At 61.4% G+C, this 57,536-nt stretch carries 51 protein-coding genes (2 of these 51 only partly in view); 35 read left to right on the top strand and 16 right to left on the bottom strand.

Annotated features, from left to right (window positions below; genetic code table 11):
- From PSH86_RS18635 to PSH86_RS18570, 14 genes are all read left to right on the top strand, one after another.
- Window positions 1-1,949, top strand: partial view of an RND family transporter gene (locus tag PSH86_RS18635; RefSeq protein ID WP_232201521.1) — the 3' portion only. It extends 586 nt beyond the left edge of the window; only the last 1,949 of its 2,535 coding nucleotides appear in the window; the start codon falls outside the window, past its left edge; its stop codon occupies window positions 1,947-1,949.
- A gap of 126 nt (window positions 1,950-2,075) precedes the next feature.
- Window positions 2,076-3,278, top strand: a complete 1,203-nt coding sequence (locus PSH86_RS18630; protein ID WP_249015229.1) for an MFS transporter — start codon at window positions 2,076-2,078, stop codon at window positions 3,276-3,278.
- A gap of 46 nt (window positions 3,279-3,324) precedes the next feature.
- On the top strand, window positions 3,325-4,377 hold the full coding sequence (locus PSH86_RS18625) for an aromatic ring-hydroxylating dioxygenase subunit alpha (RefSeq protein ID WP_232201519.1): 1,053 nt from the start codon (window positions 3,325-3,327) through the stop codon (window positions 4,375-4,377).
- Entirely contained in the window at window positions 4,377-5,330 is a 954-nt protein-coding gene (locus tag PSH86_RS18620; protein WP_176687586.1) for a PDR/VanB family oxidoreductase, read from the top strand. The genes PSH86_RS18625 and PSH86_RS18620 overlap by 1 nt, the downstream gene beginning before the upstream one ends.
- Before the next feature lie 62 nt (window positions 5,331-5,392).
- Entirely contained in the window at window positions 5,393-5,965 is a 573-nt protein-coding gene (locus tag PSH86_RS18615) for a cupin domain-containing protein (RefSeq protein WP_232201518.1), read from the top strand.
- Window positions 5,962-6,954: a fumarylacetoacetate hydrolase family protein gene (locus PSH86_RS18610; protein WP_176687588.1), complete on the top strand. Its 993-nt coding sequence runs from the start codon at window positions 5,962-5,964 to the stop codon at window positions 6,952-6,954. Before PSH86_RS18615 ends, PSH86_RS18610 begins: the two co-directional genes overlap by 4 nt.
- Window positions 6,945-7,952: an NAD-dependent epimerase/dehydratase family protein gene (locus PSH86_RS18605; RefSeq protein WP_176687589.1), complete on the top strand. Its 1,008-nt coding sequence runs from the start codon at window positions 6,945-6,947 to the stop codon at window positions 7,950-7,952. The genes PSH86_RS18610 and PSH86_RS18605 overlap by 10 nt, the downstream gene beginning before the upstream one ends.
- Window positions 7,939-8,724: a cyclase family protein gene (locus PSH86_RS18600; RefSeq protein WP_176687590.1), complete on the top strand. Its 786-nt coding sequence runs from the start codon at window positions 7,939-7,941 to the stop codon at window positions 8,722-8,724. Before PSH86_RS18605 ends, PSH86_RS18600 begins: the two co-directional genes overlap by 14 nt.
- Window positions 8,721-9,452, top strand: a complete 732-nt coding sequence (locus tag PSH86_RS18595) for a FadR/GntR family transcriptional regulator (RefSeq protein ID WP_232201515.1) — start codon at window positions 8,721-8,723, stop codon at window positions 9,450-9,452. The genes PSH86_RS18600 and PSH86_RS18595 overlap by 4 nt, the downstream gene beginning before the upstream one ends.
- Window positions 9,449-10,408: a LysR family transcriptional regulator gene (locus PSH86_RS18590; RefSeq protein ID WP_305484158.1), complete on the top strand. Its 960-nt coding sequence runs from the start codon at window positions 9,449-9,451 to the stop codon at window positions 10,406-10,408. Before PSH86_RS18595 ends, PSH86_RS18590 begins: the two co-directional genes overlap by 4 nt.
- 68 nt (window positions 10,409-10,476) lie before the next feature.
- Complete coding sequence (locus tag PSH86_RS18585; RefSeq protein ID WP_233459504.1) at window positions 10,477-11,517, top strand: ornithine cyclodeaminase family protein; 1,041 nt, start codon at window positions 10,477-10,479, stop codon at window positions 11,515-11,517.
- 28 nt (window positions 11,518-11,545) lie between these two features.
- Complete coding sequence (locus PSH86_RS18580) at window positions 11,546-12,562, top strand: dihydrodipicolinate synthase family protein (protein WP_305484154.1); 1,017 nt, start codon at window positions 11,546-11,548, stop codon at window positions 12,560-12,562.
- Window positions 12,563-12,578: 16 nt separating this feature from the next.
- Window positions 12,579-14,048, top strand: a complete 1,470-nt coding sequence (locus PSH86_RS18575) for an NAD-dependent succinate-semialdehyde dehydrogenase (protein ID WP_176687593.1) — start codon at window positions 12,579-12,581, stop codon at window positions 14,046-14,048.
- Window positions 14,049-14,520: 472 nt separating this feature from the next.
- Complete coding sequence (locus PSH86_RS18570) at window positions 14,521-15,654, top strand: FAD-dependent oxidoreductase (protein ID WP_176687594.1); 1,134 nt, start codon at window positions 14,521-14,523, stop codon at window positions 15,652-15,654.
- A gap of 143 nt (window positions 15,655-15,797) precedes the next feature.
- On the opposite strand, the gene PSH86_RS18565 is transcribed toward PSH86_RS18570, so the two are convergent.
- From PSH86_RS18565 to PSH86_RS18550, 4 genes are all read right to left on the bottom strand, one after another.
- Complete coding sequence (locus PSH86_RS18565; RefSeq protein ID WP_305484150.1) at window positions 15,798-16,532, bottom strand: EthD domain-containing protein; 735 nt, start codon at window positions 16,530-16,532, stop codon at window positions 15,798-15,800.
- A 255-nt stretch (window positions 16,533-16,787) separates the two neighbouring features.
- Window positions 16,788-17,030, bottom strand: a complete 243-nt coding sequence (locus tag PSH86_RS18560) for a hypothetical protein (RefSeq protein ID WP_176687596.1) — start codon at window positions 17,028-17,030, stop codon at window positions 16,788-16,790.
- Between the two features lie 290 nt (window positions 17,031-17,320).
- The gene (locus PSH86_RS18555; protein WP_163858105.1) at window positions 17,321-18,244 is read right to left on the bottom strand and encodes a LysR family transcriptional regulator; all 924 of its coding nucleotides are present in this window, start codon (window positions 18,242-18,244) and stop codon (window positions 17,321-17,323) included.
- A 35-nt stretch (window positions 18,245-18,279) separates the two neighbouring features.
- Window positions 18,280-19,254: a quinone oxidoreductase gene (locus tag PSH86_RS18550; protein ID WP_109753279.1), complete on the bottom strand. Its 975-nt coding sequence runs from the start codon at window positions 19,252-19,254 to the stop codon at window positions 18,280-18,282.
- Between the two features lie 467 nt (window positions 19,255-19,721).
- Between PSH86_RS18550 and PSH86_RS18545 the strand changes: the two genes are divergently transcribed.
- Entirely contained in the window at window positions 19,722-20,741 is a 1,020-nt protein-coding gene (locus tag PSH86_RS18545; RefSeq protein WP_163859017.1) for a substrate-binding domain-containing protein, read from the top strand.
- Complete coding sequence (locus PSH86_RS18540) at window positions 20,729-23,749, top strand: EAL domain-containing protein (RefSeq protein ID WP_305484144.1); 3,021 nt, start codon at window positions 20,729-20,731, stop codon at window positions 23,747-23,749. Before PSH86_RS18545 ends, PSH86_RS18540 begins: the two co-directional genes overlap by 13 nt.
- A 44-nt stretch (window positions 23,750-23,793) precedes the next feature.
- Here the strand turns inward: PSH86_RS18540 and PSH86_RS18535 are convergent, their stop codons facing one another.
- The 3 genes from PSH86_RS18535 to PSH86_RS18525 form a co-directional block, all read right to left on the bottom strand.
- Window positions 23,794-24,282 carry a hypothetical protein gene (locus PSH86_RS18535; RefSeq protein WP_116832737.1) on the bottom strand — a complete coding sequence of 163 codons (489 nt, stop codon included), beginning with the start codon at window positions 24,280-24,282 and terminating at the stop codon, window positions 23,794-23,796.
- Between the two features lie 256 nt (window positions 24,283-24,538).
- Entirely contained in the window at window positions 24,539-25,123 is a 585-nt protein-coding gene (locus PSH86_RS18530; protein WP_109753275.1) for an aminodeoxychorismate/anthranilate synthase component II, read from the bottom strand.
- Window positions 25,120-26,589: an anthranilate synthase component I family protein gene (locus PSH86_RS18525; RefSeq protein WP_232201507.1), complete on the bottom strand. Its 1,470-nt coding sequence runs from the start codon at window positions 26,587-26,589 to the stop codon at window positions 25,120-25,122. The genes PSH86_RS18530 and PSH86_RS18525 overlap by 4 nt, the downstream gene beginning before the upstream one ends.
- Window positions 26,590-27,390: 801 nt before the next feature.
- Between PSH86_RS18525 and PSH86_RS18520 the strand changes: the two genes are divergently transcribed.
- A complete protein-coding gene (locus PSH86_RS18520; RefSeq protein WP_163859019.1) occupies window positions 27,391-28,596 on the top strand; it encodes a DSD1 family PLP-dependent enzyme in 1,206 nt (401 codons plus the stop codon).
- 36 nt (window positions 28,597-28,632) lie between these two features.
- Here the strand turns inward: PSH86_RS18520 and PSH86_RS18515 are convergent, their stop codons facing one another.
- Complete coding sequence (locus PSH86_RS18515) at window positions 28,633-29,853, bottom strand: multidrug effflux MFS transporter (protein WP_109753272.1); 1,221 nt, start codon at window positions 29,851-29,853, stop codon at window positions 28,633-28,635.
- 388 nt (window positions 29,854-30,241) lie between these two features.
- On the opposite strand from PSH86_RS18515, the gene PSH86_RS18510 reads away from it, so the two are divergent.
- From PSH86_RS18510 to PSH86_RS18465, 10 genes are all read left to right on the top strand, one after another.
- Entirely contained in the window at window positions 30,242-31,660 is a 1,419-nt protein-coding gene (locus PSH86_RS18510) for an LLM class flavin-dependent oxidoreductase (protein ID WP_109753271.1), read from the top strand.
- A 4-nt stretch (window positions 31,661-31,664) separates the two neighbouring features.
- Complete coding sequence (locus PSH86_RS18505; RefSeq protein ID WP_116832734.1) at window positions 31,665-32,636, top strand: AMP-binding protein; 972 nt, start codon at window positions 31,665-31,667, stop codon at window positions 32,634-32,636.
- Window positions 32,633-33,403, top strand: a complete 771-nt coding sequence (locus PSH86_RS18500) for an ABC transporter ATP-binding protein (protein WP_109753269.1) — start codon at window positions 32,633-32,635, stop codon at window positions 33,401-33,403. Before PSH86_RS18505 ends, PSH86_RS18500 begins: the two co-directional genes overlap by 4 nt.
- A complete protein-coding gene (locus tag PSH86_RS18495) occupies window positions 33,400-34,281 on the top strand; it encodes a branched-chain amino acid ABC transporter permease (RefSeq protein ID WP_109753268.1) in 882 nt (293 codons plus the stop codon). Before PSH86_RS18500 ends, PSH86_RS18495 begins: the two co-directional genes overlap by 4 nt.
- A gap of 4 nt (window positions 34,282-34,285) precedes the next feature.
- Complete coding sequence (locus PSH86_RS18490; RefSeq protein WP_109753267.1) at window positions 34,286-35,350, top strand: branched-chain amino acid ABC transporter permease; 1,065 nt, start codon at window positions 34,286-34,288, stop codon at window positions 35,348-35,350.
- A gap of 78 nt (window positions 35,351-35,428) precedes the next feature.
- A complete protein-coding gene (locus PSH86_RS18485) occupies window positions 35,429-36,769 on the top strand; it encodes an ABC transporter substrate-binding protein (RefSeq protein WP_305484133.1) in 1,341 nt (446 codons plus the stop codon).
- A gap of 66 nt (window positions 36,770-36,835) precedes the next feature.
- A complete protein-coding gene (locus PSH86_RS18480) occupies window positions 36,836-38,170 on the top strand; it encodes an ABC transporter substrate-binding protein (protein WP_163858117.1) in 1,335 nt (444 codons plus the stop codon).
- 65 nt (window positions 38,171-38,235) lie between these two features.
- Window positions 38,236-39,012 carry an ABC transporter ATP-binding protein gene (locus PSH86_RS18475; protein WP_109753264.1) on the top strand — a complete coding sequence of 259 codons (777 nt, stop codon included), beginning with the start codon at window positions 38,236-38,238 and terminating at the stop codon, window positions 39,010-39,012.
- Between the two features lie 170 nt (window positions 39,013-39,182).
- On the top strand, window positions 39,183-40,415 hold the full coding sequence (locus PSH86_RS18470; protein WP_305484126.1) for an SfnB family sulfur acquisition oxidoreductase: 1,233 nt from the start codon (window positions 39,183-39,185) through the stop codon (window positions 40,413-40,415).
- A 10-nt stretch (window positions 40,416-40,425) separates the two neighbouring features.
- Window positions 40,426-40,818 carry a hypothetical protein gene (locus PSH86_RS18465; RefSeq protein WP_116832731.1) on the top strand — a complete coding sequence of 131 codons (393 nt, stop codon included), beginning with the start codon at window positions 40,426-40,428 and terminating at the stop codon, window positions 40,816-40,818.
- Window positions 40,819-40,912: 94 nt separating this feature from the next.
- Here PSH86_RS18465 and PSH86_RS18460 read toward each other — a convergent pair whose 3' ends face one another.
- The 5 genes from PSH86_RS18460 to msuE all read right to left on the bottom strand — a co-directional run bounded on the left by PSH86_RS18460 (window position 40,913) and on the right by msuE (window position 45,929).
- Window positions 40,913-41,761, bottom strand: coding sequence for an amidohydrolase family protein (locus PSH86_RS18460; RefSeq protein ID WP_109753261.1), 849 nt, complete (start codon window positions 41,759-41,761; stop codon window positions 40,913-40,915).
- Window positions 41,758-42,888 (bottom strand): FMNH2-dependent alkanesulfonate monooxygenase, encoded by a 1,131-nt coding sequence (ssuD, locus tag PSH86_RS18455; protein ID WP_109753260.1) that lies wholly within the window; start codon window positions 42,886-42,888, stop codon window positions 41,758-41,760. Before ssuD ends, PSH86_RS18460 begins: the two co-directional genes overlap by 4 nt.
- A 118-nt stretch (window positions 42,889-43,006) precedes the next feature.
- Window positions 43,007-44,110, bottom strand: coding sequence for a sigma-54-dependent Fis family transcriptional regulator (locus tag PSH86_RS18450; RefSeq protein ID WP_163858125.1), 1,104 nt, complete (start codon window positions 44,108-44,110; stop codon window positions 43,007-43,009).
- A gap of 8 nt (window positions 44,111-44,118) precedes the next feature.
- On the bottom strand, window positions 44,119-45,306 hold the full coding sequence (locus tag PSH86_RS18445; RefSeq protein WP_109753258.1) for an acyl-CoA dehydrogenase family protein: 1,188 nt from the start codon (window positions 45,304-45,306) through the stop codon (window positions 44,119-44,121).
- A 59-nt stretch (window positions 45,307-45,365) separates the two neighbouring features.
- Window positions 45,366-45,929 (bottom strand): FMN reductase, encoded by a 564-nt coding sequence (gene msuE, locus PSH86_RS18440; protein WP_109753257.1) that lies wholly within the window; start codon window positions 45,927-45,929, stop codon window positions 45,366-45,368.
- 329 nt (window positions 45,930-46,258) lie between these two features.
- On the opposite strand from msuE, the gene PSH86_RS18435 reads away from it, so the two are divergent.
- The gene (locus tag PSH86_RS18435; protein ID WP_109753256.1) at window positions 46,259-46,528 is read left to right on the top strand and encodes a YceK/YidQ family lipoprotein; all 270 of its coding nucleotides are present in this window, start codon (window positions 46,259-46,261) and stop codon (window positions 46,526-46,528) included.
- A gap of 61 nt (window positions 46,529-46,589) precedes the next feature.
- On the opposite strand, the gene PSH86_RS18430 is transcribed toward PSH86_RS18435, so the two are convergent.
- Window positions 46,590-47,459, bottom strand: a complete 870-nt coding sequence (locus PSH86_RS18430) for an NmrA/HSCARG family protein (protein WP_109753255.1) — start codon at window positions 47,457-47,459, stop codon at window positions 46,590-46,592.
- 142 nt (window positions 47,460-47,601) lie between these two features.
- On the opposite strand from PSH86_RS18430, the gene PSH86_RS18425 reads away from it, so the two are divergent.
- Window positions 47,602-48,477, top strand: a complete 876-nt coding sequence (locus PSH86_RS18425) for a LysR family transcriptional regulator (protein WP_305484113.1) — start codon at window positions 47,602-47,604, stop codon at window positions 48,475-48,477.
- Window positions 48,478-48,483: 6 nt separating this feature from the next.
- On the opposite strand, the gene PSH86_RS18420 is transcribed toward PSH86_RS18425, so the two are convergent.
- Entirely contained in the window at window positions 48,484-48,942 is a 459-nt protein-coding gene (locus PSH86_RS18420; protein WP_109753253.1) for a helix-turn-helix domain-containing protein, read from the bottom strand.
- Window positions 48,943-49,213: 271 nt separating this feature from the next.
- On the opposite strand from PSH86_RS18420, the gene PSH86_RS18415 reads away from it, so the two are divergent.
- Together PSH86_RS18415 and PSH86_RS18410 are read left to right on the top strand one after the other, a co-directional pair.
- Window positions 49,214-50,416 (top strand): MFS transporter, encoded by a 1,203-nt coding sequence (locus PSH86_RS18415; RefSeq protein ID WP_305484110.1) that lies wholly within the window; start codon window positions 49,214-49,216, stop codon window positions 50,414-50,416.
- The gene (locus tag PSH86_RS18410) at window positions 50,413-51,315 is read left to right on the top strand and encodes an EamA family transporter (RefSeq protein ID WP_305484107.1); all 903 of its coding nucleotides are present in this window, start codon (window positions 50,413-50,415) and stop codon (window positions 51,313-51,315) included. The genes PSH86_RS18415 and PSH86_RS18410 overlap by 4 nt, the downstream gene beginning before the upstream one ends.
- 26 nt (window positions 51,316-51,341) lie before the next feature.
- Here the strand turns inward: PSH86_RS18410 and PSH86_RS18405 are convergent, their stop codons facing one another.
- Window positions 51,342-52,232, bottom strand: coding sequence for a LysR family transcriptional regulator (locus PSH86_RS18405; protein ID WP_109753250.1), 891 nt, complete (start codon window positions 52,230-52,232; stop codon window positions 51,342-51,344).
- Window positions 52,233-52,401: 169 nt separating this feature from the next.
- Between PSH86_RS18405 and PSH86_RS18400 the strand changes: the two genes are divergently transcribed.
- The 4 genes from PSH86_RS18400 to PSH86_RS18385 form a co-directional block, all read left to right on the top strand.
- Window positions 52,402-53,484 (top strand): 4-oxalomesaconate tautomerase, encoded by a 1,083-nt coding sequence (locus PSH86_RS18400; protein ID WP_305484103.1) that lies wholly within the window; start codon window positions 52,402-52,404, stop codon window positions 53,482-53,484.
- Window positions 53,485-53,526: 42 nt separating this feature from the next.
- Window positions 53,527-54,852 (top strand): C4-dicarboxylate transporter DctA, encoded by a 1,326-nt coding sequence (gene dctA / locus PSH86_RS18395; protein WP_109753248.1) that lies wholly within the window; start codon window positions 53,527-53,529, stop codon window positions 54,850-54,852.
- A gap of 142 nt (window positions 54,853-54,994) precedes the next feature.
- Window positions 54,995-56,299: a CitMHS family transporter gene (locus PSH86_RS18390; RefSeq protein ID WP_305484100.1), complete on the top strand. Its 1,305-nt coding sequence runs from the start codon at window positions 54,995-54,997 to the stop codon at window positions 56,297-56,299.
- A 92-nt stretch (window positions 56,300-56,391) separates the two neighbouring features.
- On the top strand, window positions 56,392-57,536 hold the 5' portion of the coding sequence (locus PSH86_RS18385) for an OprD family porin (RefSeq protein ID WP_212801083.1). 109 nt of this gene lie beyond the right edge of the window; only the first 1,145 of its 1,254 coding nucleotides appear in the window; it begins with the start codon at window positions 56,392-56,394; its stop codon lies off the right edge, out of view.

Genomic DNA, 57,536 nt, shown 5'->3' with positions numbered 1-57,536 from the left:
CGCCCGACGGTCAGCCGTTGGATTACACCAAGCTGTCGCAACAACTGGAGTCGTTACGCAGTCAGTACCAGAGCAACAGTATCGACATTCGTATCACCGGTTTCGCCAAGAAAGTCGGTGACCTGATCGCAGGCCTGCGGCAGATCCTGATGTTCTTTGCCGTGGCGATTCTGATCACTGCCGTGGTGCTCTACTGGTATACCCGCTGCATCCGCAGCACCTTGCTGGTGGTGTTCTGTTCGCTGGTGGCGGTGGTCTGGCAGCTCGGCCTGCTACCGCTACTGGGTTATCAACTGGATCCCTATTCGGTGTTGGTGCCGTTCCTGGTATTTGCCATTGGCATGAGCCATGGCGCACAGAAAATGAACGGCATCATGCAGGACATCGGCCGCGGCATGCACCGCGTGGTCGCCGCACGCTTCACCTTCCGCCGGCTGTTTCTCGCCGGTCTCACCGCGCTGCTCTGCGACGCGGTCGGCTTTGCGGTGCTGATGATCATCAAGATCCAGGTGATCCAGGACCTGGCGATGATCGCCAGTATCGGCGTGGCCGTGCTGATCTTCACCAACTTGATCCTGCTGCCGGTATTGCTCTCCTATGTGGGCGTCAGCCGCCGCGCCGCTCGGCTGAGCCTGAAAAGCGAGCTCGCTGAACAAGCTGGCCAGCATCGCCATGGGTTCTGGCGCTTTCTTGACCTGTTCACCCAGCGGCGCTGGGCGGCGTTGTGCATCGCCCTGAGCCTGGCAGTGGCTACGATCGGCTTCGTGGTCAGCCTGCAACTGAAAATCGGTGATCTCGATGCCGGCGCCCCCGAGCTGCGGGCCGACTCGCGCTACAACCAGGACGATGCGTTCCTGACCCGTCATTACGGTGCCAGCAGCGATCTGTTCGCGGTCATGATCAAGACGCCGGCCAGCGCCTGTTCGCGTTATGACATTCTGCGCAAGGTCGACGCGCTCGACTGGCAACTGCGCACCTTGCCAGGCGTCGATTCGACCAATTCCCTGGCGCTGCTCAACCGCCGGATGCTGGTCGGCCTCAGCGAAGGCAGCCCGAAGTGGTACGAGCTGCAGAACAACCAGGCGATGCTCAACATGGTCACCGCCGGGGCGCCGCGCGGGCTGTACAACGAAGACTGCAGCCTGCTGACGCTGTACGTCTACCTCTCTGACCACAAGGCGCAAACCCTGAGTCGCCTGGTGGATCACGTCGAGCAATTCGCCGCGGCGAACAATACCGACGAAGTCCAGTTCCTTCTGGCCGCTGGCAATGCCGGGATCGAGGCGGCGACCAACATCGTCGTCAAGCAGGCCAACCGAGAAATGCTGTTCTGGGTCTACGGCGCGGTGATCCTGCTGTGCCTGATTACCTTCCGTTCCTGGCGCGCCACGATTTGCGCGGTGATTCCGCTGATGCTCACGTCGATCCTCTGTGAGGCGCTGATGGTCTGGCTGAACATCGGCGTCAAGGTCGCGACCCTGCCGGTGATCGCCCTCGGCGTGGGCATCGGCGTCGACTATGCCCTGTATGTGATGAGCATCCTGCTCGGCCATATGCGCCAGGGCATGAGTCTGTCGCAGGCGTATTACCGAGCACTGCTGTCCACCGGCAAGGTAGTGATGCTGACCGGGGTGACCCTGGCGATCGGCGTGGCCACGTGGATGTTTTCGCCGATCAAGTTCCAGGCGGACATGGGCGTGCTGCTGGCCTTCATGTTCGTCTGGAACATGGTCGGCGCGCTGGTGCTGTTGCCAGCCCTGGCGCACTTCCTGTTGCCGGGCAAGCGTGTGAGCACGGGGCCGGCCGAGGTTGAGCCCAGCCATTCGACGAGCTTGCCGCTGATGCCTGCCGTAGCCGAGGAGGGGGCCTGCGTGCAGCGCTCACTCCGCCAGGAGACGTCGGGGCACGATCAACCGACCACAGCGTCCGCTCACCCCGTCGCGTCATGACAACAAGAAAGGACTTTCCCATGCCTCGTATGTATCCGTTCCAGCAGTCTCTATGGCTTGACCTACTCGCCGGCCTGAGTGCCTTTGGCATGGCGATTTGTGCGACCCAGCCAGCGGAGGTGCGCGATGAACGTTGAACGCCAGGCGCGGCTACCGCAGTCCTTGTTGCTGTTGCTCGGCAGTTGCTTGCCGGTACTTGGCGCGGTGCTGCTGGCCCCCATCCTGCCGCGTATGCAGGAGCACTTCGCCGACACACCGGGCGTGGCCGTTCTGGTGCCCATCGCCCTGACGCTACCGGCGTTGATGATTGCGCTGTTGGCACCCGTGGCCGGGATCATCGCCGACCGACTGGGGCGCAAGCCGTTGTTGATCGGTGCGATGTTGTTCTACACCGTCTGTGGGGTACTGCCGCTGTGGCTGGAGTCGCTACAGCTCATCGTGATAAGCCGCGCCGGCATCGGTGTGGCCGAGGCAGCGATCATGACCTGCTGCACCACGATGATGGGCGACTACTACAGCGGCGCGCGACGTGAACGCATGTTCGCCCTGCAAATGGTTGCGACCTCATTGTCGGCGGCGATTTTCATTGCCGTCGGTGGCGTGCTCGGCGAGCACGGTTGGCGCACGCCGTTTGCCCTGTATGGGCTGGGGCTGGTGTTCCTGCCGCTGATGGCCTGGTTGCTGTGGGAACCGCGCGCTCATGTGGCCGCAGCGCCAGCGACGGCGCGCCAGGCCTTCCCCTGGCGTCCCTTGGCGCCGCTGTATGCCCTGGCGTTCCTGGCGGGCTTGAGCCTGTTCATCGTGCCGGTACAAGTCGGTTACCTGCTCAACCTGCTGCATGTCCAAGGGTCGCAGCAGATCGGCATGACCATGGGCGCCAGTCAGTTCGGCGTACTGGTCGGCGCCCTGAGTTTCCGTTTGTTCAGTGGTGTACCAGCGTACCGGCAGGTGCTCCTGGCCTTCGTTGCTGCCGGTATCGGTGGTGGGCTGCTGGCGGTGGCCGACAGTCATGGGCTGGTGGTGATCGCCGTACTGATCAACGGCTTGGGCATCGGCCTGATGATGCCGACCTTGCTCACCTGGATCATGGCCCAGATCGACTTCCGGCAGCGCGGCCGCGCGGCCGGCGGCTTCACGGCGATGTTCTTTGCCGGTGAGTTCGCCAGCCCGCTGGTGGTGCTGGCCATCACCGGTGGGGTGAGCAGCGCTTTGCCTGCCGCGCTGGGGATCGTCGCCGGCCTTCAACTATTGGTAGCCCTGGCCTGCATTCGGTTGCGTGGTCGCGCGGCAGCTTTTCCCTCCGCTGTTGTCGCAGACCCTGATAGCTGACCTGCCCATTCGACGTTATCAAAATAAGAAAAACGAGGAGAACAGCATGAGTTACTTACTCAACACCTGGTACATCGCTGGATGGGCAGACGAGTTGACGCAAGGCGGGATGCTTGGCAGAACCATCGTCGAGCAACCCATCGTGTTCTTTCGCGATAGTCAGGGTGTGATTCGGGCGCTCGCCGATCGCTGCCCGCACCGTTTTGCCCCTCTGCACATGGGCAAGATTGTCGGCGATAGCGTTCAGTGTCCGTACCACGGCTTGCGTTTCGATGGCAGTGGTCAATGTACGCACAATCCCCATGGCGACGGGACGATTCCCAAGGCCGCCTGTGTTCGCGCGTTCGCGGTCGTCGAGCAGCATGAGGCGATCTGGGTCTGGCCCGGCGATTCGAGCATGGCCAACGATGCGCTGATCCCTGATTTTTCCTTCCTCGAACGGGCCCCAACCCATGCCAAGGGACATGGGTATCTGCCCACCCGCGCGCACTACGAGCTGTTGGCCGACAACATCATGGACTTGAGCCACGTCGATTTCCTGCACCCCGATACGCTCGGTGGTGGAGCGTTGTCGCGCACGCGCGCCACCATCGAGGAGTTGCCCAATGATCGCGTGCGCATCAGTTGGTGGGCGCCTGATGATGTGCCGCCACCGGCTTTCGGCGCTCATCTTGAAGACCCGACCCGGGCAGACGTCTGGGCCGAGGTTATCTGGCACGCACCTGGCCTGATGCTGCTGGGCAGTGGCGCCACGCCTCCCGGGCGCCCCAGGGAGGAGGGACCTGTGACATGGAACCTGCACCTGATGACACCGCAGGACGCGACGAATACCCATTACTTCTTTGCCAACACGCGTAGCTTCGAGCAGGACAATGCGCAATTGAATGCCTTCGTCCAGGACATGTTGATCGGTATTTTCGCCGGAGAAGACAAGCCCATGGTCGAGGCTCAACAGCGCCAGATTGGCGAAGTCGAACTGCTTGGTCTCAACCCTGTATTGCTGCCAGTCGATGCCGGGGCCGTGCGTTGCCGGCGCGTCCTGCGTCGGTTGATCGAGTCGGAGCGGGTGGCCGCAGAACAGTCAGTGGGTACCCGGTGATGATCGATGTCGTTGTGACCCGCAAGCGTCGCGAAGCCGAAGGCATCTACAGCTTCGAACTGGCCCCGGTCGAGGGTTCCATGCTGCCTGCGTTCAGTGCCGGCGCGCATATCGACGTGCACCTGCCCAATGGCCTGGTGCGCCAGTATTCGCTGTGCAATCACCCGGAAGAACGCCACCGTTACCTGCTGGGCGTGTTGCTCGACCCGGCGTCTCGCGGCGGTTCGCTGGCCATGCACGAGCACGTGCACGAAGGCAGCCGGCTGCGGATCAGCGCGCCACGCAACCTGTTCCCGTTGGAGCATGGGGCGGCCTACAGCGTGCTGTTCGCTGGCGGTATCGGTATTACGCCGATCCTCTGCATGGCCGAGCGCCTGGCGCGGATCGGCGTGCCTTTCGAGCTGCACTATTGTGGTCGTTCGGCCGGGCGAATGGCTTTTATCGAGTACATCCGCCAATCGCCGTTCGCCGATCGCGTCCACGTTCATGTGGACGATGGCGAGCAATCCCAACGCCTCGACAGCGCTCGGATCTTGTCCGCGCCGGCCAGTGACCGTCACCTGTATGTCTGTGGCCCCAGTGGCTTCATGGAGCACGTGCTCGGCACCGCGCGTGAGCGGGGTTGGGCCGAGGCGCAACTGCACCGTGAGTACTTTACCGCCGCCGCTGTCCCGGCGGGTGAGGCGGGCGGGTTCGAGGTGCAGCTGGCCAGCACCGGCCAGTGTTTCCAGGTGCCCGCCGCGCTCAGCGTTGCCCAGGTGCTGCTGGAGGCGGGGATCGACATTCCCTTGTCCTGCGAGCAGGGCATCTGTGGCACCTGCATCACGCGCGTGCTGGAGGGCGAACCGGAGCATCGCGACATGTTCTTGACCGATGCCGAGCGAGCCCGCAACGACCAGTTCACGCCTTGCTGCTCGCGTGCCCGGAGTGCCCGACTGGTGCTCGATCTTTAAGATCTTTTCATGAATCCACCTTACCCGCTGCCGCGTTTCGCCAACTGATTGAGGAGTCGAACATGCAACAACTTCCGGGTTTCAAACGTGTGGTCACCGGGCACGATGCCCAGGGCCGGGCGGTGGTCGCGCTCAGCGGACCGACGCCGAACAGCTTCCCGCTCAAGGCCGTACCTGGCACGGTCTTCCATGAGATCTGGAACAGTGGCGCCAGCCCGGCCTTACTGGACAACGGCGATGACCCCACCAGCAAACCGCTTCAATTGAGCCCGGCTCCACTGGGCAGTGTCATTCGCGTGGTGGATATACCGCCTGACAGCGTGCAGAACCAGGTCAGTGCCGAGGATGCGGCGGCGGCCTTCGCCGAAATTGGCCAGGCCCATGCCGGCACCGGACAGGCTGACTCCAAGCACAAGTTGATGCACCGCACTGAAACGCTCGATTACGGCGTGGTCACGGAGGGCGAAGTCTGGCTGGTGCTCGATGGCGAGGAAGTGCATCTCAAGCGCGGTGACATCGTTGTGCAGCGCGGTACCAACCACGCCTGGAGCAATCGCACCGAACAGATGGCACGCATGCTCTTCGTCCTGCTCGATGGCCGCTTCGCGCCTGAGCTGCAAGGAGAACAGGCATGAAGCTCAGTACCCTCAAGAATCACAGTCGCGACGGTCGCTTGTTGGTCGTGTCACGCGATCTGGCCTGGGCGGTGGATGCCAGCGATATTGCTCAGACGCTGCAGGATGCCATCGAGCGTTGGTCGAGCGTCGAGACCGCTTTGCGCTCGCGCTATGACGCCTTGAATGAAGGCTCGTTGGCAGGTGCCTTCGTCTTTGACTCGCAGAAGGCCGCCGCACCGTTGCCACGCGCCTGGCAGTGGCTGGACGCCTCGTCCTTTCTCAGTCATGGCGAGCGGATGCAGAAGGCTTTTGCGCTGGATCCGATCGAAGGTGTTGAACACACGCCGCTGATGTATCAGGGCTGTGGCGATGACTTCCTGGGCGCCCACGACGACATCGTGCTGCCCAGTGAAACCCATGGTATCGATTTTGAAGGTGAATTCGCGGTGTTGGTCGATGAAGTCCCCATGGGCTGCTCGGCGCAAGACGCTGTCGACCATATTCGGCTCATCGTGCAAGTCAACGATGTCAGCTTGCGTGCGCTTGCCCCCCGTGAAATGAAGACCGGCTTCGGTTTCATCCAGGCCAAATCCTCATCGAGTTTCGCCCCGGTGGCGATCACCCCCGACGAGTTGGGCGAGGCCTGGCGCGACGCACGTGTGCACTTGCCGCTGAAGGTTGAATGGAATGGCAAGTGGTTCGGTCATGCCCATGGTGGTGCCATGCATTTCGGCTTTCATCAATTGATCGCCCATGCGGCCTTGACCCGCCGCCTCAGGGCAGGCTGCGTGATCGGTTCGGGCACGGTTTCCAATGCCGACCCCAGCGTTGGTGCCGCTTGTATCGCTGAACGCCGTGCCGTCGAGATGATCGAGCAAGGTGCGCCACAGACCCCCTTCATGCGTTTTGGCGACCGCGTGCGCATGGAAGTATTCGACTTGCAAGGGCAGTCGGTCTTTGGCGCGATTGACCAGCGTGTCGTGAGTGGAGACCGCTCATGCGCGTGATGATTACCGGCGCCAATGGTTTTGTCGGACGGGCACTGGCGCAACGCTTGCTCGACACGAATCGATTGCGCGGCCAGCCGATCAGTGCATTGATCCTGCTGGATAAAGAGCTGACGGGCTTTGCCGACGATAAGCGTCTGCGTCGCCATTGCGGTAGCGTCACCGATGCCGCGTTGCTGCGGCGCGCCCTGGCCGACGGCATTGACGTGGTGTTCCATTTGGTGAGCATCCCCGGTGGCGCGGCCGAAGAGCAGTACTCGCTGGGTTATCAGGTCAACCTGCTGGCAAGCCTGGAGTTGCTTGACCAGTTGCGCGAACAGCCTGGCCGGCCGGTGCTGGTGTATGCCAGCAGCGTGGCGGTGTACGGCGGCGACCTGCCGACGCGTATGGATGAGCGTGCCGTGCCGAACCCGCAGTTGAGCTACGGTACGCACAAGGTGATGGTGGAAATGGCGCTCAAGGACCTGGCCCGCCGAGGCGAGGTCGACGGCCGTGCCGTGCGCCTGCCCGGCATTGTCGCCCGTCCACGTGAACCCAATGGCCTGCGTTCGGCGTTCATGAGTGAGCTGCTGCATGCCTTTGCCCTGGGCGAGCCGTATTGCTGTCCGGTATCGCCCCAGGCACAGGCATGGTGGATGTCGGTCCGTTGTTGCGTGGATAACCTGCTGCGGGCCGCCGAGTTGCAGGCCGGCGAGCTTGGCGCGTCACGGGTCTGGCAACTGCCGCTGTTGCACCTGTCCATTGCCCAGGTCATCGATGCCCTGGCCATTGCCTACGGCCAGGAACGTCGCGCGCTGATCAGCTTTGCACCAGATGCCCACCTGCAAGCGCTGTTCGGCAGTTTCCCAGCGATGAAAACCCCGCAGGCCCGCGCCCTTGGCTTTCGCCATGACGGCTCGGCAGCGGCCCTGATACGCCATAGTTTGAAACCTGCTGCCCCGCCGCGCCGTAAGCGTGGACGGGTGGCGCTTGGAGTGACTGAACATGCGATCGACTAAACGCCGTCTGGTGGACCTGTCCGTGACCCTGGACAACAACCCCTACACCGATCCACCACCGTTGCTGCCGAAAATCGACTACATGGACCATCAGCAAGGCTGGCCGGAGATGGCCGCGATGTTTCCCGGCCTGTCCAAGGCGCAACTGCCCGGCGACGAATCCTGGGCGGCCGAGCGCTTGCAGATCACGACGCACAGCGGTACGCACATGGACGCCCCCTGGCACTACGCCTCGACCACAGACGGCGGAAAGCCGGCGTTTGGCATCGACGAGTTGCCGCTGGACTGGTGCCTGCAACCGGGCGTGAAGCTGGATTTTCGTTATCTACCGGATGGCCATGTGGTCAGCGCCGCCGAAGTGCAAGCTGAGCTGGAACGCATCGGCCACGTGCTCCAGCCATTGGACATTGTCCTGGTCAACACCCGTGCCGGTGTGCTGTTCGGTCAGCCGGGCTATCTGGATGCCGGGGTCGGCATCGGCCGCGAGGCCACGTTGTATTTGCTCGAACGCGGTGTGCGCGTGGTCGGTACCGATGCCTGGAGCTGGGATGCACCGTTCAAGTACACGCGCGAACGCTTCGCCGCCACGGGTGACGCCTCGATCATCTGGGAAGGGCACAAGGCCGGACGTGACATCGGCTACGGCCAGATGGAGAAACTGTCCAACCTGGAATGCCTGCCGGCCCATGGTTTCCAGGTGTCCTGTTTCCCCTACAAGATCAGGCATGCCTCGGCTGGTTTCGTCCGTGCCGTAGCGATTTTCGAGGAATGAGCGCGCCCGCGGTCGGTGGGAAAAAACGCGGGAGCCTTTCTCATGGCCTCGAGACGCTGTTGTCCGGGCACATTCTTGAGGGACGACTGCGTGGCGGTGACAAGCTGCCCACCGAGTCGGCCCTCATGCGCGAGCATGGGGTCAGCAGAACCGTGGTGCGCGAGGCCATGTCGCGTCTACAGGCGGCTGGAATGGTTGAGACACGCCACGGTATCGGGACATTTGTACGGGGTAGTGCCCTGTCGCTGGGGGCGTTCATCGACCCTGCGACCATCGGCATCATCACCGATTCGCTGGCGATCATGGAGTTTCGGATCGGTCTTGAGGTAGAGGCCGCCGGGCTCGCCGCCCAACGACGTACCCTGGATCAGTTAGGTGAGTTGCGGGCGCTTCTCGATCAGCTCGGGCAGCCGGCAATCAGCGTCAATGATCGAGCCGCGCTGGATTTTCAGTTTCATTTGAGCATTGCCCAGGCGACAGGTAATCACTATATCGCCAACACACTGCTCAACCTGGGCGTGGTCATTATCCCGCGCAGCCGACTGGATTCTGCGCAACTGTTTCACGCTGAGCCTTTGCATTACGAGCAGCGCATGCAAAGCGAGCACGAACAGATTTATCAGGCGATCTTCAATCAGGACGCTGAATGCGCGCGTGCTGCCATGCGCCTGCATCTTCAGGACAGCCGTGAATACCTGCATCAGGCCCGTCAGGAGTTGATGACATGACGAATGACCAAGGTATCCAGAGCGTTTCTGTGCCTGGCACGGCTTCGCCGTATCCTGCCACTGCCCTGACGATCATCGATCCCCGATGGACCTTGTTCGTACGCGTCGTGGCGGCTGGAAGTCTCAGTAAAGCGGCAGTACTGCTGGATATGCCGCAGTCGATGGTGAGTCGAAACATCGCCCTGCTCGAGTCGCAATGTGGCGAGCGCCTGTTTCATCGAACCGGGCGTGGGGTGGTCCTGACCGAGTTTGGAGAGCAGTTGTTGCCATGTATATCGGATCTGCTCGCGAACGCTGAAGGCCTTGCCGATGACATTCGCAACCTGCGTGGAAAGCCGGTGGGGGAGGTGGTTGTAGGCATGCTGCCCTCTGCGGTGCGTCGGTTTGCGGGAACGCTTTTTTCCGCGGTGCGCGCCCAGATGCCAAGCGTGAGATTGCATCTGATCGAGGGCGCGAGCGCTCAACTCGAAGAGCAGTTGCACGACGGTCGTCTGGATATGGCGTTGGTGCTGCGCGAGAGTGAGGCCAGTATCGCAGACGCCCATCTATTGGCCAGGCTGCCCCTGCATCTGGTGGGGCCCGCGGTCGATCCGCGTCTTGCCAATCGAGATATCGCGTTAAAGCAATTATCGGGGTTGCCCTTGGTCGTGCCTGGGCGTCCCCATTTGTTGAGAGCCAGGCTCGATCATCTGGCGGCCGAACATCGCGTGGAGTTGTGCGTTGCCGCGGAGGCCGACTCCGTCCAGCTCCAGTACGAAGTCGTGGCGGCGGGTGGCGGCTATGCCATTGCCTCTGTGCTACCGGGTTCACTGGATCAGCGGCTGACATCATCACGCATCGTCGACCCGCTCCTCGAGCGCTTCGTCGTGCTGGTCGAGTCGCCCCGTCGCCCCTTGACCCGTGCCTCCCGTGAAGTGCGACGGTTGATCTGCAGCCTTGCCATGCCATCGATTTGAGCGATAGCTGCTTTCCACTCCAAGCAGTATTCGGCGTGGTGGGTGCCTCGTAGGGTGTCAGTCAATCAATGATTGATACCCGTTGCGAGGTCAGCGATATGCATCACGCCCAAGAGCCCCAAACAATAGCCCCGACGCTTTTTCTCAGCGATACCGATGTCGCCGCGCTCGCCGACTGGAGCACCGCCGTCGCCGCGCTCGCCAAGGCATATGCCTGCCCCACATCGGATGCCATGGTGCCGCCTCGTTCCATGGCCCGCGGCGATGGTATCTGGTTGCGCAGTTTGACTGCGGTGCCCCCCGCTGGCGGCCATATGGGCTGCAAGTTGATCGCGGCCTCGATGCGGGCGCGATGCGCCAGTTATCTGATCGCATTGTTCAACCAGCAAACCATGGCCCTCAGCGCGCTGATCGACGGCAATCGGGTGACGGGTTTGCGCACCGCTGCAACCGCTGCGCTGGCGGTCGATCTGCTGGCACCCCAACGCCCGCTGCGGGTGGGCGTGATTGGTGCCGGGTTTGAAGCGCGTGGTGCGCTTGACTGCCTCAAGTCTGTACGAGATGTCGCCCGTGTCAGGGTGTTCAGCCCAACGCCGGCGAGCCGTGAGCGGTTTGCCGAAAGCTTCAGGCCGGGGCTGGATATCCAGGCGGTGGGCACTGCGCAAGAAGCCGTACAGGACTGCGATGTGCTGATTTGTGCTGCTCGCAGTCGTGACGAGTCTCCCGTACTGCAAGGGGCATGGCTTTCTGCGGGTACTACGGTCGTGTCATTGGGCTCCACCCTGCCTGAACAAAGGGAGGTTGACCCGGCCACGATGGATCGAGCCGTCTGCATCGTCGCTGATATGCCGCAGGAGGTGCTCCACGACACTGGCGATGCCATTGCTGCGATCAGTGCCGGCGTTTATGTCGCCGACAAATTGGTCGCGCTGTCGGATCTGGTAGCGGGTCGTGTCAGCCCCCGCCAAAACGAAAGCGACATCGTTCTCTACAAGTCAGTTGGCTCGGCACTGCAGGATGTCGTCATCGCACAAGCGCTGTACGAGCGCGCCAGGCAACAAGGGCTTGGCATCGAGCTGCCCGCCAGCATCGTCCCTGTCTCGAAATAACCCCTCCACTGTTCGAAGGAAAATCATCATGGCCACTTACAAGAAAGCTGATGCCCGTGCCTGGGCCCGTGAAAACCTGGTGGGCTGTTCAGCTGTCACCATCCCCAGCTTCAGCGCTGACCTGAAGCGCCTCAATGAGCGTGGCATCCGCCACGACATCGAACATGCGGTCGGGCTGGGCTACAGCAGCACGTTGCTGTGCAGCGAACTGGCGATTTCGGTCCAGGAGAACGCCCAGTTCACCGCCTGGGCCCGTGAGTCGGGGAAAGACTTGATCCTGTTCTTCCACGCGGCCTTTGGCACCCTGGCTGAGAACATCGAGGCGGTGAAGCTCGCCGAGAATGCCGGTGCCGACATCGTCCTGCTCTCCTATCCACCGCAATTCTGGCCGACCAGCGAGCAGGAAATCTACGACTACACCAAGTTGTTCTGCGATGCGACGGACCTTGCCGTCATGCTCTTCCCGATTCCGCTCTGGGGTTTTGAGCGTGTGCATCCGGCGGGTATGTCATTGGAGTTGGTCCGTCGCCTGTTGGCCGATTGCCCGAATATCGCGGCCATCAAGTCGGAGCAAGGGTTTCCGCTGCCGGCAGGCATCTGCGAGATGTACTACCACTTCCGCGATCAGGTGGTGATCAGTTGCCCGATCGAAGCTGACGCAATCCCGTTGATGAGCCTGATGAAGCTGCAGTTTTCCGGCACCAGCAACACCGCCTGGATGAGCGACTACTACCCGAAAGCGTTCGAACTGGCCCGCACAGGCCGTTTCGAAGAGGCAATGGAACTGTATTGGAAGGTCAATCCGGCTCGCAGTGCCAACGGTGCCGCCGCGCAAACCTATGCCGGCGGCACTGGGGTGCTCAATCGCACGATGTGGAAATACCAGGACTGGCTCGCCGGCTTCAACGGCGGCCCACTGCGTGCCCCGGCGATGCGCGTGCCGGATCGCCTCATGAAGTCTTTGCGTCAAGGGTTGGTCGCGGCGGGCCTGCCAGTGACTTCGGACCCGGATAGCGCCTTCATGATCGGGCGTCACCCTTGCTGATTACGAGGATTGCAACGTGAAGCATTTACTTAAAGATCCCACGCTGTGGCGCACCGGTGCCTACATCGCCGGCGAGTGGCTGAACGAGACGCCTCACGGGCGGTACACGCTGCGCAATCCGGTGGATCAAGCGCTGCTCACCGAGCTGCCGCGCTGCCGCGGGCCCGAAGTCCAGCGGGCAATCGATGCGGCACAGCAGGCCTTTGGTCCATGGCGACGCTTGACGGCTAAACGCCGTGGCGAAGTGTTGCGCCGTTGGTATGAGTTGATGGTCGAGCATCGTGAGGATATTGCCACGCTGATTACCTTGGAGGAGGGCAAGCCCCTGGAAGAGGCGCGGGGTGAGGTCGATTACGCTGCGTCTTTTGTACGATGGTTTTCCGAAGAAGCCACACGGGTGCGTGGTGACCTGATTCCGGGCGTAAAGGACACTCAGCGCATTGTGGTACTGCGCGAGCCTATCGGCGTCTGTGCCGCGATAACACCCTGGAACTTCCCGGCGGCCATGATCACGCGCAAGGCCGCTCCGGCGCTTGCGGCGGGTTGCACAATGGTCGTGAAACCGGCAAGCCAGACGCCCATGACCGCCCTGGCACTCGCCGAACTCGCGCAGCGCGCGGGGGTGCCGGCCGGTGTTTTCAGTGTGATCACCGGTAATGACACCCGAGACATCGCCGGTGAACTCACGGCCAACCCGTTGGTACGCAAGCTTACCTTTACCGGGTCCACCGAAGTGGGGCGGTTGCTGTTGGCGCAAGCGGCGCAGACGGTCAAGAAATGCTCCATGGAGCTGGGCGGTAATGCTCCGTTCATTGTCTTCGATGATGCTGATCTTGATGCGGCGGCTGACGGGGTGATGTTGGCCAAGTTTCGCAATGGTGGGCAGTCCTGTATCGGTGCGAACCGGGTGCTGGTGCAGTCAGGGATCTATGACGCCCTGGCCGAGCGCATTGTCGAGCGCATGGCACGCCTGAAGGTAGGCAATGGCCTGGAGCCGGGCGTCCAGGTCGGACCGTTGATCGATGAGGCGGCGGTACGCAAATCCCAGGCCCTTGTCGATGATGCGCTGGCGCAGGGTGCTCGGCTGTTGTCCGGCGGCAAACCCCATGCCCTTGGTGGGTGTTTCTTCCAGCCCACTTTGTTGGCTGATGTGACTCATGGGATGCAGGTCGCTCGCCAAGAGATCTTCGGTCCGGTCATGCCACTGGTGCGTTTCGAAACCGACGACGAAGCCATTGCGATGGCCAATGACAGTGAGTTTGGCTTGGCGGCGTATCTGTTCAGCCGTGACGCGGCCCGTATCTGGCGCAACGCCGCTCGCATCGAATCGGGCATGGTGGGCATCAACTGTGGCTTGATTTCAAATGAGGTCGCTCCCTTCGGTGGGGTGAAGCAGAGCGGACTTGGGCGAGAGGGATCTCACCTTGGGATCGACGAATTCCTTGAGGTGAAATACCTCTGTTGGGATGGCTTGGACAGCGTGTGAACCAACGTCGTTAAAGGCCGGTGGATTGTCGGCCAGATGCGCGAGGCGAGCGTCCTCGCGCAGGCTCGACATCATCGTAGACTGAGCACCGCCATCGCGAGCAGGCTCGCTCCCACAGGAGTATGGCGGTGTACCTGGATCTCCCGTCCAACCCAAAACCCATGTGGGAGCGAGCTTGCTCGCGATGACGTCGGCACATCCAACATCACCACAGACGGGTTCTCCGCCATCGCGAGCAGGCTCGCTCCCCCATTGGGTTTTCGGGTGTGGTGACACCCATCACCCCCTGCGATACCTCCGATTGTGGAAAGCGATTTCAGCGCTGATAGCCGATTCGATAGTCTCGTTGTCGACCCGGCCTTTTCAGTCGGAACTTCATGAGTTTGTGGCATTGAGTCGATAGCGCTGCAGAACTCGTCGGTGCGCCATGCAATGTCAGCCCGATTGAAATAAGAATAATTAGGAGAGCGTGATGATTGCAGCAGTCAATAAGGTCCTGGTGATCGGAGGAGGATTTTCCGGTATGACCGCGGCTATCCAGCTCGCCCGTCAGGGAGTCGAAGTGGACTTGGTCGAAATAGATCCTTTGTGGTGCCCCCTGGGGGCCGGTATTACCCTCAGTGGACCCACGTTGCGGGCGCTGGATACGGTCGGGATTCTTGAACGGGTGGCCGGGGAAGGCTATCTGTCGACCAATTTCGATGTGTTTTCACCGGCAGGCGAGCTGATCGTGCAGTTGGCGCTTCGACCTCCGGTCAGCGATAAACCGATTCCCTGTGGTGGCGGTATCCTGCGTCCGGTGCTGGCTCGGATTTTTGCCGACAAGACGCGGGAGGTGGGGACCAACGTACGCCTTGGCATCACCTTCGACAGCATCATCGAGCGCGAGGATGGCATTGAAGTGTCTTTCACCGATGGCACTTCTGGCCGCTACGATCTGGTCATTGCCGCCGATGGTGTGCATTCGCGGATGCGAAAGGACTTTTTCCCAGAAGCACCCTCGCCAAAACCCATTCACCAGAGTGTCTGGCGCGCTGTGTTGAAGCGTCCGCCGGAAATCGTACGCCCCAGTCACTGGCTGGGACGCACCAAGGTCGGCGTCAATCCGATTTCTGAAACGCACATGTACATGTTCCTCATGGAAAACCGCGAGTTTTCCGAATGGATCGATCCGGCCAGTTGGCCAGGCGAGATGGCGCGTCTGCTGGGTGAGTTCCCAGCCCCGATCCTGCAAATGCTTGTGCCGCAACTGTACGAGCCGGGTGCCAATATCGACTATCGTCCGCTGGCCAATCTGTTGGTGCCGTTGCCGTGGCATAAAGGCCGCATCGTGATGATTGGGGACACGGTGCATGCCACCACGCCACATCTGGCTTCCGGGGCAGGTATTGGCATCGAGAGCGCCATCGTGCTTGCAGAAGAACTGTTCGCCGATAGCGATCTACAGGCCGCCCTGGCCCGGTTCGAGGCGCGGCGTTGGGAACGTTGCCAGTTGGTGGTCGAGAACTCTGCACGACTGTGCGAGATAGAAAAAAGTGCGGGTGACAAGGAAGAGCATGCCCAGATCATGCGCGAGTCCACTGCTACGTTGGCTGAACCTATCTGAGTGATCCAGGCCCTTCGGCTGGATGCCTTAGAATAACTTCTGCATCCAGTTCGAAGATAGAACGTGGCCGGCTGGATACCGTGACGCCGGCAAACTTCGATTTAATAAGCCAGCGAACGGTCGTTAGTTCAATTTATTGAGCTTTACTGACCAAGATCTAGAATTACGACTTCCTTGACATACACGAAAAAAGACTCGGATGAGAGTACGATCCCTTCGTCAGACAGCTGTTGGAACAGTGATTTCTGATACTGACGAAAAATAGAAAGATCGACTTCGTTTTCAAACCACAGGCTGGAAGTGCCTTCGTATACCGCTACGTCTGGCCCGAAATAGGACGTTACCCGGTCACCTTCGGGAAGGTATCTGGAATGAACATACCGACGTAGTACCTTCTGGAAATCCGGGTGCTTATTGACAACAGTGTCGTGAGCTGAATCCCACGCGGTAAAGAAGCTTTCAAGTTGTACCGTTGGATTCTTTTTCAAGAAAACGATCGCCTTCCATTTGAGGGGGGCGGCACCGGCATTGGATACTTCTACTTCGTCCATCAACTGAGCGGCCTGTTTGGACAGGTCGGCGAAGTTTTTCGCATCAGGTCCGGTGGTTTGTTGAGTATAGGGATCGCTGAAGGTGTGAATTAAATCAGACATGTTGTCAAAAAATAATTCGGTGATGGAGTCTCTGTGGAATGTTTGTGTGTAGGCGTTATCAGCGTCAACGCCGAACGCGGAGTCGATGACATGATTTTGCACGTATCGTTTGACGCCTAAAGGTTTGGCCCGGGCGATTTCGCCATGCTGATGTTCTATATAGTTCAAGAACTCAGCATGAGTCATGCCGGGTTTGCGGCGTACGGCTGCTAGGATTTTAATCATGAAGGCGCTCGCGTCTGGTTGGGTGTGATTACGTTGGTTTTATCTTTCTAAACATCGAATGCATTTTTGCAGGCGGTATTCACCATGATGATGTTTTAGAAATGAAGATAAGACCAAAACTACCCTCCAAACCAATCAGTGTTTCCGCTAGCAGGTATCACGTAAGAACATACGTGACGAGCCAATCTGGCGGACGCGATTGCCTGGCATAATGAGCCCCAGCGCCTGACCCGGTGTCAGTGAAAGTGCATATTGCTAGGGCTGACTTGTGCTCTTGGTCGAGACAATTTTGCCGTAATTCTCTGCTGGCGGCGTCTCATCCACCACCCACAAACGCTCGCTACGACACTTGAACTTCACGCCTTTGCGCGGAGCCATGCCTCTGGCCGTCTCCATGCATATTGCCTTGGAAGCAAAAGTTGGTCCTTGTTTGCGTTCCTCGACACAGCCTTCGATGCCACTGCAAATCGTCATGACAACAAAATATACAGTCATCATCTCGGTGTTGCTCCATTGAGCGAAGCGATTGATTACATCCTTTCGTTCAGGTCGGCGGCCTGAACGTACTGCGGGGGTTGCCAGCGGATGATGAGCCTCGACTTGAACCCCCAGCAATGGCGCATGGCTACCGTGCGTCGGGAAACCGTCGCTGTATTAATTTATTTTTATCTCGGTGTTTTTTGTGCCAATAAGTTGGCGTCATCCGGATGGAAGTAAATGCTTTATTAGATGGGGATAGCCGAACCGAAACCTGGGGGAGCGGGCTTGCATTGTGGTGCTGGCCTTTTTTACGCGGCCCTGACAGTGCCCGTTTGAACGAGCTTGCCCTCGAGCCATTCCTTGAGCGCCAGGGTGGCGGAGGAGGCAAATTTTGCCGAGGGCCGGATAAGATAGATCCCTCCTTTTGCTCCCAACTCCCAGTCCGGTAATACTCTGACCAGTTCTTTGTTTGCCAACGCACGGCTGAACAGCCACTCCCCCGCACCGAGGATGCCGGTGCCGGCAATGGTCGCGCTCAACAGCGCTTCACTGTCGTTGGACACGAGGGAGCCTTGGGGGTGCACGCTGAAGTGTTCGTCGGCGCGGATGAGCTTCCATTCCGGGTATGACGCCAGTCCCGTGAATCCCAGGCAGTTGTGATTGACCAGTTCCGCGGGTGACGCTGGCCAGCCATGGCGTTCGATGTAACCGGGAGACGCGCAAAGGATGCGCCGATGATCGCCGAGGCGCTTGGCAATCAGGCGGCTATCGTTGAGTTCACCTAGGCGTATTGCCACATCGAAACCTTCGGCGATCACATCGACGAGACGCTCGCTGTAATCCACGGTGAGCGTCAAATGCGGATGGGCCGCCAGGAACTCCGGCAGTATCGGCGCCAACCAGAGCCTGCCCATGGCTGCCGGTACCGCCAGGCGCAGATTGCCACGCACCTCGGCGGCCCCGGACGTTGCTTCCTGCTCTGCTTCAACCATCAACTCGGTCGCCAGCCGCAGGCGTCGGACCAGGCGGGCCCCGGCGTCTGTCAGGCGGATGTGTCGGGTGCTGCGCTCGAGCAGCCTGACTCCCAGGCGGGCTTCCAGCGCCGCGAGGCGTTTGGAAATGATCGTGGGGTGGCGCTGCAAAAGCCGCGCGGCGGCAACGAACGAACCTTGCGATTCGAGCGCCAGCAAGGCGGCAAATTCGTCCGTGTGGCGGCTATCCAGTGTGATCACGTGTCCACAACCTCTGAGGCATACTCAAGGACATTTCAGGGAATGAGCAGCAGAGTACCTGAAGCGCGGCCGCTTTCCAGATCCGCGTGGGCTTGTGCGACGTCCTCCAGCTTGTAGGTTTTCCAGACGGCGGGTTCGATGATTCCGGCCTGGAGCGCGGCCAATACGTCATTGGCGCGCGCCTGGTACTCCTCGACGCTACTGGTGTGGGCGGCAATCGAGGGGCGGGTGAGGAATAGCGAACCCTTGGCGTTGAGCATGCCCACTTCGATCGCTTGTGGCGCACCTGACGATGCGCCGAAAGACACCATCAGCCCGCGCGGGCGCAGGCAATCGAGCGATGCTGCGAACGAGACTCGCCCAATCGGGTCGTAAACCACATCGGCCTTCTTGCCGTCGGTGATGCGAGCCACCTCCTGCGCCAACGTCTGGGCATCGAAAACCAGGACTTCATCGCAGCCCAGAGCCCGCGCCTTCTCGACGCTTTGCGCACGAGAGACGACTCCGATCACGAAAGCGCCCAGATGCTTGGCCCACTTGGCCATGATTGCGCCGACACCACCGGCGACGCCATACAACACCATGACCGTTCCCGGCCCCACGGGATAAGTGCTCTTGAGCAGGTACTGGGCGGTGATGCCCTTGAACAGTACGGCGGCAGCATCCTGGAAGCTGATCGATGCAGGAAGTGGTACCAGTTTCCCGGCCGGAACCAAGCGGCCACTCGCGTAGGCACCCAGCGGGCCGGTGGCATACGCCACGCGATCACCGACCTTGACGTGAGTGACACCTGGTCCTACCGCAGTGACCAGCCCGGCCCCCTCCAGACCCAACCCCGAAGGCAGGGCGACGGGAACCGCGCCGTTGCGCTGGGTGACGTCGAGGTAGTTGATGCCGATGGCATGCTGTTGGAGCCACACCTCACCGAAGCCGGGCGCAGCATGACCGTCCTGTTTGACCTCTAGAACCTGCGGCCCACCCGTGGAAGAAAAACCAATGACCGTGACCATTCCAGCAACTCCTCAGGACTCGAAAATGTATGTCGCTGGAGAATGATTGCAGACCTTTGCATGGACAATACCTTGGTCATGCAAGGCATAGCTGCACCCTGTGCAGTAATTCGATGGGTTGAATCATTGATGGGGCTGCCCCGTTTTTTCTTGATCCCTCTGAAATCCATTTTTTATCACTGGCATTGCCCTTTTACCCACAAAGGACCTGATGGCAGCAGAACCGACTATCCTTTGGGAACACTGCATTCTCGGCAAAAAGGGACGTCATGCCAGACTATGATCGCGTCACCGGCCCCAGACCCGGCATCCCATGCGGTGACCCCACCTGTTTGATCAGGCCCAGATTACTGAGTCCCTGGCTACTGGGGATGGCTTGCGTAACGGTAGCCTGTCTTTTCACGGCAACTTCCGGATACGGCCAGAACCTGTCAACCGCAACGGATGCCGAGAACGACAAGGTCACGGTGACTCAAGCACAGGAAATCGTTTCCAGGGCCTCCCTCGGCGCCGTTCGTTGGAACGGCCCAGAGTCCGGCCCGCAAGCCCAGCGGGGCAAGAGCATCGCGCTCGTCGCAGAAGATTTGCGTAACGGAGGCATCGTCGGTGTCGCGCAGGGCGCTCGGGAGGCTGCCAACGCGTTGGGCTGGACGCTGAAGATATTCGATGGCGCCGGATCATCGGCTGGGCGCGCGAAGGCCTTTGCCGATGCCCTGGCAGCGAAGCCCGACGGCCTCATTCTGTGCGGCTCCGATGCCCTTGAGAACAATGCGGCGCTGCTTCTGTTCGCCAACCAGGAAGTGCCGGTGGTTGGTTGGCACGTCGGAGTACGCCCCGGGCCGATCGACGGCACGCCGGTGGCCATGAACGTCACCACTGACCCGCTTGAAGTGGCCCGCCTCACGGCCATGGCGGCGGTGGCGCAGTCGAGCGGACGCGCCGGCGTGGTCATCCTGACCGACTCCAAGTACAGCATTGCCATGGCGAAAGCCAGGGCCATGGAGGACGTCATCCGGGCCTGCCGAGAATGTACGTTGCTGGAGGTGCGCGATGTCGCGATCTCCGAGAGTGGCGAGAAGATGCCAGCGATCACCAAGGAGTTGCTTCAGCGCTATGGCAAGCGCTGGACCCACACGCTGGCCATCAACGACATCTATTTCGACTACTCGATTGCCTCGTTGACCAACGCCGCCATACCCAGTGACGGCATCAGTCTGTTGTCTGCCGGTGACGGCAGCGCTTCGGCTTTCTTGCGCATACAGGCAAAAACCTACCAGACCGTTACCGTGGCCGAACCGCTCAACCTGCATGGCTGGCAAGTGATGGATGAATTGAACCGCTTGTTCGCAGGCCAGCCGGTGAGCGGCTTCGTGGCGCCGATTCACTTGGTCAATGCCGACAATATGGCCTTCGATGGCGGGAAAAAATTTCACTACGATCCTGACAATGGCTATCGAGACATCTATCGCCACCAATGGAATCCTTGACGTTGGACATGAATTTCCGACTTGGACGCCCGCTATTGCCGCAGTCGCTGCGGGCACAGTTCACTCTGGCGTTCCTGACGCTGGCGCTGCTGATCCTGGCAGGGGGCGCCACAGCGGTCTATGCGTTGCGCACCTCAAACAGCGCCACTCGCCAGTTGACGGATGAACGACTGGTCCGCATGCAAGATGGGCAAGACATGGCGCAGCGCACTTTGCTGATCGAACGCCAGACCGACCAGTTTCTGACGAGCCGTTCCCCCGACATCCTGCGTTCAAGCTATGCGGCGACCGTCGAGCAGCTTGAAGCCCTCGATCAACTGGTGCAGCAACTGACTGCCGCCAACAGTGGCGTGGCGATACTCGACATGCATCAGTCGAGTCAGATGTTCCGCAATACCGCCAACATCGTTGCGCAACTGCGAGAAAGCCTGCTGCAAACCGAGGTCACCTTCGAGCAGGCCCTCAAGGATCAAACCGCCCGGCTCACCGCGACCCAGACCCGGGCCAACCTGGAACTGGCGATGATGCTTTTCGATCTGCCGCAAGCGGCTGACAGCGAGGCCGTGCAACGGCTGCGGATCCGATACGAGGGACTGTCACGCACCTCAGGCAAGTTGCCTGATGCTGATGTGGCGATGCCCGATCTCTTCGCCCTGCGCCAGACGCTCATCAATCAGCATAACGTCATGCAGCGCTTCAATGAGCAACTGAAGAACGAAGCCGGGAGGCTGGTCGCGGTGGCCAGGGCGCAATCGAGTGCCTACACCGAAGACTATCGCCAGGCCGTGCAGCGCCTGGTCGAGGCCTCGAATCGCAGCCAGCAATGGGTGCTGATCATGTTGGGCGCCAGCCTGGTATTCGCCTGGTTCGTGACCCGGGTCTTCATGGGTCGCCATGTGCTCGTGCGCCTGAATGAAATAAGCCGGCAATTGCGCCAGGAACACGCTGACAAGACTCATCTGATGATGGCGGACCATGGCAAGGACGAGATCGGCAACATGGCGCGCGCGGTGAATCAATTCCTCGAAGATCGACTTCAATTGGAAAAAAGAACGGCTCAATTGAGTATCGCCACGGAACGGCTCGCCGTGCAAAACGACCGCTTGGAGCAAGAAGCCATTGTCCGTGCCGGACAAGGTCATGTCCTGGAAATGATCGCCAGGAGCACCGAGCTTGCAGAAGTACTCGACAGTCTGGCTCACCTGGTCGAGTCCCAGTTGGAGGGCATGAAGGTGTCCATCCTGGTGCTGGATGAGGAGGGCAAGCACCTGCTGCACGGGGCGGCGCCCAGCTTGCCAAAATCCTATAGCCAGCTTATCGACGGGGTCGAGATCGGTCCGAACGTCGGTTCATGCGGCACCTCGGCGTATCGACGAGAACCGGTCATCGTCACGGACATCCAGCAGGATCCATTGTGGGAAGCGTACCGCTCACTCGCCGAACCCTATGGGTTTCGCGCCTGCTGGTCGACGCCGATCCTGTCCCATGAGCGAAAGGTCCTGGGTACGTTTGCCTTGTATGCCAACACCGTACGCAGCCCCAGCCCGGCCGAGACGCAATTGATCGACATGGCGACACCGCTTGCCGGCATTGCGATAGAACGCCAACTGACCGAAAAGCGCATTCGCTATATGGGCGACCATGACGCACTGACCGGGCTGCCGAATCGCACCCTGCTCGAAGACCGTCTCAAGCAGGCGATGCTTTATGCCCAGCGCTACAACCGGCTGGTGACGGTGGTATTTCTCGACCTGGATAAGTTCAAACTGGTGAATGACAGCCTTGGGCACAGTGCCGGGGACGAACTGTTGAAAACCGTCGCCCAGCGCATGCTGGAGTGTGTACGTCGTACCGATACCGTCGTGCGACTGGGGGGCGACGAGTTTGTGATCATCCTGTTCGACCAGCCCTCGGATCTCGACGGTGTGACGCCAGTCCTGCATAAAATCCAGGAAGCCATCCTGCGGCCGATTCAGCTCGCCGGCCATACACTCCACGTCACCTGCAGCATGGGGCTGGCCACTTACCCGGCCGACGGCAGCGATACCGACACGTTGCTCAGCAATGCAGACGCCGCCATGTACCGGGCCAAGGAACTGGGGCGCAACAGTTTTCAGTTCTATACGAGCGAGATGAATAACAAGGTTCAGGGCAAGCTCGTCATGCAAGACGGGCTTCGAAGCGCACTCAACAATGATGAATTCCTGCTGTTGTATCAGCCCCAGGTGGATTTGCAGTCAGGCCGGATCATCGGCGTAGAGGCGTTGATCCGTTGGCAACACCCCGATCTGGGCATGGTGTCTCCGATCAAATTCATTCCCCAGGCCGAAGATACCGGGTTGATCGTGCCTATCGGCGACTGGGTGATTCGTACCGCCTGCAGACAGAACAAGGCGTGGCAGGACGCCGGCTGGCCGCCGATCACCGTGTCGGTGAACATCTCCGCCCGCCAGTTCATCGAAAGGGACCTGATCGACCGGGTGAAGCATGCCTTGCAAGAAAGTGGACTGGACCCGATGTACCTTGAGCTGGAATTGACCGAAAGCCTGATCATGCAGGACCTTCAGCAAGCCATCAGCAAAATGAAGGCACTGCAAGCAATGGGGATCAGCCTCTCGATCGACGACTTCGGCACCGGTTACTCCAGTCTCGCCGCATTGAAAAGCTTCCCGATCGCCAGACTCAAGATCGACCAGTCTTTCGTACGCGATCTGCCCGACAACGAGAACGACAAGGCCATTGCCACCGCGGTGATTTCGTTGGGGCACAAACTGAACCTCAAGGTCATTGCCGAAGGTGTCGAAACCCGAGAGCAGCAAGACTTCCTGCGTGAAAATGGCTGCGATGAAATCCAGGGATATTTTTTCAGCAAGGCGGTCAGCGCGCAGGAAATCGGCCTGTTATTGCGTACGTCTGGCGGACCTCAATCGAACCGCATTGCCAACCCTGACTCGGTAAGGCAACAACGCGAGGTAAAACGCCCAAACAGTCCGATGCCCGGGCATTAACGACTTGGTTCTTAGGTATTCTCGGGAGAGGGTATCGCCAGGCCTCAGGAAGCATCCTGCTCATAGCTGCAACCCACATAGAGGTCGCTGTCCTTGTTTTCCGTGGAGACCACGCGCAGGGTCGCGCCGTTGCCGAGGTCGCGCTGGTAGTCAACATAGCCGTCGGTATCCAACGTCTTTTCCAGTTTCAGGGTGCTGGCGAGCTTCTGCGCATCGGCCTTCGGGTTGCTGCTTTTGGCCTGGAGAAAGAAGCTGAAGCGGTCGGTCATCACCAAGGTGGTCGACGACACGCCGTGCACCGTCAGCGCCGCAGTGGCTTGCCAGGCGCCACCGCCCCACGGGCTGTGGGCTTCATCCTTGGGGAGCGTCAGTTGTTCAGCGTCGACCAGGCCATTGAACTCGCTCACTTGCTGCGCACTGGCCTGGCACTGCGCCAGGGCCTTGAACAGATCGCTGTGGCTCGGACCTGCGGCCGAGACAGAAAAGGTGGACAGGCACCCGGCCAGGGTGACGATACCAAGGGAGATTTTCATGCCGACATCCTTGTTCAGTTGAGTGACAGGTGATGGGTACCCGAGGTGAATGGCAGCCAGCATCGGATATGAACGTGCTGCCCAACTGCACACGGGCCTGTATTGCCGGTCGCAAGCTTGCCATCGCTGAGTTGAATATGCCATCAGGATATTCCTGAGGATGGAGCGTCGCAGCAACCTATCGTGCTCATTCCTGGCTCCCGTCAGCCGGCGAGTCAATGGTTGGAGAAGGGGCGCATGCCCCTTCCTGGTGGGGTCACTTGTGCACGTAACAGCGGATGAAACTGCGGAACAGGTCCAGGCCGTTTTCGGTCAGGATGCTTTCAGGGTGGAACTGCACTCCCTCCACCGGCAGGTGACGATGGCGTACACCCATCACATAGCCGTCGTCCGTGGATCTCGAGGTGATCTGCAGGCAGTCGGGTAATGGCTGGTCGCTGATCATCAGCGAGTGATAACGGGTGGCCTGTATCGGGCGTGCCTGGGTGTGGGCATAGACGCCCTTGCCGTCGTTCTCGATCGTACTCACCTTGCCGTGCATCACGTGCAGGGCTCGGCAAACCTGGGCACCGAAGGCCAGGCCGATGGCCTGGTGACCCAGACACACACCCAGCAGCGGCAGGGTCTCCTGAAAGTGCTCGATCACTTGGATGTAGCCCACGTCGGCCGGATGTCCAGGCCCTGGGCCCAGCACGCAGAAGTCCGGCGAGAATGCTTCGATGCGCTGGATGAGATCCGGCACGTCATGGCGCTCGACGCGGGTTTCCAGCCCCAGTTGTTCCAGGTATTGGCTGATGATAAAGACGAAGCTGTCGTAGGCATCGATCAGGAATACTTTCACAGTGCGATCTCCTGGCCGGTCACTGCCCGGTAGACGGAACCCATCTTGTACAGCGTCTCTTTCCACTCCAGTTCGGGCACCGAATCGGCCACCACGCCGGCGGATGCCCGCAAGTGGTACGTACCCTCGTCGAAGACCGTTGAGCGAATGCACAACGCGGTGTTGACGCTGCCATCGAAACCGACCAGGCCAAGGGCCCCGGCATAAATGCCCCGGCGGTTGCTTTCCATCCCCTCGATCAGTTCCATTGCCCTGACCTTGGGCGCGCCGGACATGGTTCCCGCGGGGAACGAGGCCTTGATCACGTCGTAGGCATCCAGGCCCGGGCGCAGCAGGCCACGAACGTTGGACACCATGTGATAGAGGTGCGAGTACTCTTCCACCAGCATGAATTCATCGACCTCCAGCGAGCCGGCCTGGCACACACGACCAATGTCGTTGCGACACAGGTCGATGAGCATCAGGTGTTCGGCGCGCTCCTTTTCCGAGCGGGTCAGTTCCAGGACCAGCTGAGCCGGATCGACGCCAGGTTTCTTGCCGACGGTGCCGGCGATCGGACGCATTTCTATCAAGTCGTCCTTGATCCTGACGAACAGCTCGGGACTGGCGCCGATCAGGTCGATGCCACCTACGTGGGCCAGGTACATGTAGGGGGAGGGGTTGCGAAGGCGCAGGTGCTGGTACACAGCGAACGGTGAAACCTGCGAGCGGATGCGAACCTCATGGCCGAGCTGGATCTGGTAGACGTCACCGGCGCGGATGTGCTCCATCGCCACTTCGACACGCTCGACGAACTGCTCCGGGGACACTGTGCGCTCTTCCTCGAACGCCTCGGGATACGATGGCGGATCCTGCGCTTCGCATGCTGGGGTTGTGCTCAGGAAGGGGTAGTCCTCCAACGTGCGGGGCGTCCAGAGGTCGTGGTTGTTGATCAGGGTTTCGACAATGCCATTGCTGTGGAAATAAACCAGCGTCTGATAGACCGACAGGGCAATGAGAGGGTAGTCGTAGGTCTGTTTGGCCAGGTCGGGAAGCCGCTCGATCAGGCGAACGCAGTCGTAAGAGAAATAGCCGAAGAAGGCCAGGCTGGAGGGCGCATTGGGCGCCGGCTGGAACGTTGCCTGGATAGTCCGGAGCAGGTCCCATGCCGCCTCACTGTCGGGTAGATGGATCGTGTACGCCTGGTCAACCTGCACGCCCGCTTGCCGCAGGCTGGCGGACAAGTGTTCGCACAGGGCAACGCCGCCTCGCAGCTGTGCCTGGCCCTCGTTGATGCACACTTCGAAAAGCGGCTCGAGCCCGATGATCGTCGCTCGGCGATCACGGCTTGGACCGGACAGTGATTCAAGAATGAAAACAGATTCGCGACCCAATTGTTCCAGTGCATTTGCATATATGCCAAGTGCATCCGCAGGTCGCCGTTCCTCGTGATGAAGAACATTCACGGCAATTAAATTTCTATTCATGGTTAATGCCATTTTAAAGGTGCAACGGTTCAGGCGCTCCATTAAGAGAGCACCACGGGAATATAAAGCGCGCAGGCACTTTAAATACGTGTTGACGGATATTCTGAATATTCGGGACGGACGCTGTTCATGTCGCGCGCATTACCAGGCTTGCAATGGATTGCTGCCAGGCGATGCGCAGGGCACAAGGCGCGAGCGTCTTCGAGTTCAGTGGGGAAAGATCAGGACGTTGCTGGCAGGCAGCAGACAGGCTCCGGTCTTCGCTGGATTAGCGACGCCAGATATTGCTTTTGAAGATGGCCAGAATGGCCGGGGAGCAGCTATCGGGATAGCTGTGGGAGGAACTGATAGCAGAAAGGTGATAGTACATTCTTAGACATCCCAGTCTTGGCTAAACACTGCGGGAATAATTGGCAGTGCGGTGAAACTACCAACGTGTCCCTTGAGCTGTCAACTGCTGTGGGAGATTTAATCTTTCATTCATTTCTGGAGTGGGACGAAAAACTATCCCGGGTGTATGTAATCGCGCGTGTTTTTTACAAGAAACCTGTGCGAGCGCAACTGCGAGATAGTTCAGTTGGGTATTTGTAAGTTCTGGGGGCGCCGATGTGGTTGCGGGCTTCTTGGCAAAGCATGGCCGCCAAAGTCCCCTTTCTGACCGCCCATAGCCTCAACAGCCAGATGCTGCTGCCGTAACGTGCACCTGACTGCGCACGCCGAGGGAGCGTCCTGATGAATCGTAGAACCTTTATGCTCGGCACCGCGGGAGTGGGGGCATTGATGGTCGGGGCGGGGGTGCTGTTGCGGCCGAGTGATCGGGGCAGCCCTTACAATGAGTATTTCCGCGCGCTGAACCAGGAGCTGAAGACCCATGGGCCGATGCGACCGGTGATGCTCATCGACCTCGACCTGCTCGATCACAACATCAATGTGGTCATGCAATCCGTCACACGCGCCGGTAAACACTTGCGCCTGGTGGAGAAATCCCTGCCATCCCCGGGGCTGTTGGCCTACATCGCCAAACGTACCGATACCCGGCGGCTGATGTCGTTTCATCAGCCGTTCCTCAATCACGATGCAGTGACCTTTCCCGAGGCTGATATCTTGCTCGGCAAACCTTTACCGGTGCGCTCGGCCGAGGTGTTTTACCAAACCCACAAGGGAACCTTCGACCCTTCCAGGCAACTGCAATGGCTGCTCGATACGCCCCAGCGACTGATGGATTACCTGGCATTGGCGCAAGGCCTGGGCATCCGGATGCGGGTCAATATCGAGCTGGATGTCGGCCTGCATCGCGGCGGTGTCGCTGACCAAACGGTGCTCGGCGAGATGCTGACACTGATCAGTGCCCATCCGCAGCATCTCGAATTCGCCGGTTTCATGGGGTATGACCCGTTTGTCGGCATGGGTGTGCCCAAGGTCCTCGGTTCGTCCCAGGCGTTGTTCGACAAGGTGATGGTCATCTACAACGCTCATGTGCGCTACCTACGGGAGCGTTTCCCGGCGCTTTGGCACGAAGGGCTCACGCTCAATACCGCCGGCAGCCCCAGCTACCGCATGCATGAGCAGGAACGCTTGAGCAGCGAGGTCTCGGTGGGGACGGCGTTTCTCAAACCGACCCATTACGACCTGCCATCGCTGGCCGAGCATGTGCCGGCGGCCTTCATCGCAACGCCAGTGCTAAAGAGTACTGGAGCCGTGAATTTTCCAGCCCTGGATGACAAGTCCCGATTGTTCTCTTGGTGGGACCCTAATCAGCGCGCGACATTCTTTATCTATGGCGGCAACTGGATGGCCGAGTTCGAGTCCCCTTCGGGGCTTCAAAGCAACGAGCTCTATGGTCGCAGTTCCAACCAGGAAATGGTCAACGGCTCACCCGCCGTAGGGCTGGATGTGGAAGACCAGGTGTTTTTGCGGCCAACCCAGACGGAATCCGTGCTGCTGCAATTTGGTGATTTGCTGGCCGTGCGCGGTGGGAAGATTGTCGAAACCTGGCCCGTGTATTGATCGGAGCGTGTAATGCCCGGAGCACAACGGCCATCTTCAACGGCTGCCCCGCAAGAGAAACAATACCAGTGCCACCAGGCAGGCCGTCGCCTGGATCCCGCCCAACGTCGTGACCGGCGCGAAGCTCAAGACCGAGGCCAGCCAGGTGGTCAGCGCTGCCGCACCCATGGAGAGAAACCCCAGCAGTGCGGAGGCCATGCCGGCTTCTTTGCCGAAAGGTCCCATGGTGATTGCCGTGCCCAGCGGATTGGCCAGGCCCATGCCCCACAAAAAGGTGATCATCGAGAGGGCATACCACCCAAGACCAGGCGCGGCCGGACCGACGAGAAGCAGGCCTCCGCCGGTCATGGCGCAGGCAATGCCCAGCAGTGTGATGATCCGGGCACCATGACGATGCGCCAGGCGCGGAGCCGCCATGCCGGCTGCGAACACGACGAATACCGTAGAGGCGAAATACAGGCCGGTCTGCACCGACGTCAGGCCGATACCTTTCATCAGGATGGCAGGTGCCGCCGCGAACGATGCGAACAAGCCACTCATCAGCAGGCTCATTGAAAGGGCAGGGAGGATGAAGCGCTTATCCAGCGCCAATCGGCGATAGGCGAGGACCACGCTCTTGGCCGAGTGCGGCGCCCGGCGATCGGCGGGATGGGTTTCTCCCAGGTCACGCACGTAGAAAAAGGCCAGTACAACGGCGGCCAGCCCGACCAGGATGAAGACGGCACGCCAGCCGAGCGTGACGGACAGGACGCTGCCGGCCAGCGGCGAAAAGCCAGGCGCCGCGGCAGTGGCGATCATAGTCAGTGACAGGGCGCGGGCGAGCGTCTCGCCTTCGAACAGATCCCGAGCGATGGCGCGCGACAGCACCGAGGCTGCGCATACGCCCAGCGCCTGCACGACGCGTCCGGCGATCAATACATCGAGCGTGCTGGCAAGACCGGCGATGACGGTGCCTACAACGAATACCGAGAGGCCGCCCAGCACCAGTTTCTGGCGCCCGTAGCGATCGGCCAGTGGCCCGACCACCAGTTGACCCAAGGCGAAGGTGATGAAGAAGCTGGACAGCGTCAGGCCGAGCTCGCGAGCGGTCACGCCCAGATCTTCACCGATGTCCGCAAACGCCGGAAGGATGATGTTGGTGGAGAGCATGCTGATCGCCGCGAGGCCGGCAAGCAGTGCCACGACTTTACCGGTCAAGGGTTGGGTGGAGGCGTGGGGTTGTGTATCGGCAATCGCCAATGAAGTCCGGGCTTCCATACGTCATTTCCTGCGCTGGTGGATGGCGTGCCTCAACCTGAGTCTGCGGCCCGCGGCGTTGCTGGGGTGAGCATCACGCTGTAACGTCTCGTCAATAACATGATGGTCATAATATTCTGGCTGAATATGATGGTCGTAATCTGATGCGTCAAGTTAAATCTTTGAGGAATTTCGGTATAGGCGTGAGGAGCTTCTTGTACGAATTGGCTGCACACTGTCTGCCACCAGACAGTTGATCAACAAGGTTGTCCCCGTGCAGGCATTTCCACTGCCTGAATGCATGTCTAACTGTTTGTAAATAAACGAATTATTACTTGGCACGAATCGTGTTGATAGAGCAATGAGAAGCACCGGGAAGTGGTGCTGAATCTATCGAGCAGGAGTTCCCATGCCACGTGAAATTCGTTTGAATGCCTTTGAGATGAACTGTGTCGGTCACCAGTCGCCCGGTCTCTGGAGGCATCCCAAGGATCGCGCCTGGCAGTACAAGGACCTGGATTACTGGACTGACCTGGCCAAGCTGCTGGAGCGCGGCAAGTTCGACGGCATCTTCATCGCCGATGTGATCGGTATCTACGATGTGCTCGGCGGCAACGGCGATGCCGCCATCCGCCAGGCGACCCAGGTGCCGGTCAACGATCCGTTGGCGTTGATCACGCCGATGGCATTGGTGACTGAACACTTGGGCTTTGGCCTCACTGCCTCGCTGACCTTCGAACACCCTTATCCCTTTGCCCGTCGCTTGTCCACGCTGGACCATCTGACCAAGGGCCGCATCGGATGGAACATCGTCACCTCTTACCTCGACAGCGGGGCGCGCAACCTCGGGCAGAAGGCGCTGAGCGATCACGATGCGCGCTATGACTACGCCGACGAATACCTGGAGGTGCTCTACAAGTTGTTCGAAGGCAGTTGGGAGGAGGGTGCGGTGGTGCGCGACCGTGAGCGCGGGATTTTCAGCGACCCGAGCAAGGTCCACGAGATCCGTCACCAGGGCAAGCATTTCCAAGTGCCGGGCATCCACCTTTGCGAGCCGTCACCGCAACGCACGCCGGTGCTCTACCAAGCGGGCGCGTCGAGTCGTGGTAAGGACTTCGCCGCCGGCCATGCGGAATGTGTGTTTGTCGCCGCACCGTCCAAGGTGATCCTGAAAAAGACCGTGGCCGATATACGCCGGCGCGCTGCCGAAGCCGGGCGCGATCCGCGCAAGGTGTTGATCTTCAACTTGCAGACGGTGATCGTCGACGAGACCGACGCCAAGGCACAGGCCAAGTGGCGGGAACTGAAATCCTACAGTAGCTACGAGGGCGCGCTCGCGCTGATCTCCGGCTGGACCGGCATCGACTTCGGTCAGTACCGGCCCGACCAGGTGCTCAAGCACATCCATACCAATGCCATCCAGTCGGCGGTGGAAACCTTCTCTACCGCCGACCCGGACAAGCAGTGGACCGTCCAGGAACTGGCCGACTGGGTCGGCATTGGCGGGTTCGGCCCGTTGATCGTCGGCAGTGCGCAAACCGTGGCCGACGAGCTGCAGGCCTGGGTCGAGGACACCGACGTGGACGGCTTCAACCTGGCTTACGCCCTGGCCCATGAAACCTTCCACGATGTGGTTGAACTGCTGGTGCCCGAGTTGCAACGGCGCGGTGCGTACAAGACCGAATACCGCCCAGGCACGCTGCGCGACAAGCTGTTCGGCGACGGTCCGCGACTGCCCGCCAACCACCCTGGTGCTGGCTACCGGGACTTGAAGCGCCTGGTCCGGCACACCCACCTCGCTGAGCCGGCCTTGGCCGGTGAGGAGTAAGCCCATGAGTGTCTTTGAGCTCAATTCGCCACTGTCCGACGGAGTGACTGACAGCGCCCTGGCGGCCTTGCAACGCTGGGCCAGGGAGCGACCGACGCAGATCGCCCTGCGCCATCGGCGCCTCGGCCTCTGGAAGGCCTGGCGTTGGATCGATGTGCAACGCGAGGTCGAGCGTGTCTGCGATGGCTTGCGCCAGCAAGGCTTTGCCCCTGGCGCGCGGTTGGCGCTCAGTGGTGCCTTCGAACCGAGCCTGCTGATCCTGGCACTGGCGGCGCGTCAATTGGGCGGACACAGCGTGGTGATCGACCGCGACAGTCGTGGTGAGGCGCTACAACGCCAGTTACGCCTGATCCGTCCGACGTTCGCTTTTGTCCAGCGCCGCGAAAGCGTGTCGCACTGGCTGCAGTGCGGCCTGGATGAGGATTGGCCGCTGCGGTTGTATTCGGCCCAGGTTAGTGTGGCGAGTCGCGGCCTGTGGCAGGTGCAGTCGCTGTCGGTGCTGTTCGTCACCGAGGCGCCGACAGCGCAGCGCCAGGGCTGGGCCCAGGTCGCCGAGGACGCGGTGGTGTGGGTCGATGAAGGCACCGAATGGCGCGATGGCCTGGCCCACTTGTTCAGTCGCTGGCTAGAGGGCGGCGAAGGCCTGGCGTTTCCGGAAAACCGCGAGTCAGCCAGCCGTGATCGCCGCGAGATCGCCCCGACCGCCTTGCTGCTGTCCGCTGCGCGAGTCGAATCGCTGGCCGCGGAAATCGAAGCTCGCCTGCCACTTCCAGGCAGTTGGCGGCGGCGCCTGTGCGAATGGACTTTGAACGATCCACGGCGTGGCCTGCGCCGCTGGCTCAAGGCGCGGGTGCGGCACCTGCTGGGCTTTCAGCGGCTGCGTCGGATCGAGGTGCCGAGCGCGCCCGCTGACGTGGTGTTACACGGCCCGGCGCGTCAATCGTGGTTGCAGGAGTACCTGGAGCGAGCGGCATGAGTGCGCTGCTGGAGGTGCGCAATGTGTCGCTGTCGTTCCGCGGCGTGAAAGCGATTTCCGACCTCTCGTTCAGCGTAAAGCTTGGCGAGATCTGTGCGCTGATCGGGCCGAACGGCGCGGGCAAGAGTTCGCTGCTGAACATTCTCAACGGGGTCTACCGGGCCGACGCCGGCCAATTGTTCTTCGCCGCCGAACCGTTGCGCCGCCCGCATCCACTGAAGGCGGCCAGGCTCGGCATCGGCCGGACGTTCCAGAACAATGCGCTGTTCAAGAAAATGAGTGTGGTGGACAACCTGCTCACCGGTCTGTCGCGTTTCCAACGAACGTTTTTTCTCGAACAGGCCCTGGGCCTGCCGCGTGCCCGGCGCGAGGCGCGGGCGTTCGCCGAGCGGGCCGAGCGGGTGCTGGAATTCCTCGAATTGCAGGCCTGGCGCGACGTCGCCGTGGGCAGCCTGGCCTATGGCTTGCAGAAACGCGTGGAGCTGGGCCGGGCGCTGATCGCGCAGCCGACGCTGCTGTTGCTCGACGAGCCGATGGCCGGCATGAACGCCGAGGAGAAGCAGGACATGAGCCGCTTCATCGCCGACATCAATCGTGATCTTGGCACCACGGTGATTCTCATCGAGCACGACATCCAGGTGGTCATGGGCCTGTCCAGCCATGTGGTGGTGCTGGACTACGGACGCAAGGTCGGCGATGGCTCGCCGGCCGAAGTCCAGGCCAATCCCGAGGTGATCGCTGCCTACCTGGGAGCGCCTCATTCATGAATTTCTTTCTGGAAACCCTGATCGGCGGGCTGCTGGCCGGCACTCTGTATTCGCTGGTGGCCATCGGTTTCGTGCTGATCTACAAGGCCAGCGGCGTGTTCAATTTCGCCCAGGGCGCCATGCTGCTGTTCGCCGCGCTGACCTTTGTCAGCTTGCGTGAACAGGGCCTGTCCTTTGCCCTGGCGTTGGTCCTGACGGTGTTGGTGATGATTGTCGGCGCGCTGTTGATCGAGCGCCTGGTGTTGCGGCCGTTGGTCAACCGCTCGCAGATTACCTTGTTCATGGCGACCCTCGGCCTGTCGTTCATCATCGAAGGCCTGGCCCAAGGACTGATGGGTGCCCAGGTGCGCGCGTTGGACCTGGGCATTGAGGACGTTCCGCTGTTCGTTGGCGAGATCATGGTCAGCCAGTTCGACCTGATCGCCGCTGGAGTGTCCGCGCTGACGGTGGCGGTGCTGGCCGTGCTGTTCAACAAGACCCGCATCGGTGTCGCCTTGCGCGCCGTGGCCGACGATACTCGCGCGGCGCTGTCGCTGGGCATCAACCTCAACCGCATCTGGCAGATCGTCTGGGCCGTGGCCGGGGTGGTCGGGCTGGTCGCCGGACTGCTCTGGGGCGCGCGCCAGGGCGTGCAGTTCTCGCTCTCGCTGGTGGTGCTCAAGGCGTTGCCGGTGCTGATCATCGGTGGCTTCACCTCGATCGGCGGGGCCATTGTCGGCGGGCTGATCGTCGGGGCCGCCGAGAACCTCGCCGAGGCTTACATCGGCCCGCTGATCGGCGGAGGCATCACGCCCTGGTTCGCCTACTTCCTCGCCTTGATCTTCCTCTACATCCGTCCGTCCGGCCTGTTCGGCGACCGGATCATTGAACGGGTATGACGCCATGACCGCTACTGTTCCGCGCCTGACTGCCAGTTTCGACGAAGCACCGCTGACCCTGGTGCGTCGGCGCTGGCGGCCGGGCCTGCTGCTGTTGCTGCTGGTGGCCTTTGTCGGTCTGCCATGGCTGGGCAACGACTATTGGCTCAACGCGATCCTGATCCCTTTCCTGGTGCTGTCGCTGGCCGGCCTGGGTTTGAACCTGCTGACCGGTTACACCGGCCAGACGTCGGTCGGCGCCGCCGGCTTCATGGCGGTGGGGGCGTTCGCCACCTATGGCCTTTTGCTGCGGGTGCCTGGCCTACCGTTACCCCTGGCACTGCTCGGTGGCGGCCTGATCGCCGGGTCGGTCGGGTTGCTGTTCGGCATCCCCAGCTCGCGGATCAAGGGCTTCTACCTGATGGTCACCACGCTCGCCGCGCAGTTCTTCCTGGAGTGGGTGTTCGCCAAGTTCCCCTGGTTCTACAACTACGCCTCGTCCGGCACCATCAGCGCGCCACGCCTGGAGTTGTTCGGCCATGACCTGAGCACCCCGGTCGGTCGCTATCTGTTGACCCTCGGTTGTGTGGTGCTGTTGACCTGGGTGGCGGTCAACCTGGTGCGCAGCCAGGTCGGTCGCAACTGGATGGCCATTCGTGATATGGACACCGCTGCCGCGGTGATCGGGATTGCCGTCGAGCGCGACAAGCGTATGGCCTTTGCCGTCAGTTCGTTCTACCTGGGAATCGCCGGGGCGCTCTGGGCCTTCGCCTACCTGGGCACGGCCAGTGCCGGCAGCTTCGACATCAATCGTTCATTCCAGATTCTGTTCATCATCATTATCGGTGGCATGGGCAGCATCGCCGGCAGCTTCATCGGCGCGGCTTTCATCAGCCTGGTGCCGATCCTGCTCAGCCACGCCGGGCAATGGTTGTTCAACGGCAACGTCGATGCCGGGCAACTGCAGAACCTGCAGAAAGTGCTCTTCGGCGCCTTGATCATCTGGTTCCTGATCAAGGAGCCGGAAGGGCTGGCCCGCCTGCTCGGTGACCTGCGCGAACGTATCAGGGTCTGGCCGCTGCGGTTCTGAGCGCCGACCCACGCCCCAACAGACCTTGACCCGACCCAGGGAAAGGAGGTTTCCAACACTGCACAAGAAGTACAGATCATGCGTAGAACCTTGCCTCGCCTCCTGTTCGCCAGCCTTTTCGTGGCCGGTGTCCAGGCCCTGCTGCCGACCATCACCCAGGCTGCCAGCAACCAGCAATTCATCCCCATGGCCACTTACCGGGTCGGCGCCTACGCCTCCAGCGGCATCCCCTGGTGGGCGGGGGAAATCGACTATTTCCGTTATATCAACGAAGTGGAAGGCGGCATCAACGGCGTCAAGCTGGTCTGGCAGGAGTGCGAGACCGAGTGGAACGTCGACCGTATCGTCGAGTGCTATGAACGCTACAAGGGCGGGCTCGACGGCGCGCCGACAGCGTTCTTCTTCACCCACAGTACGCCGGGCTCCTATGCGCTGATGGAGAAAGGCGCGGCGGACCGGATCCCGCTGATCGACGGCGCTGGCGGGCGTACCGAGTCCACCGACGGCAGCGTGTTTCCCTATGCCTTCCCGCTACTGCTCAATTACTACGGCCAGGCCTCGGTGGGCATCAACTACATCGCCGAGCGCGAGGGCGGTTTCGACAAGCTCAAGGGCAAGAAGATCGTCACCGTCTACCACGACTCCGCCTATGGCCGGGAAACCCAGGCACCGATGACCCTGCTGGCGCAGAAGTACGGTTTCGAGAACATCCAGATTCCGGTGGCCGATCCCGGCAATGAACAATCCGGGCAATGGCGCCAGGTGCGGCAGATCAAGCCGGACTGGGTGTTCCTGCGGACCTGGGGCGTCTCCACCCCGGTGGGGATCAAGACCGCCGCAAGGTTCGGCATCCCGGTAGACCGCATCATTGGCGATGTCTGGGCCGGCTCCGAGGCCGACGTGATCCCGGCGGGCCCTGCCGCCAAGGGCTACCAGGCCCTTGCGCCGTTTCCGGGCGGCGACGGTTTCGAGATCCACAAGCGCCTGCGCCAGTCGATCCTCGATACCGGCAAGAGTGACCTCAAGGACCGCAGCTATTTCGGCAAGGTCTACTACAACATCGGTCTGATCAATGCGGCCATTGCGGTCGAGGCGCTGCGCACGGCCCAGGCCAAGTTCGGCAATCGCCCCCTCAACGGCGAGGAAGCGCGTTGGGGCTTCGAACACCTGGACATCGATGCCGCGCGGCTCAAGGCCAGCGGTTTTGAAGGCCTGCTACCACCGCTGAAACTGTCCTGCTCCGACCATGAGGGCGGCGGCGCGGCGCGGGTGCAGCAATGGGATGGCGAGAAATGGGTATTGGTGACTGACTGGGTCCAGGCCGACCGCGCCACATTGCGCCCGTTGATCGAAGCCAAGTCTGCCGTCTACGCCAAGGAGAAGGGCATCACCGCGCGTGATTGCGCCCGCGAACAATGAGCTGCCGTCGATAACTGTCGTCCGGCTGCCATGGCGCGGTCGGGCACTCAAGCCGAGAAAAAAATCATGCATGCAACCCTCAAACGTAGTCTCGCCGTCGTTGGCCTGGCGCTCAGCGCCTGCGCGGTGCTGGTACCGGCCGCTCAGGCGGCCAACGAACAGTTCTTCCCCCTGGCCACCTACCGGGTCGGCGCCTATGCCTCCAGCGGCATTCCAGTCTGGGCCGGAATGATCGATTACCTGCGCTACATCAATGAAGTGGAAGGCGGGATCAATGGCGTCAAGCTGGTCTGGCAGGAGTGCGAGACCGAATGGACGGCGGAGAAGGGCATCGAATGCTACGAACGCTTCAAGAACGGCCTCAATGGCGCGCCGGTGGCGGTCTACCAGCCGAATGGCGCGCCAGCGGCCTATGCCCTCGCGGACAAGGCCGCCGCCGACAGGATTCCCTTGATCACACTCGGCTATGGCCGCACCGAAGCCACCGACGGCAGGGTGTTTCCCTATAACTTCCCGGTCATGCTGACCTTCTACAGCGAGGCCTCGGCGTTCATCAACTATGTGGCCGAGCGCGAGGGCGGGCTGGACAAGCTCAAGGGCAAGAAGATCGCCACCGTCTACCACGACTCCGCCTACGGCCGGGAAACCCAGGGGCCACTGGCGCTGCTGGCGCAGAAATACGGCTTCGAGAACATCCAGATCGCGGTGGCCGACCCAGGTAATGAGCAGGCCGGGCAGTGGCGCCAGGTGCGCCAGCTCAAGCCGGATTGGGTGTTCCTGCGGACCTGGGGCGTGTCCACGCCGGTGGCGATCAAGACCGCCGCAAGGTTTGGCTACCCGGTGGAGCGCATCGTCGGCGACATCTGGGCCAGTTCCAACGAAGACGTGCTGCCGGCCGGTGAGGCAGGCAAGGGCTACCTGGCACTGACCCCCTATCCGGGCGGCGCCGACTTCGATATTCACCAGCGCCTGCGCCAGTACATCCTCGACACCGGCAAGAGCGACCTCAAGGATCCGAAGAGCTTCGGCAGCGTCTACTACAACTCTGGCCTGGTGAACGCCGCCATTGCCGTCGAGGCGATCCGCACCGGGCAGAAGCATTTCGGCAATCGTCCGCTCAACGGTGAGGAGGGCCGCTGGGGCCTGGAGCACCTCGACCTCAACGATGCACGCCTCAAGGAAATCGGTTTTCTTGGGCTGATGCAGCCGCTGAAGCTGTCATGCAGCGACCACGAGGGCGGTGGCGCGGCGAAGGTGCAGCAATGGGACGGCCAGCAGTGGAAGCTGATCACCGATTGGGTCCAGGCCGACCGCGCGACGTTGCGGCCACTGATCGATGCCAAGGCCGCCGAATATGCGAAAGAGAAGGGTGTGACCGCCCGCGATTGCGCGGCGCTGTAGCCATGCACTCGGTTCGGTAAATCGAAACACAACCGGGCGCGACCGCGCCCAAGGAGTAGGGAATCATGACCAACGCGGCCCTTGCCGGCACCGAAAACAGAGAGTTGCTGGCGGTGCAAGACATCGAAGTGATCTACGACGGCGCGATCCTCGCCGTGGCCGGGGTTTCCCTGCGGGTCGGACAGGGTGACATCGTCGCCCTGCTCGGCGCCAACGGGGCCGGCAAGAGCACCACGCTCAAGGCCATCTCCGGGTTGGTCCAGGCCGATCGGGCGCAAGTCAGCCGTGGACGGATTGTCTTCCAGGGACAGGACACCGCCGGGGTTGCGGCCAATCTGCTGGCGCGCCAGGGCATCGTCCATGTGCTGGAGGGACGACATGTGTTCGCCCACCTGACTGTCGAGGACAACCTGCGCAGCGGTGGTTTCCTGCGCAAGCCGACACGCCGGGAGCTGGAGCAGGATCTGGAGCGTATCTACGCCTGGTTCCCACGCCTGAAGACCAAGCGCAAGACCCAGGCCGGGCTGACCTCGGGTGGTGAGCAGCAGATGCTTGCCCTTGGCCGGGCCCTGATGACCAAGCCTCGATTGGTGCTGCTCGATGAACCTTCGATGGGGCTGGCGCCGATCCTCGTCGAGGAGATTTTCGCCATCGTCGCGCAGCTCAATGCCCAGGAAGGCATGAGCTTTCTGGTGGCCGAGCAGAACATCAATGTCGCCCTGCGCCATGCCAGCTATGCCTACATCCTGGAGAACGGGCGGGTGGTGGGTGAGGGCGACGCCACGGAGCTGGCGGCGCGGGAAGACATCCAGCATTTCTACCTGGGTGGCAAGGCTCGTTGATGGGGTGTGACGCAACTGTTCGCTGGGCAACAGTCCATCGACAGTTTGCCGCTCCCGAGGCTTTCAAGCGTACTCGGATATTTCTTCAAGGTATTGAATATAAAGCGTTTTAAAGGTTGGTACGGGCTGTGCTTTAGCTCTGGGTGAACCCGTTATGCATGGAGTAGCACATGACCGACTCACCGTCTTTCGATCAGCCTGGGCAGGCGCGTCCGGCGCCACGCAGTTCGGCCCACATCATCCGTAGTGACGCCGAGGCCATCGAGGTGGCACAGCGCCTGGCCGAGGATTTCGCCCGCGAGGCCGCCTTGCGCGACCGCGAGCGGCGGTTGCCTTGGGAGGAACTCGAACGCTTTTCCGCGAGCGGGTTGTGGGCGATCCGCGTGCCGAAGGCCTACGGTGGCGCCGAGGTGTCTTATGCCACCCTCAGCGAAGTGATTGCGATCATTTCCGCTGCCGACCCGTCCCTCGGCCAGTTGCCGCAGAACCATTTCGGGGTGCTCAGCAACCTCAGCCTGACCGGCAGCGAGGAGCAGAAGCGCCGTTACTACGCCAAGGTGTTGCAGGGTTATCGCTTCGGCAACGCCTTTTCCGAGGCGCGCAGCCAGTACGTCACCACCTTCCAGACGCAGATCCGCTTCGACGGCGACACGGCCATACTCGACGGCGAGAAGGCCTACTGCACCGGTGCGTTGTTCGCCCACATCGTGCCGGTCGCCGGGGTGGACGAAGCGGGGCACGTTCATATCGCCCTCGTTCCACGGGATGCGGTGGGCCTGACGGTGATCGACAGTTGGGACGGTTTTGGCCAACGCATCACCGCCAGCGGCCAGGTGCGCATCGAAGGCGTGCGGGTGCCGGCGAGCGACGTGGTGCCAGCCTGGAAGGCCTATGACCAACCCACCTCCGACGGCCCGATCTCACAAATCATCCAGGCTGCGGTGGACACCGGCATTGCCCGTGGCGCCTTCGCCGAAACCTTGCGCGTGGCACGCCAGGCGCGTCCATGGGTGGACAGCGGGTTGCAACACGGCTGGCAGGACCCACTCGGCCAAGCGTTGATTGGTGAATTGGCCTGGCGCCTGCAAGCGGCCGAAGCGATCCTGCGGCGCGCGGCGCACGCGGTCGACCGTGCTGTCGCCGAGCCCAGCGAAGAACGGGTTGCCGAGGCCTCGGTAATCGTCGGCCAGGCCAAGGTGCTGTCCACCGAGATTTCCCTGGAGGCTTCCAGCCGCCTGTTGGAGTTGGGCGGCACCCGCAGCGTCTCGGCCAGCCAGGGGCTGGATCGGTTCTGGCGTAATGCGCGGACTCATACCCTGCACGATCCGGTTCGCTGGAAATATCACTTGGTCGGCAATCAGCTTCTCAACGGCATCAAGCCGCAACGTCATTCCTGGAACTGAGGTATCGCGCATGTCCAACTTACATTCTCAAGGCCGCAGCGACCTGGCCCATGCCCGTCATGTCGAGGCGGCGCTGCTTGACTACCTGCGTGCGCAGAGCGCTCGTCATGAGGCCCTGGTGATCGCCGCGGTCGGTGAACTGCGCATCCGCATCGACGCTGCCGATGCCTTGTTGGCGCACGCCGACGAGTCCCAGTCGGCCGCCATCGCTTTTCGCCTGGCCGCCGCTGAATCGGCGCGCCTGGCCGGCCATGTCTACTTCGAACTGGCCGGTCGCAGCTTGCCGCGGCCCTTGCCGGAAAACCCCGAGCCGGCATTGCTGACTCAACGTCGACTGCTTGGCGACCATTACCTCAATGGCGCTGCGTTGGCCGACGGACAAGGAAATGGGCTGGGTAGGTGAATGGATCCGGGGAGTGCTGGAGCACTCCCCGGGTTTCCTGCGGCAGGGTTTGAACCGCAGGAAATGCTGCACGAGAAACAGAGTCGACGTCGGCTCAGGCCAGCCCTAACACCCTGCGCGCGTTACCGTGGAAGAACTTCTCCAGCACCTCGTCCTTGAGCCCCAGTTGCAGGGCATCTTCGATACTTTGGCGGATTGGGCGGAATGTGTAGGAAGAGCCAAACAACAACTGCTCGGCCAGGTAGCCGTTGGCGGCCTGCACATAACCCTCGCTGCCCGGCTGGAACAGGTACATGTCCGGTACCAGGTGAATGTTTTCAAAGCGGAACGCAACGCCGAGGGCCTGCTGCACATTGGGCCAGTAGCCGTGGTAAACGACGATCGTCAGGTCCGGGAACGCCCGAGCCACAGCAGCCAGGCGTGCCGGGTCGTTGTAGCTCGGGTCCGGTGTGGTCGGCCCGCTCATCAGGAACAGCGGGATACCGCGCTTTTGCAGATGTTCGTAGATCGGCCAGTACAGTGCGTCGTCGGGGTGTCGGGCCGGCTCGGCGAAACCCGGCTCCAGGTCGATGCCGGCCAGGCCCAGTTGGTCGATCGCCCGGTCGATTTCCGCCAGGGCGCCTTCGATTCCCTGCAGCACCGGTTCTACCGAGCCGATGCCGATCAACTCGTCGTGGCCGTGAACGATTTCGCGGATGCGTTCATTCGGCAGGTGTTGCCCCGGGGTGTGGCGGCCGACCACCACGGCTTTGTCCAGGCCGGCATCCCGTACTTCGGCGAGAAAACCCTGCGGGGTCAGCGAGCGCTCGAAGTGATCGTCCGGCCCGCGGGTGCCGACACGTCGGTTGAGCCAGCGCGCCACGGCGTGTTCGGGCGAGCCCGGCACGCCGCCGAAGAAGGGGTGCAGGTAGGCCGGGCGACAGCGTAGATCGATGACTTTCATGCGACTTTCTCCTTGCCCGCGCGAACGTCGAAGGCGCCGCCGGTGAAGGCGCCTTCGACGGTGACCTTGCCCTTGCCCGGCAACAATGGGAACACCAGTTCGGCGAAGCGGTAGGCCTCTTCCAGGTGCGGGTAGCCCGAGAGTACGAAGCTGTCGACACCCAGCTCGGCGTATTCGAGCAGGCGTGCGGCGACGGTTTGTGGATCGCCCACCAAGGCGGTGCCGGCACCGCCACGGACCAGGCCGACACCGGCCCACAGATTGGGGGCCACTTCCAGCTTGTTGCGGTCGCCGCCATGCAACGCGGCCATGCGCCGCTGGCCTTCGGAATCCATTTTGCCGTAGTTGGCCTGGGCGGCAGCGATGGTGGCGTCGTCGAGGTGACTGATCAACTCGTCAGCGGCGGCCCAGGCGGCTTCGCTGGTTTCCCGCACGATCACATGCAGGCGCACGCCGAAGCGCACGCTGCGCCCATGCCTGGCGGCACGGGCGCGCACGTCGGCGATTTTCTCGGCCACGGCAGCCGGTGGTTCGCCCCAGGTCAGGTAGGCGTCCACATGTTTGGCCGCCAATTCGTGGGCGGCCTCTGATGAACCACCGAAGTACAGCGGCGGGTGCGGTTGCTGCACGGGGGCGAAGAAGTTCTGGGCGCCACGTACTTTCAAGTGCTTGCCGTCGAAGTCGACGGTCTCGCCTTGGAGCAGGCGTCGCCAGATGGTCAGGAATTCGTCGGAGGCGTCATAGCGCTCGTCGTGCGTGAGGAACACACCGTCGGCTTGCAGTTCGGTGGCATCGCCGCCCGGCACGACGTTGAGCAGCAGGCGGCCTCCGCTGGCCTGATCCAGGCTGGCGGCCTGGCGCGCCGAGGCCGTGGGGTTACCCAGCGACGTGCGCAGCGCCACCAGCAGCTTGATCCGCTGGGTCACCGGAACCAGGCTGGCAGCGGTCACCCAGGGATCCAGGCAACTGGCCCCGGTGGGGATCAGCAGGCCATCGTAGCCGAGCTGATCGGCGGCCACGGCGATCTGGCGCATGTAGGCGTTGGTCGCCGGCCGGCCGCTGCCGGAATGGCCCAGGTAGCGGGTGTCGCCGGAGGTGGGAAGGAACCAGAAAATATCCAGGCTCATGAAGTTTGATCCTTGTGCGGTTGAGAGTATGGAAGGGCGCATGGGGCCCTTGCTGTATCGCAACGCTTGGCGTATCGGGGCTTTGTCGGCCGGGCCGCATTGCCTGTTTTTATCGTGATCAGATTGACAGTTGCAGGGCCTGGCCCGGATGCGTGTTGCTGTCCGGGCGGCGTCGGTTGACCACCAGCTCGCCAATGGCGATCAGACGCGCCCGCGTGACGTTGCGACTCAGGCCCAGCAGGCTGGCGGTGCGCACCTGGTTGCAGTGACAGAAGCGATAGGCTGCGCGAAGCAGACTGTCTTCAACCTTCTCGTGGAGGCCGCCGGCCTGTTCTTCGAATAGCCGGTGAAAGGTGCGCAGCAGTTGTTCGTCGGCGCTCTCGCCGTGGGTGGCCTGGGGTTGTTCCTGGCGCTCGATGCGCAGGGACGACAAGCGTAAGTCGTCTTCCTCCACCAGGCCGTTGCGGCACACCAGCAGGGTGTGGTGGATGACGTTTTCCAGTTCGCGGATGTTGCCCGGCCAGCTGTAGTCCACCAGTTTGCGTTCGGCTTGCGAAGTCAGGCGCACCTCGCCATAGCCCAGGCGATTGCAGTAGGTCTTGATGAAGTGACGGGTCAGCGGCAGGATGTCGCCCGGTCGCTCACGCAATGGATAGAGTTGCAGGCTGACCACGTCGAGGCGGTAATACAGGTCTTCGCGGAAGTGGCCGGCGCCGATGGCCTTATCCAGTTGCACGTTGGTGGCGGCGACCACGCGTACATTGATCGGGATGCTCTTGCGCGAGCCCAGGCGCACCACCTCGCGTTCTTGCAATACTCGCAGCAGCTTGACCTGGATGGCCATCGGCAGGTCGCCGATCTCGTCGAGGAACAACGTGCCGCCGTTGGCTTCCTCGAACCAGCCGGCCTTGGCGGCAAGGGCGCCGGTGAAGGCACCTTTTTCGTGGCCGAACAGCTCAGCTTCCACCAGTGATTCGGAAAAGGCCCCGCAGTTGACGGCAACGAACGGTCCGGCGCGGCGGCCGCTGAGGTTGTGGATGTGACGCGCGACCAGCTCCTTGCCCGTGCCGGTCTCGCCAATGATCAGGACGCTGGCCTCGCTGGGGGCGACCTGTTGCACGTGAGCGAGCAGCGCCTGCGATCTAGGGTCTTCGAAGACCTGTGCGGTCGCCCGGATCGAGGTAGCCAGTGTCGGCGAAGGGGGGAGAGTCAGCAGTTGCATGGGCATCCCTATGAGTAGAAGGAGGGGGTAGGCCGCGTCTGGTTCAGCGCCCAGTCACCCAATTCGTGGAGTTTGTAATCCACCGGGTCGTGCAGGCTCTGGGTGCGCAGGTTGCGCCAATGGCGGTCGAGGCGCAGCGAAGCGTGGGTGGCGCGGGCGCCGGTGACTTCGAACAGGCGGCTACAGATATCCAGGCCGGTGCGTACGGCGGCGACTTTGGCGGTGGCGATGGACAGCGCCAGTTGTGCGCGTTCCTCGGCACCCAGCGCGTGCCCCTTGTGCCAGGCTTCATCGAGCTGCTCGGCGGCGCGTTCCACCAATAGGCGCACGCTTTCCAGGCCGACCCAGAACTCGCCGTAGTGGCGTAGCACATAGGGGTCTTCGCTGACGTGCTGGGCCTTGGAACGGAACCACGGCCGACCTTCCTTGAGGGTGTAATGGCGGGCCTCTTCCAGGGCGCCTTCGGCGATGCCGAGGAAGATGTGGGAGAAATGCAATTGGGCGATCAGCGGGCGCAGGCAGGCGAAAGGCGTGCTCAGGGGGCCGGGGTCGAGCAGCAGTTCGTTCTCTTCCACGCGCACCCGTTCGAAGGTGGCGCTGCCGCTGTCAGTCTGGCGCTGGCCCATATTGTCCCAGTCGCCGTGCAGGGTGATGCCGGTGCGGCCACTGGGGATCGCGGCGATCAGCAGTTTACCGCCGGCGCTTTCGTCGATGGCCGAGGCGATCAGCATTTCCGAGTCGCTGGCACCGGAGCAGAAGCTCTTCTTGCCGGAGAATTCGCGCCAGCCGTCGAAGGTCTTGACCACGGTGCGGGTGTCCAGCGGGTTCAACGCGTTGCCCCAGAACCAGTTCTTGCGGGCGGTCTGTTCGAACCAGGGTTGCCATTGATCGGGGCGCGAAAACAGGCGCACGGTGGCCAGCATCAGGTGCTGGAAACCGAAGACATGGGCGATGGAGCTGTCCACCTTGGCGAACTCGCGGACCACGCCGAGGGTTTCGCTCCAACTGGCCCCGAGGCCGCCAAACTGGGTTGGAATGCTCAAGGCCAGCAGGCCGCTCTGGCGAATGGCGTCGCGTTGCTCCTTGGGGGTGCCGCCGGCCTCATCACGCTCGACGGCGGTTTCGGCAAATTCCGCAGCCAGGCGGCGGGCGGTCTGTAGCGGGGTCAACACGGTGGGCTGTTGTTGGATTCTCACGCGATATCCCTCGCAAAAAGGCCTTCCAGGCAAATGCAGTGGTGATTCATGCGGGTTCCTCAGGCGATCTTGCGCAAAGCATGCGCCTGGTCGGCAAACAGGCGAGCGGCGCGTGCGGCTGCCAGCTCGATGCGCGACTGCAAGGCCGCGTTGACGATGCGGTAGTCGGTAAAATCGGTCTCGCTGGCGTACACGCCAATGGGCAGGGTCAGCGACTGGAAGAAACTGAACAGCGGGCGCAGTTGATGATCGAGGACCAGGGCATGGCGCTCGCTGCCACCGGTGGCGGCCAGCAGTACCGGCGTGTTGACCAGGGCGTCCTGGCCGACCAGGTCGAACAAATGCTTGAACAGGCCCGGATAGGTGCCGCGATAGACAGGCGCGGCCACCACCAGCAGGTCGGCAGACTCGATCAGGCGCAGTTCATGCTCGACGGTTTCCGGCAATTCCTTGCGCCACAACGCACCGCCCAACGGACGGGCAATGTTGCCCAGTTCGATCAAGTGGGTGTCGATGACCAAGTGCTGGCCGAGTTCGCCCAGGATGGCTTCGGTCAGTGCCAAAGTGCGCGAGGGGCGGGAGGTACCGCCGGAAACAGCGACGACTTTCAGGGGAGTGCTCATCCTAGGTGTTCCTGTTGGACTGTTGATCGAGGTACACAGGCTTGAGCAAGGGCCGTACCAACGCGAAAAGCCCAGTATTTGCTGGGCTTCGCGGGGCAGGGAGGGGGAGCGACTGTTGGTCTGGCGGATGAATTGTTGAATGGCTGTTGCTCGGGCAACAGTTGATCCATTGTTTCCCAGGCAACAGTGTTCAGTGGTGGGATTGATGCATGGGAAGGTCTGGGGGGCGCTGGTGCAGTCTTGCGCCCCTCATTCCGGTTACACCGCTTGCCCCTATAGGTCGTCCGCCATCGGTGCTACAGTCCGGTCTTTCCAGGGGAGGGAGCGGCATGCGGATCGTAGCAATGGCTTTGACGATGGCGCTGCTGGCCGGCTGCGCGACGGCCAATGAAACCTTTGGCATGGGGCAACTTTGCGGCCGTCAGCCTTATTGCGGTGCGGCGACCGATATCGAGATCATCAAGGGCTCGACGAACGACAACGACGTGTATTCACGTGCGCTGGCACCGTTTGCAATCATTGACCTGCCTTTCAGTATCGTCGCCGATACGTTGATCCTGCCTTATACGATTTTTCATATGAGGCCTGCCGAGGAGTAATCGTGTTGCCTCGACCGGTTGAATCATCGGGGCAGCAATACGGCATGACTACCCCTGCTGTTCAAACCCCGGCGATGGTCTCGCGGACGAAGTCTTCGTAGGTGCGCAGCGGGCGTCCGAGGATGGCCTGTAGCCGCTCCACCGTTCCTTCAACCGCCTGCATACCGAACGTCTGGATGCCAGACATCATCAGGCGCATGTCATAAGCCAGCCAGGCGGGACCGTAGGCGGCCAATTGCGCTTCGAAGGCAGCCACATCGTCACCGCCGTAGGCGATCTCGCGACCCAGGGCGGTGCTCCAGATCTTCGCCACGTCGGTGCCGGTCAGTGCGTGCGGGCCGACTAATTCCAAGGTGACCCGATCCAGGGCCGAAGGTGCCTTGTCGCGTCGCAGCAACTCGGCAGCGGCGATATCGGCGATGTCCCGGGTATCGATCATCGACACGCCCGCCGAGCCGATCGGCATCGGGTATACCGCGTAGTTCTGAATGGTCTGCTGGACCATGAGTTCGTTTTGCATGAAGTAAGCCGGACGCAGGATGGTTGCGGGGATGTCGAGGCTCTCGATCATGCGCTCGACCGTGTGCTTGCCGGTGAAGTGCGGAACGTGGGTGAACTTGTCGGCATGAATCACCGACAGGTAGACGATGCGCTCGATGCCTGCTTCGCGAGCGAGGTTCAAGGTGATGAGGGCTTGTGTCACCTCGTCGGGCGTCACGGCGTTGAGCAGGAACAGCGTACGCACCGACGCCAGTGCGTTGCGCAGCGAAGGGACGTCGGTGAGGTCGGCAACGACTTCAGTGACGCCCGCCGGGAAGGAGCCCTTGCCAGGTTGGCGCACGAGGGCTTTGACCTCGGTGCCTGCGCTGGCGAGGCGTTGAATGATGAGTGAACCGATGGTGCCTGTGGCGCCGGTAACGAGAATGCTCATTTGAATCTCCTGCAAAAGGGTGGGGGAGTCAGAAAGTCCGCTACGACCTTGTCGGCCCGTTGCGATGGACAAACGATATTGTGTTGCAGGAGTAAAACGAAGACGCCAGGATGTAGACACTCCGTTGCAAAAATGGAACACCATGAACCTGAACGCGCTGATCGATTTCACCCTCGTCGCAACAAACGAGGGGCTGGGAAAGGCAAGCCGTGCGAGCGGAATAGCCAAGGCCACCTTGTCGCGCCGCATTGCCGACCTTGAGGAACAACTGGGCGTAAGGCTGATCGAGCGCAGCGCGCGCGGTCTGAAGCTCACCGAGGCTGGAGAGCTACTGCTGGCCCGGGCCGAAGGGCCGTTGGCCGAGGTGGCGGAAGCCATGGCGGCGGCGAAGGAGGGCGTATCGACGCCTCGCGGACGCTTGCGTGTCGCTGCCCCAGTCCTGTTCTCGCAGCTTGCGATGGGAGGCATCGGCGCAGAGTTTTGTGCGGCTTATCCTGACGTCACGATCGAGGTCATTTCGGAGGATCGCGTGGTCGACCTCGTCGAGGAACAATTTGATGTCGCCATCCGGATCAACCCCAGCCCAGACAGCAGTCTGGTCGGTCGCTGCTTCGCCAAGGACCGGCTGGTGGTGGTGGCCGCGCCTGGACTGCCGATGCCCGCACCCGGCGCCATCCGCTCGGTTCCCGGCATTGTGGTCTCCAGTTTCGAGCCCACCTGTTGGACACTCGATGGTGGTCATTTGGTCCTGGAACCGATCCCCAGGCTGAGGTTCTCTTCGTTCCTGATGATCCGCGATGCGGCCATCGCCGGTGGCGGGGCGGCTCTCATCCCGCAATCGATGGCGTGGAGCCAACTGGCCAATGGCGAGTTGGTCCAGTGGGGCACGGTATCGGGGAAAGAAGCCGAACTCTGGGTCTTGCACACCTCCCGACGGCTTGCTGCGCCGAAGGTGCGGGCATTTGTCGATTTCATGTGTGCCAGGTACCCGGACATGTCCCTGGTCTTGCAGGGATAAAAACGTTCACGTCAGGTCGTCGGTCACGAGCCTCACCCTGTGGCAATCGGCCGGCCCGAGTTTCTGACCGCTTGAGGAGCGCACCTCCATCGGCATGAGTGTCTGGCCGGAGGCGTTGTCCAACAGCACGGAGCGCGTTTCTCCCGGCTCGAACAGGAAACGTTCGCCCCACTGCCGCAGGCTGACCACCACCGGAAAGATCTCCCGGCCTTTCTCCGTCAGGACGTACTCCTTGTAGGCACTCCCATCCGAGGCGGGACGAACGTCGAACACACCGACCTCGACCAAGGCTTTGAGTCGCGAAGCCAGAATGTTCTTGGCCACGCCCAGGCTCTTTTGGAATTCACTGAAGCGGCGAATGTCGTCGAATGCATCGCGGATGATCATCAGCGACCAGCGATCGCCAATCACGTCCAGTGTCCTGGCTACCGGGCATTCGTTGTTTTGCGATGAAGCAGTTTCCATTTGATTGAGCCTCTGGAAAAGCATTGCCAAGTTGGTCGGCATTTTTGTGGTTGCAAATTGAAACCTGATCAAGCAACAATCCAGACAGGTTTTTAATTGAAACCAGTTTAGCGCCAAGGAGACGTCCATGACAGCAGAGGCCGACTGTTTCACCCGACAGCCTTCGGGAAATCAGGGGGGCGAGGGGGCTTGCTCCCGCTTGAGTGCGGAGCGCTCACGAGAGGGGCCGCTTCGCAGCCCAGCGGGAGCAAGCTCCCTCGCCACGGGTTCGTTGAATGAACAGCTGTGCCCAGGGCTTTCGCCATCGCTCACGTTATTGTTTTCCGTGACCTGCGCACTGGCCGTCGCCAATGTCTACTTTGCCCAGCCCTTGCTCGCCTCGATGGCCGAGAGCCTGGGCGTCGCTTCAGGGTTGATCGGGGTTGTGGTGACTGCGACGCAGGTGGGTTACGCGCTGGGGTTGCTGCTCATCGTCCCGCTGGGGGACAGGGTCGACCGTAAACGGCTGGTTTTCGCCCAACTGGTGTTGTCTGCCATCGCGCTGGCGGCCGTCGGCGCAGCCCAGCATTGGTTGGCTTTGCTGGGCGCCATGATCGTGATGGGGCTGCTGGCGGTAGTCGTCCAAGTGCTGGTGGCCTATGCCGCCGCGCTGTCCTCGCCCTCCCAGCGGGGGCAGGCCGTGGGAGCCGTCACCAGTGGCGTTGTCCTGGGGATTCTCCTGGCGCGGTTTACTTCCGGGGTGATCGCCGATCTGGCGGGTTGGCGCGGGGTTTATTTCGTGTCCTCGGGCTTGATGCTGGCCATCGCGGCGGTGTTCTGGGCTGCGGTGCCTGCCACCGTGTCGCCCTGTAACCGGCAGCCCTACCTGGCACTGATCCGCTCGCTGTTCATGCTGTTCGCGACCGAGCCGATGCTACGGAACAGGGGGCTGCTGGCCTTACTGATCTTTGCCGCTTTTTCGGTGTTATGGACGGCCATGGTGCTGCCGTTGAGCGCCGCGCCGCTGTCGCTTTCGCATACGGCCATCGGCTTGTTTGGCCTGGCTGGCGTCGCCGGGGCCCTGGCGGCCAGAAGAGCCGGTCGTTGGGCCGATCAAGGCTTTGGGCAACGTGTTACCGGCTTGTCGCTGGGGCTCCTGACGCTTTCCTGGTTGCCCATCACGTTTGCTGAAACCTCCTTGATCGCGCTGGTTTGCGGCGTGGTGCTACTCGACTTCGCGGTACAGGCCGTGCACGTCACCAACCAGAGTTTGATTTTCGCTGCACGGCCCGACGCCCAAAGTCGCATGGTCGGCGCCTACATGTGTTTCTACTCGGTGGGCAGCGCACTGGGCGCGGTTGCCGCGACCCAGGTCTATGCGCTGTGGGGTTGGGCGGCGGTCAGCCTGCTGGGCGCCTTGATCAGCCTCGCCGCGTTGGTGTTATGGATGGCCTCGATGCATTTTTCAACGACCCTGCCTGGAAGATCAGCATGAAAATCGGACACCTGTTACTCGCCATCTCGATAACGGCCATATGGGGCGTGAACTTCTCGGTGATCAAGCTGGGCCTCATCGCCGTTGACCCGCTGATCCTGGCGGGTATTCGTTTCACGCTCTGCGCATTGCCGGCGATTCTTTTCATGCCGAAACCCGATGTGCAGTGGCGCTATATCGTCGGCTATGGCCTGGTCTTCGGTATCGGGCTCTGGGGTGTCGTCAACATGGGCATCAAGGCCGGTCTTTCAGCCGGCATCGCGTCGCTGGTGCTTCAGTTCAGCGCCTTTTTCACCATTGTGCTGGGTTCGTGGATCTTCAAGGAGGCGATTTCCCGTTACCAACTGGCGGGTATCGGTATCGCTTGCTGTGGCTTGTTGAGCATCCTCTCGATTGCTGATGGCACCGTGACGACGACCGGGTTGTGCCTGGCGCTACTGGGGGCAGTGGCCTGGAGTGTGGCCAATGTCATCAGCAAAAAAGCCAAGACCACCCAGGTCTTCGCGTTCCTGGTGTGGTCCAGCGCGTTTTCGCCCATCCCGCTGTTCGCGCTGGATTATGCGGTGAATGGTTCGACGGGTTACAGCGCGTTGGCGAATCAACTCGACTACCGCGCCGTCCTGTCGATCCTGTTCCAGGTCTACCCCAATACACTGTTCGGTTACTGGGTGTGGAACTCGCTGCTGAAACGTTATCCGGTGTCCACCGTCGCGCCTTTGTCGCTCTTGGTGCCGGTATTCGGTCTGCTGGGTTCGGTGCTGATTTTTGATGAGAGCCTGTCACTCAACAAACTCATTGCCGTCGTGCTCATCGTGTCGGGGCTTGGCGTCGGCTTGTACGGGCAGCGTGCCCTCACTGCGCTCAAGCGTTCGGTACGAGTGGGCGACGTTTCGAGGTGATCATCGATCCAGGATTCGGCCTCGCTTCATTGCGGCCACTGTTCAAGCAGGATCGAGACGAATTTCTCCGCGGCAGGGGAGAGCGATGAGCCCCGACGGTAGACCAGGCCCAGCGAGCGGTTTACCACCGGTTCGATCAGCGGCACGCTGACCAGGGTTGGATGATCCCCGGCCGGCATCGCCAGGCTGGGCATCGCCGACACGCCGAGGCCAGCCTCCACCAGCCCCAGCGACGTAGACAAGTGCTGCACTTCGTAAAACCATTGCGGGCGCCAGCTCAGGCCTGACAGCGCGTGGTCCAGCAGCATGCGGTTGCCGCTCAGGCGGCCGACGCCGATCAGCCGGTAATCACTGAGCTCCGACCAGGTGACCGCATTGCGTCCAGCCAACTCATGGTCGCGTCGGCAGGCCAGCACAAAGGGTTCGTTGACCAGGGGCACGAACTCAATGTCCGGGTGCTGGCCGCTCATCATGTTGATGCCGAAATCGGCTTCGCCGCGCAGCACCGCCTCCAGTCCTTCGTTGGCGCTGAGGTCGAGCAGGCGGATGCGGATTTTCGGGTAGCGCTCGTTGTAGAGACGGATCACCGACGGCAGGAAATAGAACGCCGCCGTGGGGATGCATGCCAAGGTCACCCGGCCGATCTGCCGCTCTGCCAGCTCGCGAATGTTGAGAATCGAGTCGTCGAAATCATCCAGCAAGCGCCGCGCCTTGGGCAGGAAATCACGGCCGACACTCGTCAGGCTGACCTTGCGGGTCGTGCGATCGAGCAAAGCGGTTCCCAGGCCTTCCTCGAGTTTTTTCATCCGCCGACTCAATGCCGGTTGGGACAGGTGCAGCGCATCTGCGGCCTCGTGGAAGCTGCCAAGTTCGGCGATTTTCACGAAAGATCGGATGTCCTGAAGCTCATATTCCATATGTTTTCTCAACCTGGCAGGGCGAAGCGCGATGCCAACCATCGTAAAGTAATTCATTTGTTAAACGCAATAATCGCTCCGATCTTTGCATTGGAAACACTTTTCAAACCCTGCCACTCTTGTGTCCAGAGCATCAATTATCCAGATTGATTAACAAGAGTTAGTATTCATGCAGCGAATTCCTTGTGTGCTAATGCGCGGCGGTACGTCCAAAGGCCCGGTGTTTCTCGCCTGGGATCTGCCGGTCGCCATCGCCGAACGTGACGAGCTGCTGCTCAGCCTGATGGGCTCCGGCCATGAGCTGGAAATCGATGGCATCGGCGGCGGCAGTCCACAAACCAGCAAAGTGGCGATCGTCAGCCCATCGCTGCACCCTGACGCCGATGTCGACTATTTGTTCGTCCAGGTCATGGTTTCCCAGCGTCGGGTCGATACCGCACCCAACTGCGGCAACATGCTCTGCGCCGTCGGCCCGTTCGCCATCGAACAGGGATTGGTCAAGGCGTCGGGCGAGCGGACTCGGGTGCGTATCCGCAACCTCAATACCGGGACCTTCGTCAATTCCGAAGTGCAAACCCCAGGTGGCAAGGTCAGCTATGAGGGCGATACCGCCATCGACGGCGTGCCTGGCACCGCCGCTCCGGTGCAACTGACCTTTCTCGACGCCGCGGGCAGCAAGACGGGGAAACTCTTCCCGACCGGGCAAACCCAGGACCTGATCGACGGCATCCCGGTGACCTGCATCGACATGGCGATGCCGATGATGATTGTTCAGGCCAGTCAGCTGGGTAAGCGCGGCGACGAAAGCCCCGCCGAACTGGACGCCGATAAAGCCTTCCTGCAGCGTCTGGAGGCCTTGCGCCTGAAAGCCGGCCTGGCCATGGGCCTGGGTGATGTCAGTGACAAAGTCATTCCCAAGCCGGTACTGGTTTCTCCGGCCAAGTCCGGCGGGACGGTCCAGGTGCGTTATTTCATGCCGTACAACTGTCACCGCGCCCTGGCGATCACCGGTTCCATCGGCCTGGCCACCGCATGCGTGACCGAGGGCAGCGTCGTCGCACAGCTGCTCGGCACCGTCAGTGAGCCGCGCTTGCAACAGGTTCGGATTGAGCATCCAAGCGGAGGTATCGATGTCGTACTGTCCTACACCGGTGAAAAGGGTGAGACCATTCAGGCCTCGGTAGTACGTACTGCGCGCCGGCTCTTCTCAGGTTACGTCTACGCCACGACGGCCCAGCGGCTGGCCGGATAGCCCCAGGCCGCCAGGGTCTTTTGCATCAGAACAATTCTAAAAATGGGTGATGCCATGAAAGTTGTAAAATCGCTCTACTTCCAGATCATCTGCGCCGTGCTGCTGGGCGTGATCGTCGGGCACTTCTGGTCGCAACAGGCAATTGCCTTGAAGCCGCTGGGCGATGCCTTCATCAAGCTGATCAAGATGATGATCGCGCCGGTGGTGTTCTGCACCATTGTCACTGGCATCGCCGGCATGAGTGACAAGCGCTCGCTGGGGCGTCTGTTGAGCAAGACCCTGCTGTTGTTCCTGGCGCTGACGGTGATTAGCCTGATCATCGGCCTGGTATCGGTCTACCTGTTCAAGCCTGGCGCGGGGATGAACATCGATCCGACGCAGTTGAGCACCAAAGGACTGTCGCAGTACACCGACTCCGCCGCGAAACTGAGCGTGGTGGACTTCTTCATGCACATCATTCCCGACACCTTCATCGGCGCCTTCAATAAAGGCGAGGTGTTGCCGGTGCTGTTTATCGCGGTGCTCAGCGGGTTTGCCCTGTCGTCCCTGGGCGAGCGCGGCAAGCCTGTGCTGCAGGTGCTGGAGTCAGCTTCGCACATGGTGTTCAAGATTTTCTCCTACCTGATGCGTTTCGCTCCGATCGGCGCTTTCGGGGCCTTGGCCTTCACGGTGGGGCAGTACGGCATCACGTCGCTGGGCTCGCTGGCCAAGCTGATCATGACCTTGTATATCGCCTGTGCCTTCTTCGTCTTCGTAGTGCTGGGTGGCATTTGCCGTGCGCACGGTTTCAGCCTATGGAAGCTGTTGCGTTATCTGCGTGAGGAGTTCCTGGTGGTATTGGGGACGTCCTCGACCGAACCGGTGATGCCGCGGATGTTGGAAAAACTCCAGGCCCTGGGTTGCAAGAAAGGCGTCGTAGGGCTGGTGCTGCCGACCGGTTACTCGTTCAACCTCGACGGTACGGCGATCTACCTGTCACTGGCGGCGATCTTCATTGCCCAGGCCTGCAACATCGACCTGACGCTGACCCAGGTCATCACCATGCTGGCGATCATGCTGCTGTCGTCAAAGGGGGCCGCGGGTGTGACCGGCAGCGGGTTTGTCGCCCTGGCCTCGACCTTGACGGTCATCCACGACATTCCCCTGGCGGGCCTGGCCCTGTTGATCGGGATCGACCGATTCATGTCTGAAGCGCGGGCGTTGACCAGCCTGGCGAGCAACGCCGTCGCGACCGTGGTGATCTCCCTCTCGGAGAATGCCTGTGACCGCGAAGTCCTGTTGCAGACCCTGGATGGCAAACCTGCCCTGACGCAAGCCCCGGCAACGGACTCGAGCTGGGACGGCGCGAAGGTCGCCAAACACATCTAGCCGTTCACGGCTGATTCGACAGCACCGCGTAAGCTTATTCAATCCCTCTGCGCCAGGCACACCTTCGCGTGTTGCCTGGCGGGTGGGAGGGCGTGCGCCTGGGTGTCTGCCAAGCTACTCATAACAACAAGAGATCTGACATATGCTCGCTTTACTTGGCTTGGCCATGGTGGTGGTCTTCACCTTCCTGATAATGACCAAACGGCTGTCGCCGATCGTCGCCCTGACGGTGGTGCCAATAGTCTTTGCGGTGCTCGGCGGCTTTGGCGGGACCACCGGCAAGATGATGCTGGATGGCCTGAAAATGGTCGCGCCGTCGGCGGCGCTGCTGTTGTTCGCGATCCTGTTTTTCGGCCTGATGATCGACGCCGGCTTGTTCGACCCGCTGATCCGCAAGATCCTCAAGCGGGTCAACGGCGATCCGATGAAAATCGCCGTGGGCACCGCGCTGTTGTCGCTGTTGGTGGCGCTGGACGGTGACGGCACGACGACCTACATGATCACCTGTGCCGCGATGTTGCCGCTGTACAAGCGCATCGGCATGAATCCGATGATCCTGGCAACCATTTCCATGCTCTCCTTGAGCATCATGAGCGGCATGACCCCTTGGGGCGGCCCGGCGACCCGTGCGATCGCAGCGCTGGGCCTGGATGCCGGCGAGTATTTCGTGCCGTTGCTGCCGACCATGATCGGTGGTGCGGCGTGGGTGGTGTTCACGGGGTTCCTGCTGGGTCGTGCCGAGCGCAAGCGCATCGGTAACGTCCAACTGCAAAGCGGCGGCGGTGACTGCTACATCAACGCGATCATGGAGGACACGCCGCACAAGCGTCCGAAGCTGGCCTACGTCAACCTGCTGCTGGTGGTCGCGGTGATGGTCGCGCTGGTGATGGGGATCATGCACTCGGCGATTCTGTTCCTGATCGGTTTCGTCCTGGCGCTGATGATCAACTATCCGCAGCTGGATATTCAGAAGGAACGCATTCTCGCCCACTCAGGCAATGCCATGACCGTGGTCCTGCTGGTATTTGCCGCGGGCATCTTCGCCGGGATTTTTTCCGGGACGAAAATGGTCGATGCGTTGGCACAAACCCTGGTCGACTGGATTCCGCCTTCCTGGGGCCACCTGTTCCCGCTGGTGGTGGCGATTACCAGCATGCCGTTGACCTTCGTATTGTCCAACGATGCCTACTACTTCGGTGTCGTGCCGATCCTGGCCAATGCCGCGGCGGCCTACGGGATTGATCCGGTGGAAATTGCCCGGGCGTCGATTCTTGGCCAGCCGGTGCACCTGATGAGCCCATTGGTGGCCTCGACCTTGTTGCTGGTGGGCATGGTCGACCGCGACCTGGGCGACTTCCAGAAAGCTACCGTGAAATGGGCGGTACTCACGTCCCTGGTGATTACCGCGCTGGCCCTGCTGACCGGTGCGCTGACGCTGTTTTCCTGATTCACCCGACAACCTTAGCTTCTTGCCTGACACACCCCCGCAAGCGGGGGGGCGCCGGCCTGCACGCCAAATAACAACAACGAGTAACTCGAATGACCACTTTGCTTACCCGCGGGGCTTTGTTTCCAATCCTTGGGCTGTTGCCCCTGGCCACGGCCAGCGCCGAAGGCTTTATCGACGACAGCAAGCTCAAGCTGCAATTGCGCAACGTCTACTTCAACGAAAATTTCCGCGACGAGCATGGGATGAGTGCACGGGCGGCGAGGACCGCCAAGAGTGAGCGCACCGAATGGGCGCAAGGCTTCCTGCTGGATTACCAGTCGGGCTTTACGCCGGGCACCATTGGCTTTGGGGTCGATGCCCTGGGCCTGCTCGGGGTCAAGCTGGACTCCGGGCGTGGCCGCAGCGGTACCGGCCTGCTACCGGTGCATGACGACGGCCGCGCCGCCGACGAGTTTGCCAGCGCGGGCATGACCGCCAAGGCCAGGCTTGCCAAGACCACGCTCAAATACGGCACCTTGCTGCCCAAGACCCCGGTGCTGGTCTACAACGATGCGCGACTGTTGCCCCAGACTTACCAGGGCACCCAGATCACCAGCAGTGACATCGACAACCTCACTGTCACCGGCGGGCATCTGGAGCGTTTCAAGCTGCGGGATTCGAGCGACAGCATGCCTATCGTGCCCGACGGCTATGGTGGCGATAAGTCCGGTGACTTCAGCTATGCCGGCGCCGACTACAAGCTGGGCAAGAACATCCGCCTGAGTTACTTCTATGGCGAGCTGGAGAATTTCTATCGACAGAACTTTGTTGGCATCCAGCATGATCTGCCCCTGGGCGCCGGGGTGTTGACCAGCGACCTGCGCTACTTCAACAGCGTCGATTCGGGGTCGGCCTACGGCGGCAAGATCGACAACGACATGCTCAGCGGATCGCTGTCCTACGCCGTTGTCGGCCACACGTTGAGTGCTGGCTACCAGACCCTCAGTGGCGAGGCAGGTCTGCCTTATATCAGCGGTGCCACGGTGTACTCCTTCAGCAACGTCGGGATCGGCAAGTTCATCGAGGAAGACGAGAAGACCTGGATGCTCGGTTACGGCTATGACTTCGCTCGCCTCGGTGTGCCCGGCCTGACGTTTTCCACCCGCTACCTGAGCGGTAATGACGGCAAGTCCAACACCACGGTCAAAGAGTGGGAGCGTGACGCAGAGATTGCCTACGTGGTGCAGCAGGGTAC

Source organism: Pseudomonas sp. FP2300 (assembly GCF_030687595.1).
GTDB classification, from domain to species: domain Bacteria; phylum Pseudomonadota; class Gammaproteobacteria; order Pseudomonadales; family Pseudomonadaceae; genus Aquipseudomonas; species Aquipseudomonas bijieensis.
Note: the sequence above shows the minus strand (reverse complement) of the source record. Positions and strands in the feature narration are given on the sequence as shown.

Excerpts from the sequence above, each read along its gene's own strand:
- PSH86_RS18465 (WP_116832731.1), top strand. The coding sequence starts at position 40,426 with ATGTCCAACTTACATTCTCAAGGCCGCAGCGACCTGGCCCATGCCCGT.
- PSH86_RS18630 (WP_249015229.1), top strand. The coding sequence starts at position 2,076 with ATGAACGTTGAACGCCAGGCGCGGCTACCGCAGTCCTTGTTGCTGTTG.
- PSH86_RS18590 (WP_305484158.1), top strand. The coding sequence starts at position 9,449 with ATGACGAATGACCAAGGTATCCAGAGCGTTTCTGTGCCTGGCACGGCT.
- PSH86_RS18585 (WP_233459504.1), top strand. The coding sequence starts at position 10,477 with ATGATTGATACCCGTTGCGAGGTCAGCGATATGCATCACGCCCAAGAG.
- PSH86_RS18460 (WP_109753261.1), bottom strand. The coding sequence starts at position 41,761 with ATGAAAGTCATCGATCTACGCTGTCGCCCGGCCTACCTGCACCCCTTC.
- PSH86_RS18400 (WP_305484103.1), top strand. The coding sequence starts at position 52,402 with ATGCAGCGAATTCCTTGTGTGCTAATGCGCGGCGGTACGTCCAAAGGC.
- PSH86_RS18480 (WP_163858117.1), top strand. The coding sequence starts at position 36,836 with ATGCATGCAACCCTCAAACGTAGTCTCGCCGTCGTTGGCCTGGCGCTC.
- PSH86_RS18605 (WP_176687589.1), top strand. The coding sequence starts at position 6,945 with ATGCGCGTGATGATTACCGGCGCCAATGGTTTTGTCGGACGGGCACTG.
- PSH86_RS18495 (WP_109753268.1), top strand. The coding sequence starts at position 33,400 with ATGAATTTCTTTCTGGAAACCCTGATCGGCGGGCTGCTGGCCGGCACT.
- PSH86_RS18580 (WP_305484154.1), top strand. The coding sequence starts at position 11,546 with ATGGCCACTTACAAGAAAGCTGATGCCCGTGCCTGGGCCCGTGAAAAC.
- PSH86_RS18515 (WP_109753272.1), bottom strand. The coding sequence starts at position 29,853 with ATGGAAGCCCGGACTTCATTGGCGATTGCCGATACACAACCCCACGCC.
- PSH86_RS18420 (WP_109753253.1), bottom strand. The coding sequence starts at position 48,942 with ATGGAAACTGCTTCATCGCAAAACAACGAATGCCCGGTAGCCAGGACA.
- PSH86_RS18450 (WP_163858125.1), bottom strand. The coding sequence starts at position 44,110 with ATGCAACTGCTGACTCTCCCCCCTTCGCCGACACTGGCTACCTCGATC.
- PSH86_RS18625 (WP_232201519.1), top strand. The coding sequence starts at position 3,325 with ATGAGTTACTTACTCAACACCTGGTACATCGCTGGATGGGCAGACGAG.
- PSH86_RS18565 (WP_305484150.1), bottom strand. The coding sequence starts at position 16,532 with ATGATTAAAATCCTAGCAGCCGTACGCCGCAAACCCGGCATGACTCAT.
- PSH86_RS18500 (WP_109753269.1), top strand. The coding sequence starts at position 32,633 with ATGAGTGCGCTGCTGGAGGTGCGCAATGTGTCGCTGTCGTTCCGCGGC.
- PSH86_RS18620 (WP_176687586.1), top strand. The coding sequence starts at position 4,377 with ATGATCGATGTCGTTGTGACCCGCAAGCGTCGCGAAGCCGAAGGCATC.
- PSH86_RS18470 (WP_305484126.1), top strand. The coding sequence starts at position 39,183 with ATGACCGACTCACCGTCTTTCGATCAGCCTGGGCAGGCGCGTCCGGCG.
- PSH86_RS18510 (WP_109753271.1), top strand. The coding sequence starts at position 30,242 with ATGCCACGTGAAATTCGTTTGAATGCCTTTGAGATGAACTGTGTCGGT.
- PSH86_RS18475 (WP_109753264.1), top strand. The coding sequence starts at position 38,236 with ATGACCAACGCGGCCCTTGCCGGCACCGAAAACAGAGAGTTGCTGGCG.
- PSH86_RS18535 (WP_116832737.1), bottom strand. The coding sequence starts at position 24,282 with ATGAAAATCTCCCTTGGTATCGTCACCCTGGCCGGGTGCCTGTCCACC.
- PSH86_RS18610 (WP_176687588.1), top strand. The coding sequence starts at position 5,962 with ATGAAGCTCAGTACCCTCAAGAATCACAGTCGCGACGGTCGCTTGTTG.
- PSH86_RS18525 (WP_232201507.1), bottom strand. The coding sequence starts at position 26,589 with ATGAATAGAAATTTAATTGCCGTGAATGTTCTTCATCACGAGGAACGG.
- PSH86_RS18390 (WP_305484100.1), top strand. The coding sequence starts at position 54,995 with ATGCTCGCTTTACTTGGCTTGGCCATGGTGGTGGTCTTCACCTTCCTG.
- msuE (WP_109753257.1), bottom strand. The coding sequence starts at position 45,929 with ATGAGCACTCCCCTGAAAGTCGTCGCTGTTTCCGGCGGTACCTCCCGC.
- PSH86_RS18435 (WP_109753256.1), top strand. The coding sequence starts at position 46,259 with ATGCGGATCGTAGCAATGGCTTTGACGATGGCGCTGCTGGCCGGCTGC.
- ssuD (WP_109753260.1), bottom strand. The coding sequence starts at position 42,888 with ATGAGCCTGGATATTTTCTGGTTCCTTCCCACCTCCGGCGACACCCGC.
- PSH86_RS18570 (WP_176687594.1), top strand. The coding sequence starts at position 14,521 with ATGATTGCAGCAGTCAATAAGGTCCTGGTGATCGGAGGAGGATTTTCC.
- PSH86_RS18425 (WP_305484113.1), top strand. The coding sequence starts at position 47,602 with ATGAACCTGAACGCGCTGATCGATTTCACCCTCGTCGCAACAAACGAG.
- PSH86_RS18600 (WP_176687590.1), top strand. The coding sequence starts at position 7,939 with ATGCGATCGACTAAACGCCGTCTGGTGGACCTGTCCGTGACCCTGGAC.
- PSH86_RS18430 (WP_109753255.1), bottom strand. The coding sequence starts at position 47,459 with ATGAGCATTCTCGTTACCGGCGCCACAGGCACCATCGGTTCACTCATC.
- PSH86_RS18485 (WP_305484133.1), top strand. The coding sequence starts at position 35,429 with ATGCGTAGAACCTTGCCTCGCCTCCTGTTCGCCAGCCTTTTCGTGGCC.
- PSH86_RS18505 (WP_116832734.1), top strand. The coding sequence starts at position 31,665 with ATGAGTGTCTTTGAGCTCAATTCGCCACTGTCCGACGGAGTGACTGAC.
- PSH86_RS18595 (WP_232201515.1), top strand. The coding sequence starts at position 8,721 with ATGAGCGCGCCCGCGGTCGGTGGGAAAAAACGCGGGAGCCTTTCTCAT.
- PSH86_RS18490 (WP_109753267.1), top strand. The coding sequence starts at position 34,286 with ATGACCGCTACTGTTCCGCGCCTGACTGCCAGTTTCGACGAAGCACCG.
- PSH86_RS18410 (WP_305484107.1), top strand. The coding sequence starts at position 50,413 with ATGAAAATCGGACACCTGTTACTCGCCATCTCGATAACGGCCATATGG.
- dctA (WP_109753248.1), top strand. The coding sequence starts at position 53,527 with ATGGGTGATGCCATGAAAGTTGTAAAATCGCTCTACTTCCAGATCATC.
- PSH86_RS18615 (WP_232201518.1), top strand. The coding sequence starts at position 5,393 with ATGCAACAACTTCCGGGTTTCAAACGTGTGGTCACCGGGCACGATGCC.
- PSH86_RS18550 (WP_109753279.1), bottom strand. The coding sequence starts at position 19,254 with ATGGTCACGGTCATTGGTTTTTCTTCCACGGGTGGGCCGCAGGTTCTA.
- PSH86_RS18540 (WP_305484144.1), top strand. The coding sequence starts at position 20,729 with ATGGAATCCTTGACGTTGGACATGAATTTCCGACTTGGACGCCCGCTA.
- PSH86_RS18560 (WP_176687596.1), bottom strand. The coding sequence starts at position 17,030 with ATGATGACTGTATATTTTGTTGTCATGACGATTTGCAGTGGCATCGAA.
- PSH86_RS18405 (WP_109753250.1), bottom strand. The coding sequence starts at position 52,232 with ATGGAATATGAGCTTCAGGACATCCGATCTTTCGTGAAAATCGCCGAA.